At 72.5% G+C, this 57,671-nt stretch carries 50 protein-coding genes (2 of these 50 running past the window's edge); 26 read left to right on the top strand and 24 right to left on the bottom strand.

Annotated elements, in window-relative coordinates:
* From O7626_RS09070 to O7626_RS09040, 7 genes are all read left to right on the top strand, one after another.
* Nucleotides 1-989, top strand: the end of a protein-coding gene (locus O7626_RS09070; RefSeq protein ID WP_278060707.1) for a family 16 glycoside hydrolase. 2,131 nt of this gene lie to the left of the window's left edge; 989 of the gene's 3,120 nt are visible here — the last part of the coding sequence; the start codon falls outside the window, past its left edge; the stop codon is at nt 987-989.
* 46 nt (nt 990-1,035) lie between these two features.
* Entirely contained in the window at nt 1,036-2,280 is a 1,245-nt protein-coding gene (locus tag O7626_RS09065) for a multicopper oxidase domain-containing protein (RefSeq protein ID WP_278060706.1), read from the top strand.
* An 83-nt stretch (nt 2,281-2,363) separates the two neighbouring features.
* The gene (locus O7626_RS09060) at nt 2,364-6,344 is read left to right on the top strand and encodes a ThuA domain-containing protein (RefSeq protein WP_278060705.1); all 3,981 of its coding nucleotides are present in this window, start codon (nt 2,364-2,366) and stop codon (nt 6,342-6,344) included.
* Between the two features lie 252 nt (nt 6,345-6,596).
* Nucleotides 6,597-7,115: a sigma-70 family RNA polymerase sigma factor gene (locus O7626_RS09055; RefSeq protein ID WP_278060704.1), complete on the top strand. Its 519-nt coding sequence runs from the start codon at nt 6,597-6,599 to the stop codon at nt 7,113-7,115.
* Complete coding sequence (locus O7626_RS09050) at nt 7,099-8,190, top strand: hypothetical protein (protein ID WP_278060703.1); 1,092 nt, start codon at nt 7,099-7,101, stop codon at nt 8,188-8,190. The genes O7626_RS09055 and O7626_RS09050 overlap by 17 nt, the downstream gene beginning before the upstream one ends.
* Nucleotides 8,187-9,185 (top strand): ABC transporter ATP-binding protein, encoded by a 999-nt coding sequence (locus tag O7626_RS09045; protein ID WP_278060702.1) that lies wholly within the window; start codon nt 8,187-8,189, stop codon nt 9,183-9,185. Before O7626_RS09050 ends, O7626_RS09045 begins: the two co-directional genes overlap by 4 nt.
* Nucleotides 9,182-10,030 (top strand): ABC transporter permease subunit, encoded by an 849-nt coding sequence (locus O7626_RS09040; RefSeq protein ID WP_278060701.1) that lies wholly within the window; start codon nt 9,182-9,184, stop codon nt 10,028-10,030. Before O7626_RS09045 ends, O7626_RS09040 begins: the two co-directional genes overlap by 4 nt.
* 18 nt (nt 10,031-10,048) lie before the next feature.
* Here the strand turns inward: O7626_RS09040 and O7626_RS09035 are convergent, their stop codons facing one another.
* The 3 genes from O7626_RS09035 to O7626_RS09025 form a co-directional block, all read right to left on the bottom strand.
* Nucleotides 10,049-11,116, bottom strand: a complete 1,068-nt coding sequence (locus O7626_RS09035) for a YihY/virulence factor BrkB family protein (RefSeq protein ID WP_278060700.1) — start codon at nt 11,114-11,116, stop codon at nt 10,049-10,051.
* Between the two features lie 175 nt (nt 11,117-11,291).
* Nucleotides 11,292-11,792 carry a DUF3618 domain-containing protein gene (locus O7626_RS09030; RefSeq protein WP_278060699.1) on the bottom strand — a complete coding sequence of 167 codons (501 nt, stop codon included), beginning with the start codon at nt 11,790-11,792 and terminating at the stop codon, nt 11,292-11,294.
* Nucleotides 11,789-12,208, bottom strand: coding sequence for a phage holin family protein (locus O7626_RS09025; protein ID WP_278060698.1), 420 nt, complete (start codon nt 12,206-12,208; stop codon nt 11,789-11,791). Before O7626_RS09025 ends, O7626_RS09030 begins: the two co-directional genes overlap by 4 nt.
* A gap of 231 nt (nt 12,209-12,439) precedes the next feature.
* Between O7626_RS09025 and O7626_RS09020 the strand changes: the two genes are divergently transcribed.
* Genes O7626_RS09020 through O7626_RS09010 form a run of 3 tightly spaced genes read left to right on the top strand, consistent with a single transcriptional unit; the run spans nt 12,440 to nt 17,114 of the window.
* Complete coding sequence (locus O7626_RS09020; protein ID WP_278060697.1) at nt 12,440-12,637, top strand: hypothetical protein; 198 nt, start codon at nt 12,440-12,442, stop codon at nt 12,635-12,637.
* Nucleotides 12,634-16,812 carry a SpoIIE family protein phosphatase gene (locus O7626_RS09015; RefSeq protein WP_278060696.1) on the top strand — a complete coding sequence of 1,393 codons (4,179 nt, stop codon included), beginning with the start codon at nt 12,634-12,636 and terminating at the stop codon, nt 16,810-16,812. The genes O7626_RS09020 and O7626_RS09015 overlap by 4 nt, the downstream gene beginning before the upstream one ends.
* The gene (locus O7626_RS09010; protein ID WP_278060695.1) at nt 16,809-17,114 is read left to right on the top strand and encodes an STAS domain-containing protein; all 306 of its coding nucleotides are present in this window, start codon (nt 16,809-16,811) and stop codon (nt 17,112-17,114) included. The genes O7626_RS09015 and O7626_RS09010 overlap by 4 nt, the downstream gene beginning before the upstream one ends.
* Nucleotides 17,115-17,372: 258 nt before the next feature.
* Here the strand turns inward: O7626_RS09010 and O7626_RS09005 are convergent, their stop codons facing one another.
* Together O7626_RS09005 and O7626_RS09000 are read right to left on the bottom strand one after the other, a co-directional pair.
* On the bottom strand, nt 17,373-17,828 hold the full coding sequence (locus tag O7626_RS09005) for an STAS domain-containing protein (protein WP_278060694.1): 456 nt from the start codon (nt 17,826-17,828) through the stop codon (nt 17,373-17,375).
* A gap of 265 nt (nt 17,829-18,093) precedes the next feature.
* Nucleotides 18,094-18,738 (bottom strand): response regulator transcription factor, encoded by a 645-nt coding sequence (locus tag O7626_RS09000; RefSeq protein WP_278060693.1) that lies wholly within the window; start codon nt 18,736-18,738, stop codon nt 18,094-18,096.
* Nucleotides 18,739-18,768: 30 nt separating this feature from the next.
* Between O7626_RS09000 and O7626_RS08995 the strand changes: the two genes are divergently transcribed.
* The 5 genes from O7626_RS08995 to O7626_RS08975 all read left to right on the top strand — a co-directional run bounded on the left by O7626_RS08995 (nt 18,769) and on the right by O7626_RS08975 (nt 22,490).
* Nucleotides 18,769-19,788 (top strand): HAMP domain-containing sensor histidine kinase, encoded by a 1,020-nt coding sequence (locus tag O7626_RS08995; protein ID WP_278060692.1) that lies wholly within the window; start codon nt 18,769-18,771, stop codon nt 19,786-19,788.
* A gap of 61 nt (nt 19,789-19,849) precedes the next feature.
* Nucleotides 19,850-20,686 (top strand): manganese catalase family protein, encoded by an 837-nt coding sequence (locus O7626_RS08990; protein WP_278060691.1) that lies wholly within the window; start codon nt 19,850-19,852, stop codon nt 20,684-20,686.
* 89 nt (nt 20,687-20,775) lie between these two features.
* Nucleotides 20,776-21,849, top strand: a complete 1,074-nt coding sequence (locus tag O7626_RS41475) for a putative manganese transporter (protein ID WP_347404766.1) — start codon at nt 20,776-20,778, stop codon at nt 21,847-21,849.
* Nucleotides 21,732-22,070, top strand: a complete 339-nt coding sequence (locus O7626_RS08980; RefSeq protein WP_347404853.1) for a putative manganese transporter — start codon at nt 21,732-21,734, stop codon at nt 22,068-22,070. Before O7626_RS41475 ends, O7626_RS08980 begins: the two co-directional genes overlap by 118 nt.
* A 111-nt stretch (nt 22,071-22,181) precedes the next feature.
* Entirely contained in the window at nt 22,182-22,490 is a 309-nt protein-coding gene (locus tag O7626_RS08975) for a hemerythrin domain-containing protein (protein ID WP_278060689.1), read from the top strand.
* A gap of 46 nt (nt 22,491-22,536) precedes the next feature.
* Here the strand turns inward: O7626_RS08975 and O7626_RS08970 are convergent, their stop codons facing one another.
* The 3 genes from O7626_RS08970 to O7626_RS08960 all read right to left on the bottom strand — a co-directional run bounded on the left by O7626_RS08970 (nt 22,537) and on the right by O7626_RS08960 (nt 25,587).
* The gene (locus O7626_RS08970) at nt 22,537-23,103 is read right to left on the bottom strand and encodes an STAS domain-containing protein (protein ID WP_278060688.1); all 567 of its coding nucleotides are present in this window, start codon (nt 23,101-23,103) and stop codon (nt 22,537-22,539) included.
* 139 nt (nt 23,104-23,242) lie between these two features.
* Nucleotides 23,243-25,042, bottom strand: coding sequence for a thiamine pyrophosphate-requiring protein (locus tag O7626_RS08965; protein ID WP_278060687.1), 1,800 nt, complete (start codon nt 25,040-25,042; stop codon nt 23,243-23,245).
* Between the two features lie 293 nt (nt 25,043-25,335).
* Nucleotides 25,336-25,587 carry a hypothetical protein gene (locus O7626_RS08960; RefSeq protein WP_278060686.1) on the bottom strand — a complete coding sequence of 84 codons (252 nt, stop codon included), beginning with the start codon at nt 25,585-25,587 and terminating at the stop codon, nt 25,336-25,338.
* Between the two features lie 166 nt (nt 25,588-25,753).
* Between O7626_RS08960 and O7626_RS08955 the strand changes: the two genes are divergently transcribed.
* Both O7626_RS08955 and O7626_RS08950 read left to right on the top strand, forming a co-directional pair.
* On the top strand, nt 25,754-27,025 hold the full coding sequence (locus O7626_RS08955) for a sensor domain-containing protein (protein ID WP_278060685.1): 1,272 nt from the start codon (nt 25,754-25,756) through the stop codon (nt 27,023-27,025).
* Complete coding sequence (locus O7626_RS08950) at nt 27,013-27,666, top strand: response regulator transcription factor (RefSeq protein ID WP_278060684.1); 654 nt, start codon at nt 27,013-27,015, stop codon at nt 27,664-27,666. The genes O7626_RS08955 and O7626_RS08950 overlap by 13 nt, the downstream gene beginning before the upstream one ends.
* A 66-nt stretch (nt 27,667-27,732) precedes the next feature.
* On the opposite strand, the gene O7626_RS08945 is transcribed toward O7626_RS08950, so the two are convergent.
* On the bottom strand, nt 27,733-28,824 hold the full coding sequence (locus O7626_RS08945; protein ID WP_278060683.1) for a radical SAM protein: 1,092 nt from the start codon (nt 28,822-28,824) through the stop codon (nt 27,733-27,735).
* A gap of 471 nt (nt 28,825-29,295) precedes the next feature.
* On the opposite strand from O7626_RS08945, the gene O7626_RS08940 reads away from it, so the two are divergent.
* Nucleotides 29,296-31,251, top strand: a complete 1,956-nt coding sequence (locus O7626_RS08940) for an ATP-binding cassette domain-containing protein (RefSeq protein ID WP_278060682.1) — start codon at nt 29,296-29,298, stop codon at nt 31,249-31,251.
* A complete protein-coding gene (locus O7626_RS08935) occupies nt 31,244-33,172 on the top strand; it encodes an ABC transporter ATP-binding protein (protein ID WP_278060681.1) in 1,929 nt (642 codons plus the stop codon). The genes O7626_RS08940 and O7626_RS08935 overlap by 8 nt, the downstream gene beginning before the upstream one ends.
* Here the strand turns inward: O7626_RS08935 and O7626_RS08930 are convergent.
* The 6 genes from O7626_RS08930 to O7626_RS08905 form a co-directional block, all read right to left on the bottom strand.
* Nucleotides 33,160-35,814 carry a LuxR C-terminal-related transcriptional regulator gene (locus O7626_RS08930; protein WP_278060680.1) on the bottom strand — a complete coding sequence of 885 codons (2,655 nt, stop codon included), beginning with the start codon at nt 35,812-35,814 and terminating at the stop codon, nt 33,160-33,162. The two genes, O7626_RS08935 and O7626_RS08930, sit on opposite strands and share 13 nt — an antisense overlap.
* A gap of 557 nt (nt 35,815-36,371) precedes the next feature.
* Nucleotides 36,372-37,688 (bottom strand): MFS transporter, encoded by a 1,317-nt coding sequence (locus O7626_RS08925; protein WP_347404765.1) that lies wholly within the window; start codon nt 37,686-37,688, stop codon nt 36,372-36,374.
* 58 nt (nt 37,689-37,746) lie between these two features.
* Nucleotides 37,747-38,853, bottom strand: a complete 1,107-nt coding sequence (locus O7626_RS08920) for a cellulose binding domain-containing protein (protein ID WP_278060679.1) — start codon at nt 38,851-38,853, stop codon at nt 37,747-37,749.
* Between the two features lie 136 nt (nt 38,854-38,989).
* On the bottom strand, nt 38,990-39,517 hold the full coding sequence (locus O7626_RS08915; RefSeq protein ID WP_278060678.1) for a DinB family protein: 528 nt from the start codon (nt 39,515-39,517) through the stop codon (nt 38,990-38,992).
* 805 nt (nt 39,518-40,322) lie between these two features.
* Nucleotides 40,323-41,939: a sigma-70 family RNA polymerase sigma factor gene (locus tag O7626_RS08910; RefSeq protein WP_278060677.1), complete on the bottom strand. Its 1,617-nt coding sequence runs from the start codon at nt 41,937-41,939 to the stop codon at nt 40,323-40,325.
* Nucleotides 41,940-42,914: 975 nt separating this feature from the next.
* Nucleotides 42,915-43,595, bottom strand: a complete 681-nt coding sequence (locus O7626_RS08905; RefSeq protein WP_278060676.1) for an SDR family oxidoreductase — start codon at nt 43,593-43,595, stop codon at nt 42,915-42,917.
* Between the two features lie 93 nt (nt 43,596-43,688).
* Here O7626_RS08905 and O7626_RS08900 point away from each other — a divergent pair, with 93 nt between their 5' ends.
* Nucleotides 43,689-44,549 carry an alpha/beta hydrolase gene (locus O7626_RS08900; protein WP_278060675.1) on the top strand — a complete coding sequence of 287 codons (861 nt, stop codon included), beginning with the start codon at nt 43,689-43,691 and terminating at the stop codon, nt 44,547-44,549.
* Nucleotides 44,550-44,613: 64 nt separating this feature from the next.
* Here the strand turns inward: O7626_RS08900 and O7626_RS08895 are convergent, their stop codons facing one another.
* On the bottom strand, nt 44,614-46,050 hold the full coding sequence (locus O7626_RS08895; RefSeq protein ID WP_278060674.1) for an APC family permease: 1,437 nt from the start codon (nt 46,048-46,050) through the stop codon (nt 44,614-44,616).
* Nucleotides 46,051-46,265: 215 nt separating this feature from the next.
* On the opposite strand from O7626_RS08895, the gene O7626_RS08890 reads away from it, so the two are divergent.
* From O7626_RS08890 to O7626_RS08875, 4 genes are all read left to right on the top strand, one after another.
* On the top strand, nt 46,266-46,685 hold the full coding sequence (locus O7626_RS08890) for a universal stress protein (RefSeq protein ID WP_278060673.1): 420 nt from the start codon (nt 46,266-46,268) through the stop codon (nt 46,683-46,685).
* Between the two features lie 140 nt (nt 46,686-46,825).
* A complete protein-coding gene (locus tag O7626_RS08885) occupies nt 46,826-47,080 on the top strand; it encodes a hypothetical protein (RefSeq protein WP_278060672.1) in 255 nt (84 codons plus the stop codon).
* A gap of 193 nt (nt 47,081-47,273) precedes the next feature.
* The gene (locus tag O7626_RS08880) at nt 47,274-47,726 is read left to right on the top strand and encodes a hypothetical protein (RefSeq protein WP_278060671.1); all 453 of its coding nucleotides are present in this window, start codon (nt 47,274-47,276) and stop codon (nt 47,724-47,726) included.
* Between the two features lie 160 nt (nt 47,727-47,886).
* Nucleotides 47,887-48,570 carry a hypothetical protein gene (locus tag O7626_RS08875; RefSeq protein WP_278060670.1) on the top strand — a complete coding sequence of 228 codons (684 nt, stop codon included), beginning with the start codon at nt 47,887-47,889 and terminating at the stop codon, nt 48,568-48,570.
* 495 nt (nt 48,571-49,065) lie between these two features.
* On the opposite strand, the gene O7626_RS08870 is transcribed toward O7626_RS08875, so the two are convergent.
* Complete coding sequence (locus O7626_RS08870) at nt 49,066-49,674, bottom strand: hypothetical protein (protein WP_278060669.1); 609 nt, start codon at nt 49,672-49,674, stop codon at nt 49,066-49,068.
* 152 nt (nt 49,675-49,826) lie between these two features.
* Between O7626_RS08870 and O7626_RS08865 the strand changes: the two genes are divergently transcribed.
* Nucleotides 49,827-50,342, top strand: a complete 516-nt coding sequence (locus O7626_RS08865; RefSeq protein WP_278060668.1) for a putative immunity protein — start codon at nt 49,827-49,829, stop codon at nt 50,340-50,342.
* 91 nt (nt 50,343-50,433) lie between these two features.
* Here O7626_RS08865 and O7626_RS08860 read toward each other — a convergent pair whose 3' ends face one another.
* Entirely contained in the window at nt 50,434-52,143 is a 1,710-nt protein-coding gene (locus O7626_RS08860; protein ID WP_278060667.1) for a cellulase family glycosylhydrolase, read from the bottom strand.
* 39 nt (nt 52,144-52,182) lie between these two features.
* Complete coding sequence (locus O7626_RS08855) at nt 52,183-53,457, bottom strand: cellulose binding domain-containing protein (protein WP_278060666.1); 1,275 nt, start codon at nt 53,455-53,457, stop codon at nt 52,183-52,185.
* Between the two features lie 178 nt (nt 53,458-53,635).
* Between O7626_RS08855 and O7626_RS08850 the strand changes: the two genes are divergently transcribed.
* Entirely contained in the window at nt 53,636-54,226 is a 591-nt protein-coding gene (locus O7626_RS08850; protein WP_278060665.1) for a DinB family protein, read from the top strand.
* 52 nt (nt 54,227-54,278) lie between these two features.
* On the opposite strand, the gene O7626_RS08845 is transcribed toward O7626_RS08850, so the two are convergent.
* The 5 genes from O7626_RS08845 to O7626_RS08825 all read right to left on the bottom strand — a co-directional run.
* Nucleotides 54,279-54,857 (bottom strand): dihydrofolate reductase family protein, encoded by a 579-nt coding sequence (locus O7626_RS08845; RefSeq protein ID WP_278060664.1) that lies wholly within the window; start codon nt 54,855-54,857, stop codon nt 54,279-54,281.
* Complete coding sequence (locus tag O7626_RS08840) at nt 54,854-56,056, bottom strand: RNA polymerase sigma factor (protein ID WP_278060663.1); 1,203 nt, start codon at nt 56,054-56,056, stop codon at nt 54,854-54,856. Before O7626_RS08840 ends, O7626_RS08845 begins: the two co-directional genes overlap by 4 nt.
* A gap of 15 nt (nt 56,057-56,071) precedes the next feature.
* Nucleotides 56,072-56,425, bottom strand: a complete 354-nt coding sequence (locus tag O7626_RS08835; RefSeq protein WP_278060662.1) for a YciI family protein — start codon at nt 56,423-56,425, stop codon at nt 56,072-56,074.
* Between the two features lie 40 nt (nt 56,426-56,465).
* Nucleotides 56,466-56,882: a DUF6069 family protein gene (locus tag O7626_RS08830; protein WP_278060661.1), complete on the bottom strand. Its 417-nt coding sequence runs from the start codon at nt 56,880-56,882 to the stop codon at nt 56,466-56,468.
* Between the two features lie 127 nt (nt 56,883-57,009).
* Nucleotides 57,010-57,671, bottom strand: partial view of a tetratricopeptide repeat protein gene (locus tag O7626_RS08825; RefSeq protein ID WP_278060660.1) — the 3' end only. It continues 1,726 nt past the right edge of the window; the window shows 662 of its 2,388 coding nt (coding positions 1,727-2,388); its start codon lies beyond the right edge, outside the window — the gene reads right to left on this strand; it ends in the stop codon at nt 57,010-57,012.

The following is a 57,671-nucleotide window of genomic DNA, read 5'->3' as shown; positions in this document are numbered from 1 at the left end:
CGGTCAGCTACCGGGCCACCGACCGGGCCGGGAACGTCTCCGGAACCGCCTCGACCACCTTCACCGTGGTGCCGAGCGGTCCGCCGGCCCCGTCCTGCCGGGTCACCGACACCCGGCCGACGGTCTGGCTCGGCACCCTGAACAGCGGCGTGCCGAACCGGGTCGTCGAGGGCCGCTGCTCGATAAACGACCTGATCCTCGACGAGCGGACCTGGCCCGACCACGCCGCCTTCACCGAGCACGTCCGGGACGTCGCCGAGCACCTGCACCACCAGGGGAAGATCCTACTCAAGGAGCAGAACGCGCTGATCCGCACGGCCCGGGAGTCCGGTGTCGGCAGGACCGAGGCGAAGCAGGGCTATCAGCCGCTGCTGGACCACACCGCCGCCTCCTTCAAGCTCTGGGAGCAGGTCGGCCCGGGTGGCTTCCGGCGCAACGCCGACGGCTCAATCACCAGTAGGCCGGTCGACGGTCTAGGCATGCTCTGGTTCCCGGTGCGCAGCTACGGCGACTTCTCGCTGAAGCTCCAGTGGCGGGACGACGCCCCCGGCGACGGGCGGGCCAACAGCGGCGTCCTGGTCCGCTTCCCGCAGGTGCACCAGCACCCGCAGGAGTCCCGGCCCGAGTGGGTGGCCATCAAGTACGGCCACGAGTTGCAGATCCTCGACCGGACCGACGGCGACGAGTACAAGAGCGGGTCGGTGTACGGCTTCGACCGGGTCGACCTGGCCGGCGCGGCGGTCACCCCGAAGGGCACCTGGAACGACTACGAGATCCGGGTCGTCGGCCAGCACTACTCGGTGTTCCGCAACGGCGAGCTGATCAACGAGTACGTGAACGTCCCCGACGCCGTGTTCAACCCGCCCCGGGCGGACGACCCGGGCGGCGCCGGGCGGCAGAACGCGACCGGCTACGTCGGCCTGCAGAACCACGGCAGCGCCGACCTGGTCAGCTTCCGCAACGTCAGGATCGCCCCGCTGACCCCGTGACGCCGGAGGCCGTCTCCCCCGCCCAGCCGAGCGATTGGACAGGACCTTGGACAAGGAAACGAAGGACATCGGCGAGGTCGTGCTCGCCCCGCCCGACGGCGGGGCGGAGTCCCGGCCCGTGCCGCCGGCCCGGCTGTTCGGCACCAGCACCGGCCGGGCCCTGCTGGTGGCGGCCGTCATGCTGGCCACGCTGGTCGGCGCGGGCGGGCTCGCGTCGGGCGGCGGCAGCACCGGCCGCCCGACCGCCGGCCCGGCGCAGCGGCCGGTCGAGGCGGCCGCCGCCGCCCGGTCGGTGGAGCGGCCGCAGGGCTGTGTCGCCCCGGACCGCCGGCTGAACCTGTACGCGGTCGAGCTGCCCCGGGACCCGGTGACCAACCAGGTCCGGCTCGGCTACGGCCTCACCCCGCAGACGGCCTCCTACCCGGGGCCGACCATGGAGATGATCGAAGGAGAGTGCCTGGCGATCACCCTGCACAACCAGGTGCCGGCCGCGACCCTGGAGGCGCTGCGCACCGATCCCGCCCACCCGGTCGGGGTCTCGCTGCACGTGCACGGGGTCAAGTACACCCAGCAGTCCGACGGCACGGTGCACAGCAACTCCTTCGTGCCGCCGGGCGGGTCGCGGACGTACTTCTGGTTCGCCAAGCCGCGCACCGGGACCTCGCAGGGCACCGCCGGCTACTGGTGGTACCACGACCACGTGGTCGGCGGGCCGCACGGCACCCAGGGCCTGCGCTCCGGGCTCTTCGGCGGCCTGGTGGTACGCCGGCAGGGCGACCCGCGACCGGACCGGACCTACGTGACCGTCTTCGGCGACCGGCAGACCATCAACCTGCGGCGCAGCGCGGAGGCGGACACCTGCGACCCGGTGAACCCGGTGCCCGGCCCGACCTGCCTGGTGGCCAGGCTCGGCGAGCGGGTCGAGTTCATCGTGGTCGGGATCGGCGACGACATGCACACGTTCCACGTGCACGGGCACTCCTGGGCGGACACCCGGACCGGGCTGGCCGAGGGCAGCAAGGCGCTCGTCGACTCGATCCCGATCATCGACAACAAGACCCTCGGCCCGGGTGACAGCTTCGGCGTGCAGATCGTCGCGGGCGACTCGGTCGGGCCGGGGCACTGGATGCTGCACTGCCACATGCAGTTCCACTCCGACTTGGGCATGTCGACGACGCTGCACGTGCTCGACGAGAACGGGCAGATGCCGCCGCACGCCGGCGGTCACACCCCGGCCGCGTCCGCCGGGGGCGCTGCCGCACCGGCCGGCGGACACCCGAACCACAGGTGAACCGCGCCCGGTCACACCGGCACCGGACATCCCCGCCATCAGCCATCGCTAGGACTCTTCGAACCCCCTCTGGAGGAGGAGAAATGGCTCACAGACGCCATTTGCGCCGCGCGGTCGCGCTGGCCTCGGGCGCCTTACTCGCGCTCGGCCTGCTGACCGTCCCGGCCGCGCCGGCCGCCGCGGCCCCCGATTCGGGCGTCCGCGGCGTCGCGCCGGCCTGGAGCGGCGGATCGGTGAACGTGCTGGTCTTCCACGGCCCGGCCGACTCCCAGGACGACCCGGTCGGCAAGGCGGTGAGCGCGATCCGCAAGCTCGGCAACGAGCACGGCTTCAACGTGCACGCCTCGGCCGACCCGGTCGTCTTCACCGCCGACAACCTGGACCGCTACCGCAGCGTGGTGTTCCTGTCCGCGAACGGGGTGACGCTGAACGACGCCCAGGAGGCGGCGTTCCAGGCGTACGTCAAGGGGGGCGGCGGGTTCGTCGGCATCCACGACGCCGCCCGCGCCATGCCCGGCTCCGAGTGGTTCACCGGCCTGATCGGCACCCGTCCGGCGGCCAGCCTGCCGAACGCGGAGAAGATCGAGAGCGTCACCGCCAGCGGCAACAACCCGCCGAACGAGATCGTCGAGAACCTCATCGACGGCAGGACCGGGACGAAGTGGCTGACCCGCACCCCGACCGGGTGGGTGGTGGCCAAACTCGCCGAGCCGAAGGCGATCGCGCAGTACGCGCTGACCTCCGCGAACGACTTCACCGGCCGCGACCCGAAGGACTGGACCCTACAGGGCTCGGCCGACGGCGAGACCTGGACCGACCTGGACCGCCGGACCGGGGAGACCTTCTCCGGCCGGTTCCAGACCAAGCAGTACTCGTTCACCAACACCCAGGCGTACGAGTACTACCGGCTGAACATCACCGCGAACAGCGGCGAGCCGCTGATCCAGCTCGCCGAGCTGTGGCTGATCGGCCCGGACGCCGGACCCGCCCCGGAGAGCCAGGTGCAGGAGGCGGTGGTCGACGTGGTCGACCGGCAGCACCCGGCGAACAAGGACCTGCCGCGCAACTGGACCCGCTCCGACCAGTGGATGAACTGGGACCCGAGCCCGGTCGGCCAGGTACACACGATCGCCCAGGTCAAGGAGACCAGCTACGACGCCGGACTGGCCGGCAACGGCGCCTTCCACCCGGTCTCCTGGTGCCGGGACTACGACGGCGGCCGGTCGTTCTACACCGGCATGGGACGCACCGAGGCCAGCTACACCACCGACGCCCGGTTCCGCAGCCACCTGCTCGGCGCGCTCCAGTGGACCACCGGGCTGGTCCGCGGCGACTGCAAGGCGACGATCGGCGCGAACTACAAGATCGAGCGGTTGACCGCCGCCAACCAGTCCGGCCAGCTCGACCAGATCGGTGAGCCGCACGGCCTGACCATCGCCGGCGACGGCCGGGTCTTCTACATCGGCAAGGCCGCCTGCCCGAGCGGGCCGGTCGCCGACTGGGCCGACCCGAACGTGGGGCTGGGCTGCGGCACCATCCACCAGTGGGACCCGAAGACCAAGCAGGTCAAGCTGCTCACCACGCTCAAGGTGATGGGCAACCGGGGCAGCGGCAGCGAGCTGGTGAAGAACGAGGAGGGCCTGGTCGGCATCACCCTCGACCCGAAGTTCGCCGAGAACGGCTGGATCTACGTCTACTGGATGCCGCACGAGTCGATCGACCGGGAACGCCGGGTCGGCCAACGTACGGTCTCCCGGTTCAGCTACGACCACGCCGCCCAGTCGATCGACCAGGGCACCCGCAAGGACCTGCTGCACTGGGACACCCAGATCCACAGCTGCTGCCACGCCGGTGGCGGGATGACCTTCGACGAGTCCGGCAACCTCTACATCGGCACCGGGGACAGCAACTCCTCCGGCGGTTCGAACGGCTACTCCGGGAACAACTGGACCCAGGAGTACGCCGGGATCTCGTTCCAGGACGCCCGGCGCACCTCCGGGAACACGAACGACCTGAACGGCAAGATCCTGCGCATCCACCCGGAGCCGGACGGCACCTACACCGTGCCGGACGGCAACCTCTTCACCGGTCAGGAGCAGGGCGGCGGCAAGACCCGGCCGGAGATCTACGTGATGGGGGTCCGGAACATCGCCCGGATCGCCTGGGACCCGGTCAACGACTGGCTCACCGCCGCCTGGGTCGGCCCGGACGCCGGTGCCCCGAGTCCGGAACTCGGCCCGGCGAAGTACGAGACGGCGACGATCATCACCTCCGCCGGCAACCACGGCTGGCCGTACTGCATGGGCAACCGGCAGCCGTACCGGGACCGCAGCAACACCGACGCCACGGTGCTGACCGGCTGGTACGACTGCGACAACCCCAAGAACGAGTCGCCGCGCAACACCGGGTTGGTGAACCTGCCGCCGGTCCGGGACAACATGATCTGGTACTCGCCGCAGGGTGGCGGGCCGGTCTTCCCGAAGCGGGACGACGGCAGCGGGCTGCCGACGTACGACCCGGACGACATCACGCTGACCCAGCCGTACCTGACCGGCGGTGGCCAGGCCGTGATGGACGGCCCGACGTACCAGCGGGAGAAGGTCGACGTGCACAGCGGCGTCGCCTGGCCGGAGTACTGGGACGACAAGTGGTTCATCGGCGACCAGTCCAACGGCAACAACCGGATCGCCGTCACCGTCGACCCGGCCACGGTCCCGCACGCCGGGGCGCCGGCCTTCGCCGAGGACGTACGGGCGATCATCCAGCCCGGCAACGGCGCCAACCAGCTCCAGTCCTGGATGGACGCCAAGTTCGGGCCGGACGGCGCGCTCTACCTGCTCGACTACGGCAGCGGCTTCTTCAGCCTGCACCCGAACCAGAAGCTGGTCCGGATCACCTACCAGGGCGGTCAGGCCACCCCGAACCCGAGCCTGGCCACGGCCCGGTCGGTGACGCCGAGCCAGCCCCGGACGGTCGGCTTCTCCGCCGCGAAGGTCGGCGGGGTGGCCTGGGAGTGGGACTTCGGCGACGGCAGCAAGGTCTCCCGGCAGGCCCACCCGACCCACACCTACAAGCGGTACGGCACCTTCACCGCGACGCTGAAGGTGACCTACGCCGACGGCGAGGTGGTGACCGGGAAGATCGACGTGAACGCCGGCTGTGCCGCCGCGGACGCCCGGCCGACGGTCTGGATGCTGGACACCGACACCGGGGTGGCGAACCGGCAGACCGGTGGCGGCTGCACGATCAACGACCTGGTCGACGACGAGACCAGCTGGCCGAACCGGGCCTCGTTCCTCACCCACCTCGACGAGGTACTCGCCGAACTCACCGCCGCGCACGTGATCGACAACCGCGAGCTGCGGGCGCTGCGCCAGGCCGGCCGGCAGTCCCCGATCGGCGCCACCGGCGGCTACCAGCCGATCTTCGACGGTTCGGCGAAGTCGCTCGCCGGCTGGCGCCAGGCACCCAGCGGGTCGTTCGGACTGCGGCCCGACGGCTCCATCCGCAGCGCCGGCGGGCTGGGCATGCTCTGGTACGCCGACCAGCAGCTCGCCGACTACTCGATCCGGATGCAGTTCCGGGACGTCTCGCCGGAGAATGTCCGGGCCAACAGCGGGGTCCTCGTCCGGTTCCCGGACCCGAGGACACCGCTGGAGCAGCGCCCGCCGGGCAGTTGCGGCACGGTGGGCTCGGCCCGTACCTCGCCGGCCTGGGTCGCGATCTACTGCGGCCACGAGATCCAGATCTACGACGGCGAGACCGGCGAGCCGCAGAAGACCGGCTCGGTCTACAACTTCGCCCCGAACCCCCTGGACAAGGCCGGGGCGACCCCGAAGAACCAGTGGAACGACTACGAGGTACGGGTGGTCGGCCAGCACTACACGATCAGCCGCAACGGTGCGGTGATCGCCGAGTTCGACAACACCCCGGGCAAGCAGTCGTCCCGACAGGGCGACCCGCCGACCGACCTGCGGCAGTTCCTCAGCGGTTTCGTCGGGTTGCAGAACCACGGCACCAACGACCTGATCGAGTTCCGCAACATCAGGGTGCGCCAGCTCTGATCTCCTGAGCTGCGGAGCTCCTGGTCCCGGAGCGTTCGGCCCGCCTGGCGAGCCGAACGCTCCGGGACTTTTTCGGGCCCTGCCCGGGGCGGGATGTCACATCCGGGGTGGCGGTGGTGCTTACCAGGTGTGGAGCATGATGTGCAGGTCGTCTGGCATGCGGCGGGCATGCCGCCCGGCGTCGTCGCCGCGCTGCCGTACGCCCGTGGCGGCCGGACGGCCGGACGAGCCGGACGGAAGGATGCCGTGGCCGTGTCGACTTCCCCGGGCCGGAGTTCCGTCCGCCCCGACCTCGAACAGGTCTTCCGGGCCGCCTACCCACGGGTGGTGGCGGTCGCCGCCCGGGTGCTCGGCTCCGGGGACCAGGCCGAGGACGTGGCCCAGGAGGTGTTCCTGAGCTTCGGGCGCTCCTCGGTGCCGGCCGCCGAGGCGGTGGGCTGGTTGTGCGTCGCCGCGGCGCACACCGCGCTGAACCATCTGCGTACCGGCCGGCGCCGCGCCTTCCGCGAGGAGGCCGCCGGTGCCGGTGCGACCGTCAGCCCGGACGTCGCCGACGAGGTCGTGACCCTCGACGAGCGCCGGCGGGTGCGGGCGGCGCTGGCCCGGCTGCCCCGCAAGCAGGCCGTGGCCCTGGTGCTGCGGCACAGCGGCCTCAGCTACGCCGAGGTGGCGGCCGCGCTCGCACTCTCCCCCGGCAGCGTGGGCACCACCGTGCGCCGCGCCGAGTCCGCCCTACGCGAGGAGTTGAACCGTCATGCGTCATCCGAGTGACGGCACGCTGCGCCGGCTCGTGGACGAGCCCGCCGGTGTCAGCGACGCCGACCGTGCACACGTCGCGGGCTGCCCGCGCTGCCGGTCCGGACTGGCGACCGCCCGGGAGGACGCCAGGTTCGCCGGCACGGCGCTGCGCGTCGAGGTCACCGGCGACGTCGAGGCCGGCTGGCAGCGACTGTCCGGCGCGGTCGCCGCCGACGGTCCCCGCCGGGTGGCGACGGCGGCCGCCCGGGTCCCCCGGTGGCGTACCGCGCTGCGCAACCCGGTGATCGCCGGGATCGCCGCCGTCGCGGTGCTCACCGGTGCCACCACCGCCGCCGCCGCGAACTGGTTCCCGATCTTCCGGACCGAGCGGGTCGCGCCGGTCGTCGTGACCCAGGCCGACCTGCTAAAGCTGCCCGACCTCTCCGCCTTCGGCGAGGTCGAGCGGACGGCGGTGCCCAACATCCGCCCGGTCGCCGACGCCGCCGCCGCGCAGCGGGCGACCGGCCTGTCCGCCCCTCGGGTGGACCGGCTGCCCCGCGGTGTACGCGGGGAGCCGACCTTCCACGTCGGGGACCGGGTCAGCGCGACGTTCACCTTCTCGGCCGACAAGGCGGCACAGACCGCCAGGGCCGCCGGCGAGCCGCTGCCGCCACCGCCGCCGGGGCTCGACGGCAGCCCGTTCCGGCTCACCGCCGGCCCGGGCGTGGCCGCGGTCTGGGGGCAGGACCGGGGCGTACCCGCCATGGTCGTCGGCCGTGCCGTCGCCCCGACCGGCTACTCCGCGGGCATCCCGTTCGCGACGGCCCGGGACTACCTGCTCTCGCTGCCCGGCCTGCCGGCGGACGTGGCGGCCCAACTGCGCGGCTTCGTCGGCGACGGTACGACCCTGCCGCTGATCGTGCACGCCGACCGGGAGACGACCTTCGCCACCGAGGTCGGTGGTGCGCCGGCCACGGTGCTCGCCAGCCGGGACGGCACGCTCACCGCGGTGTTCTGGGTGCGGGACGGCATCGTCAACGTGGTTGCCGGCTCGCTGAGCGCCGACGAGGTGCTGTCGGTGGCCCGGGGGCTGCGGTGGGACCGGTGACCGCCCGCCCCACCGCCCGCCCGGACGACGTCGGCTCCCCCGATCCGGCGGAACGGCTCGACACCGACCTCCCGCCGTCCCCGGCGGTGTGGTGCTCGGGGCTGCGCAAGCGGTACCGGCGCCGTACCGCGGTCGACGACGTCTCCTTCACCGTCGGCCGGGGCGAGGTGCTCGGCCTGCTCGGACCGAACGGAGCAGGCAAGACCACCGTGATCAAGATGCTGCTCGGCCTGGTCCGGCCGGACGCCGGTGAGGTTCTGCTGCTCGGTAGGCCGGGACGGGACCCCCGGTCCCGGTCCCGGGTCGGCTACCTGCCCGAACTCTTCCGGTACCAGCCGTGGCTCTCCGCCGCCGAGGTGCTGGCCCTGCACGTCCGGCTGGCCGGCATCAGCGTGCCGGCCGAGGAACGCCGGGAGATCCTCGCCGTGGTCGGCCTCGCCGACCGGGCCGCCGACCGGGTGGGCGGCTTCTCCAAGGGAATGCAGCAGCGGCTCGGCCTGGCCGTCGCGCTGGTGGCCCGCCCGGAACTCGTCGTGCTGGACGAGCCGACCAGCGCCCTCGACCCGGTCGGCCGGGTCGACGTGCGGGACCTGCTGCTCTCGCTCAAGGCCCGCGGCGTCGCCGTACTGCTGAACTCGCACCTCATCGGCGAGGTCGAGCGGGTCTGCGACCGGGTGGTGATCCTGGACCGGGGCCGGGTCGCCGCCTCCGGCACCCTTCCGGAACTGCTCGGCCAGCGGGAGCTGCGGCTCCGGCTGGACGGGGTTGACGACGCGGCCCGAGCCCGGCTGGCCGCCGCCGGACCGGTCAGCCGGGAGGGGGACAGTTACGCCGTCGCCCTGCCCGCCGAACAGGACGCCGACGTCGTACCCGAGCTGGTGGCCGACCTGGTCCGGCTCGGGGTACGGGTACACGCCGTCGAGCCGGGGCGGATCAGCCTCGAACAGCGGCTGCTCGACATCCTCCGTACCGCACCCGCCGAGGAGCGCGAATGACCGCCCGTACCGTCCTCACCGTCGCCGCCCTGACCGTCCGGGAGGCCGCCCGGCGGCGGGTACTGCTGGCGCTCGGCGCGCTGACCCTGGTGCTGCTCTCGGTCAGCGCCTACGGCTTCTCCCGGATCGACGCCACGTTCGGCGGGCTCACCAGCGGCGAGGCCCGGCTGGTGGCCTCGCTCGTGCTCAACCTGGTGATGTTCGGCCTGAGCCTGATCGCCGCGCTCGGTACGGCGTTCCTCGCCGGCCCCACCCTCTCCGGCGAGACCGAGAGCGGGATCGCGCTGGCGGTGCTGGCCCGCCCGGTCCGCCGCCCGGCGGTGCTGCTGGGCAAGTGGCTCGGCCTGGTGCTCTTCGGCAGCGGGTTCGTGGCCGTGGCCGGGCTCGCCCAGCTGCTCGTCGTCCGGGTCACCACCGGCTACTGGCCGCCGGAGCCGCTGACCGGGCTGGCCCTGCTCGCCGCACAGGCCGCGGTGCTGCTCACCCTCGCCCTGCTGCTCTCCACCGCCGTGTCGCCGATGGCCTCCGGCGTCGTCGCGGTCGGCCTCTTCGGCGCCACCTGGATCGGCGGTGTCGTCGGCGCGTTCGGGGAGGCGCTCGGCAACGAGAGCGTGGCCCGGATCGGCACCGTCTCCCGGATGCTGCTGCCGACCGACGGACTGTGGCGCGGTGCCATGAACGCCTTCCAGGACCCGACCCTGCTGGTGCAGTTCCAGGAGGCGTTCAAGGGACATCCGTTCCTGAGCGCGGCGGGGCTCACCCCCGGCTATCTGGGCTGGGCCGGCCTCTGGGTCGCGATCGTCCTCGGCCTCGCCGCCGTCTCCTTCCAGCGCAAGAACCTGTGACCGCCCGCCGGCGGTCGTTCAACCCAGGTCCCGGTCCTTGCCGTCCTTGACCTTTCTGGTGTCGCGGAGTTCCACGAACGGCTCCTCGTCGGCGGGGTGCCCGCCGGCGATGGCCCGGCCCCGGTGCAGCTCGGCGTCGAACTCGGCGCCGAGCAGGACCGCCAGATTGGAGATCCAGAGCCAGACGAAGAAGATGATGACACCGCCGAGCGTGCCGTAGGTCTTGTTGTAGTTGCCGAAGTTGGCCACGTAGAACGCGAACCCGGCCGAGGCCACGATCCAGAGCAGTACGGCCAGCAGCCCGCCGGGAGTGATCCACCGGAAGCCGCCCTGCCGGGCGTTGGGCGCCGCCCAGTAGAGGATGGCGAACATCAGGCTGACCAGCACCAGCAGGATCGGCCACTTGACGATGTTCCAGCCGGTGACCACCGCCGAACCCAGGCCGAGCGCGTCACCGGCCCACTCGGCGAGCCGGCCGGTGAAGACCACCGTCAGCGCGCTCACCGCCAGCAGGGTCCCGACGACGACTGTCACGGCGAGCCGGATCGGCAGGGTCTTCCAGAGCGGACGCCCCTCGGGGACGTCGTAGATGGCGTTGGAGGCGCGCATGAACGCGGCGACGTACCCGGAGGCGGACCAGAGTGCGACGACCAGACCGACGACGGCGAACAGCCCGGCGGCACCCTGCGCCTCGGTGAGGTTGCGCGCCCCGGTCTTCAGGATCTCGCCGACCGGGCCGGGCGCGATGCGGCCGATGTCGTCGATAAGCGGTTGGATCACCGAGTCGCCGATCAGGCCGAGCACCGAGACCAGGACCAGCAGGCCGGGGAAGATCGACAGCACGGCGTAGTAGGTGAGTGCGGCGGCCCAGTCGGTCAGGCTGTCCTCGCCGAACTCCCGTACGGTGCGCCGGAGCACGCCCCGCCATCCCCGGACCCCGAGCTTGCTCGGCGCGTCCGGGGCACCGCCGGCACCGTGCGAGCCGGCCTCCGAGGCCGACGGGCCGTCCCCGCCACGGATCGGCTCGGCGTCGGCGTCGGCGGCCCGGTCGTCGCGGTGTTCACGCTCGGTGACGTTGTCCGCCATGGCAGAGCCTGCCTCTCGGGTCATGTCGGCCGGTGCGGGTGGGGTGGCGGGGCTCCGGCGATCCCTGGCCGGGCCGGGGCGCACCCGGTGGGGTGGCGACGCCCCGGCGATCCGTAGCCGGGCCGGGGCCCGGCAACTGACCGGCGGGGACGCGCCGTGTCAAACTTCGGCTGGGTCAGCGGCCGCGTCGGGGCGTCGCCGCCGGGACCCAACGCCGCCAGCCACCGGTCCGGGTCCGGGCCGCGCGGTGGCGGCGTACCAGCAGTGCGGCGGTACCGGCCGCGGCGAGCCCGGCCAGCGCCCCGGCGTACGGCACCGGCCGCTGCCGCACCTCGGTGACGGCCCGCCGGGTGGCCTCGGTGGCCCGCCCGCTGCCGATCCGGCCGAGGTGCCTGGCGCGCACGGTGGCGACCTGGGCGGTCGCCGCCGTCCGGTCCCGCCACCGGACCGCCCGGCCCCTGACCTCGGCGGCCTTCTCCCTGGCCCGGGTCTTCACGTCGGCCCGCCGCGCCAGCTGCTGGACCGTGCCGCCCAGTTCGGCCCGGGTACGGGCGATGTCGGCCCGGATCGCGTCCGGCTCGTCCGTCGACGGCACCGCCGGCACGCTGCCGGTGCTGCCGGGGCTCGGGCTGGTACTGGGGGTACGCGCGGCGGCGTTCCCGGTGGTGCTGCTCATCGGTGTGCCCTCTCCTTCAGCTCGTCTATGTCGGCCCGGACGCTGCGGACCGCCTCCTCCGGCACCGGAGGGCCGGCCTGCCGCAGCCGCCCTCGGCCCAGCAGAGCCAGCCCGGCCGCGCAGCCGAAGAGCAGAACGGAGACGAGCAACGCGGCCAGCCAGCCGGGCATCACCTCGGCCAGCCCGAGGACGACGGCGGCCAGCATGGCCGCCACCCCGTACATGGCGACCAGCCCGCCGCTGCCGAGCAACCCGGCGCCGACGCCGGCCCGCCTGCCCTTCTCGGTCATCTCCGCCCTGGCCAGGGCCAACTCGTCCCGGACCAGCCGGGAGACCTGCTCGGCGGCCCGGTGGACCAACTCGGCGGTCGACGCCGGTGTGTGCTCGGCCGGGCCGTCCGGGGTGACATCGCTCATCTCGCCCGCTCCTTCCCTCCAGGAAACGGTTATGCCCCGCCGGGCTCCCGGCCGAAACGCCTGCCCCGGGTCGAAAGCCGTCCGAGATGGCGGCGGCCAGATCGCGACGATCCGGCACCGACCGGGTATGTACCTTCCGCACGGACCGAGGTAGCACGCAGAGAGATTGGTCAGTAATCACAAATGCCCATAAATTCGGCTCGGCACGGCCATCCGTTACGCTCAGCGCTCATGACCGGCATCTCCAGCGGCCAGCCAGGCTGCGCCGAAGGGCGGGGTCCCGTTCCGGCGGCCCGGCACCACCCGCTCGACCGCCACCTGCCGGCCAGCCGGGCGTACCGGTTCGTGGCGTACCCGAGCGCCGGAGCCGGGCTGCCCGCGGCGTCCCGGCCGGCCGCCGGCCGGACCCGGACCGGGCCGAAGCGGTGAGCAGCGCCGAGTCCCCGTCGTCGGCGGTGGCCGGCGTCGACGTCTTCGGCGTCGACCCCGAGATCGGCCGCGACCTCACCGAGGTCGACTGGGCGGCGACCCCGCTCGGCCCGCCTGCCGACTGGCCGCAGAGCCTACAGACGGCCGTGAGCATCGTCCTGTCGTCGCGGTTCTCGATGTGGATGGCCTGGGGTCCGGAGCTGACGTTCTTCTGCAACGCCGCCTACCGCCGGAACACGCTGGGTCGCAAGTACCCGTGGGCGCTGGGCCGGCCGGCCAGCGAGGTGTGGGCGGAGATCTGGGGCGACATCGGCCCCCGGATCTCCACCGTGCTGAGCACCGGGCAGGCGACCTGGGACGAGGCCCTGCTGCTGTTCCTGGAGCGGTCCGGATATCCGGAGGAGACCTACCACACGTTCTCCTACAGCCCGCTCCGCGACGACGCCGGCGGACTCGTCGGGATGTTGTGCGTGGTCAGCGAGGACACCGAGCGGGTGGTCGGCGAGCGGCGGATGGCGACCCTGCGGGACCTCGGCTCCGACCCCAGCGTGGTCCGTACCGAGCAGGAGATGCTGACCTTCGCCAGCCAACAGCTCGACCGCAACCTGCGGGACCTCCCGTTCACCCTGACCTACCTGTTCGAGGAGGACGGCCAGGCGCGGCTGGCCGGCGCCACCGGCCTGCCACCCGGCCACCCGGCCGCCCCGGCGACGGTCCAGATCGACGATCCGGACAGCGTCTGGCCGACGTCCGCGCTGACCGGGGGCGATTCGGTACTCGTGACACTGGACGGCCCACTCTCGTCCGGCCTGCCGACCGGGGACTGGCCGGAGCCACCCACCCAGGCCCTGCTGGTGCCGCTGCTGCGCCAGGGCGGTACCCCGTACGGCTTCCTGGTCGCCGCGCTGAACCGCTACCGGCCGTTCGACGACGGCTACCGCGGCTTCGTCGAGCTGACCGCCGGGCACGTCGCGGCCGGGATCGCCAGCGCCCGCAGCTACCAGGCCCAGCAGCGGCGGGCCGAGGAGCTGGCCGAGCTGGACCGGGCCAAGACCGCGTTCTTCTCCAACGTCAGCCACGAGTTCCGCACCCCGCTCACCCTGATCATGGGTCCGGTGGAGGAGCTCCGCAGCCGGCTCGCCGACGCCGACGAACGGGTACGCGAGGAACTGGACGTCGTCCACCGCAACGGCCTGCGGCTGGGCAAGCTGGTCAACACGCTGCTGGACTTCTCCCGGATCGAGGCCGGCCGGATGCAGGCCCGGTACGAGCCGGTGGACCTGGCCGCCGCGACCGCCGAACTCGCCAGCGTCTTCCGCTCCGCCATCGAGCGGGCGGGCCTCGCGTTCGAGGTGGACTGCGAACCGCTGCCCGAGCCGGTGCACGTCGACCGCGGCATGTGGGAGAAGGTGATCCTGAACCTGCTCAGCAACGCGTTGAAGTTCACCTTTTCCGGCGCCATCCGGGTCACGCTCCGGGCGGTGGACGGCCAGGCGGTGCTCAGCGTCGCCGACACCGGGGTCGGGGTACCGGCCGAGGAGATGCCGCGACTGTTCGAGCGGTTCCACCGGATAGAGAACTCCCGGGCACGTTCGAACGAGGGCAGCGGCATCGGCCTGGCGCTGGTCAAGGAACTCGTCGCCCTGCACGGCGGCACCATCACCGCCAGCAGCACCGTCGGCGAGGGCACCCTGTTCACCATCGGGCTGCCATTCGGCACCGCCCACCTGCCCGCCGACGCCCTCACCTCCGTCGCCAACACCGCGACCGTCTCGGCCACCGCGGAACCGTTCGTGCAGGAAGCCCTCCGCTGGCTGCCCAGCGGCGGCCGGGACGGCGAAGCCACCCCGCCGGCCGCCGGCCATGCCGACTCCGGCGGGGTCGTCGGCACGCAACTGCCGGTCACCGGCGCTCCGGCCCGGGTACTCGTCGCGGACGACAACGAGGACATGCGCGAGTACCTGGCCCGGCTGCTCCGCTCCGCCGGGCACCGGGTGCGTACCGTCGGCGACGGGCAGGAGGCGTTGGAGTCGGCCCGTGCGGACGTACCGGACCTGGTGGTCAGTGACGTGATGATGCCCCGCACGGACGGGTTGCAGCTGGTGGCCGCGCTGCGCGCCGAACCGCGTACCGCCGGTGTGCCGGTGCTGCTGCTGTCGGCGCGGGCCGGCCAGGAGGCGGCCATCGAGGGGCTGGAGGCGGGAGCCGACGACTATCTGGTCAAGCCCTTCTCCGCCGCCGAGCTGGTGGCCAGGGTGCGGGCGAACATCGAACTGGCCCGGCTGCGCAACCACCACGCCCGCTGGCGGACCGCCCTGGTCGACTCGCTCCAGGAGGCGTTCTTCGTCTGCGACGAGACCGGTGCGGTCATCGAGATCAACAGCGCGTTCACCGACATCCTCGGCTATGGCCCCGAGCAGCTGCCCTATCCGCCGAACCAGCCGTGGTGGCCCGACCGGGCGACGTCGCCGGAGGCCCACCAGCAGGCCGCCGACGCCTTCGGCACCCTCCTCGGGCAGTCGCACGGCACGTACACGGTTCCGGTCACCCACCGGGACGGGCACCGGTTGTGGGTGGCGGCCGCCTTCAACCAGGTCCAGGATCCCGGCACCGGGCAGCGGGTGATCGTCGGCACCTTCCGCGACGTCACCGCCGAGCACTACGCCGTGCAGCGGGACACCGCGCTGGCCGCGCTGAGCCTGCGGCTGTCGCAGGCGGAGGACCTTCCCGAGGCCCTGCACGGCGTCCTCGACGAGATGCGGGCGCTGTGGCAGGCGCCGTACGCGCTGGCGGCCGTCTTCGGCGGCTCCACCGGCCCGGCGCTGACCGCCACCGACCCGCTGCTGCGTTGGGACGGCCTGCCCGGAGAGCGCCGTCAGGCGCTCGCCGCGCTGCGGGACCGGCCGCTGCTCACCCCGGAGATCCAGCCGGGTTCCGGCGCCGGGATAGCCCTGGAGCATCCGGACGGCACGATGGTGATCTGGATCGAGCTGGGCGACGAGCGCCCGTTCACCGACCACGACCAGACGCTGCTGGCACTGCTCGGCGGCCACCTCAACCAGGGGCTGCGCCGGGTGCACCAGATCGACCAGCAGCGTGAGACGGGCCTGGCGCTGCAACGTGCCATCCTAGGTCCCGCCCAGCTGCCCACCGGGTTCGCCGTGCGCTACGAGCCGGCGATCCGGCCGCTGAAGGTAGGCGGCGACTGGTACGACACCGTCGAGCTTCCGGACGGGCGGATCGGCATCGTCGTCGGCGACTGCGTCGGGCACGGGCTGCGAGCCGCCACCGTGATGGGTCAGCTGCGCAGCGCCTGCCGGGCCCTGCTGCTCCAGGACGCCAGTCCGGCGCAGACGCTCAGCGCGCTGGACCGGTTCGCCGCGCTGCTGCCCGGGGCCGCCTGCGCCACCGTGCTGTGCGGGGTGCTCGACCCGGCGACCGGATATCTGCGGTACGCCAGCGCGGGTCACCCGCCGGCCATCGTCGTCCATCCCGACGGCAGCACCCAGCTGCTCGACCAGGGCCGGTCCATGCCGCTCGCGGTCCGCCGGAGCGGCGAGCGGATCGAGGCCGAGTACGTCGTGCCGGCCCGCGCGACCGTCATGCTCTACACCGACGGGTTGGTCGAACGCCGCCGGCAACTGCTGACCGCCGGCATCGACCTGGCCGTCACGGCGCTCCAGGAGGGGCGCCGCTCCCCCATCGAGGACCTCGCCACGGACGTGATGGAACGACTCGCCCCGAGCGGCGGTTACGACGACGACGTCGCCCTGCTCCTCTACCGCCATCCCAGTCCGCTGGAACTCGAGTTCCCCGCCGAGGCGACCCGGCTCGCCCCGGTCCGTACGGCGCTGCGCAACTGGCTCGACCGCTGCGGGCTGGGCGCCGGCACGGCACACAACGTGCTGGTGGCCGTGGGTGAGGCGTGCGCCAACGCGGTCGAGCACGGGCACCGGCACTCGTCCGACGGCTGGATCCGGCTGCGGGCGGCGGCGACCGCCGGCGAACTGCACCTGACCGTCACCGACAACGGCCGTTGGAAGGAGCCGCGCCCGGCGGAGAACACCCACCGTGGGCGGGGCTTCATGCTGATGCGGGCCCTGATGCACAAGATCACCGTCACCACCGGGACGACCGGCACCACGGTCGACATGCAGGCAAGGATCGCCCGATGACCGCCACCGCACTCACGATCACCACGGACCGCCGGACGGACGGGACTCCGGTGTTGGCGGCCGTCGGCGAGATCGACATGAGCAATGCCGACTCGTTCGCCGCCGCCCTGGCCGACGCCGTCACCGGTGCCGGCGGTACGCCCCTGCTGGTGGACCTCACCGCCGTGGAGTACCTCGACAGCGCCGGCCTGGCGACCCTCTTCGGGCATGCCGAGGAGATCCAGCTGGTGGTCAATCCGCTGCTGGGGCCCGTGCTGACCATCTCCGGCCTGGCCGACCTGACAAGCGTTCGAGGCCTCTGATCCGCGACGGCTGCCGGACAGGCTCCGACGGTGCGCCGGGGCATGTCCGGAACGTCCGACCTGCCCGCCACCGGGGCCGGTGGGCAAAGGACTGCACTAGCATCCTCGGCCTCCTGGCGGCCACGGCTGCGGCCTGGTCACGGTCCCGGGGCGGCCACGGGGTGCCTCCCACCCGCGCCCGGCGCGGCCGACCCACCGCCGCCCGAGGGGATCTCGGCACGGCGCTGTCGCCCCGGGTGGGCTCTTTGCCAGCGGGCTTCAGTGGTTGTCGGCGGCGAGCCCGAGCAGGGCCGTCACACCGGTGAGCTCCAACACCCGGCGGACGAACGGTCGGGGGTTCACCACCACCAGCCGGCGGCCGAGCCGCTCGGCGTCGGCGACTCCGAACAGCAGGGTCCGGATCCCGGACGAGTCGCAGAAGTCCAGTTGCGACAGGTCCACCACCAACGTGCCGAACGGGTGCCCGAGCGTCCGGTCCAACGTCCGACGCAGCAACTCGGCGGTGTCCATGTCGAGGTCACCGACCAGCCGCATGACGAGTACCCCGTCCCGGCCGGGATCCAGGGAGATGTGCAGTGGTGGGCCGTCAGGGCCATCGCCTGCGGCGGCACCGGCCGGCCCGGTGTACGTGCCGACGGCCGCCGTCCCGTTCCCGGCCGGGCCGGGCGAACCCAACTTTCCGGCTGTCCCGACCGAACTCGGCCAGCCGGGCACCCGGGTTGGAGCGTAGCCAGGGTCGGAAGCAGAGCTGACTGGTCGCTGTTCGATCGACATGGCGCCTCCGGTCTGCCGGCAGGGACGCTCGCCAGCCGCCTGAGCGGCACGACGAGGTGAGTGGGCGCCTGTCTTGACCCGAGCCAAGAGTACCCCGCCGCGTGGCGGTCCGCTCTGTCTGACCGCGTCATCATCCGGAGCGCGCCGGCCGGCGCGAACGCCCGGCGGCGGACCGAGCGGGCCGGAACTCACAGCGGGCCGGAACTCACAGCAGGCCGGCGTTGCCAGCCACGGCGGCAGCCTCCGTCCGGCTGGAGACACGCAGCTTGCGCAGCAACGTGGCGGTCAGCCGCTTCACCGTACGTTCGGAGAAGTTCAGCTCTTCGGCGATTTCCACCGTCCGACAACCCTTGGCAATAAGCTGGAGAAGACGGCGTTCCTCGTCGTCGAGTACGGCCCTCGCCGGCAGGCCAGGGTGCGCCGGGCTGAGCAGGGCGGCGAGCAGGCCGGTGGGCAGCACCGCCCAGCCGTCCAGGATCGCCAACAGCGGTGGCAGCAACTCCTCGGGCTCGCTGCTCTTGGGCAGGTAGCCCTCGCCACCTGCCCGCAGGGCCTGCACCATCAGGTCGGTCTCGTCGAGGCCGGAGATCGCGACCATCCGCACCCTCGGCGCGGTACGCCGGATGGCGGCGATGGCCCGGATCCCGCCCGGTGCCGGCATGTGCAGGTCCACCAGGGCCAGGTCGGGCACGCACTGCCGAACCGTGCTGGCGGCGGCGGAGGCGTCACCGGTGGAACCGACCACCAGGGCCCGCCCCTGGGTGCTGGCGGGCAGCAGCAGTTCGAGGCCGCGGACGAAGAGAGGGTGGTCATCGACAAGTACCAGGCGCAGGGTGGCGGATCCGGACACGCGGCGGCGTTTCCCGATTCGGACCCGTTCATGCCCTGGAAGTCGGAGACCGCGCGCCGAGCCGCTATCCGGACGATCCGCCGCTGGCGGCTGCCCGAGGTCACGGCACTCGGTTCGCCGCTGCGCGGGCTCGGTAGGTTGCTCGCCGCCCGCCTGTCCCAGCTGCTCACCGGCCGGAGCAGCTTGCCGGGACCGCCGGTCGCCGGAGGTCGGCTGGCCGAGCTGGTCGGCGCAGGCCGGACGGCCGAGTTGGTCGGCGCAGGCCGGACGGCGCAGGATCCCGGTCTGGCCGCGCCCGCCGGTCCGCCGCTGCTGCTGCGGACGTTCTGTCACGAACTGCGCTCGCCGATCGAGTCGCTGCGCGCGCTCACCCGGGCCCTCGCCGAGGAGCCGGAACGACTGAGCGCGGACGAGCGGCGGGGGGTGGTCGCCCTCGCCCAGGAGCAGGCGGCGCACCTGGCGTGCCTGTGGCGGCAGACGACGTCGGTACTGCAAAGCCTGGCCGAGCCGGTCGACCGGCCGGTACCGCTGAGCCAGGTCCTGCCGGTGGCGCTCCCGGCCGGTACACCGCGCCGGTTGACGGTCCGGCTGTCCCACGGTGCCGGCGACCGGCTGGTGCCGGCACACCGGGTCCGTCAGATCCTGGTGAACCTGGTGGACAACGCCCTGCGGCACGGGCCGGCCCACGGTCGGGTACTGGTCTCGGCCTCGGTGCGGGCCGGGACGCTGGTCCTGGTCGTGGCCGACGAGGGCCGGTCCTGCCGCGCCGTGCTGGCCGCGCTCCACCGGTCGGCGCCGCCACCCGGACTCTCCGGGCTCGGCCTCTGGATCGTGCGGCAACTGGTCGCCGCCGAGGGCGGCACGATCACCGCGCTACGCACCACCCGTGGCCTCGCGGTACGGGTGGACCTGCCGGCGCCCCGGCGACTCTCGTCCGCCGCTGGCACCGCCGCTGGCACCGCTGCTGGCACCGCTGCTGGCACCGCCGCAGGTACCGCCGCCGGCAAGCCCTTCGGGGCCGTCGGTCGGCCCGCCGAGGCCACCGGCTGACCCCACCGGGCCAGCCCGACGGGTAGCCGCGCACGGTAGTCACTTCCGCCAGGAGGACACCGTGTTCAGTCACGTCAAGGATCTGCAGTTCGAGGCCAAGCCGGACGCTCCGGACGCCGCGTTCGCCCGGCGCCTACAGGAGGTGCTCGGCGGCAAGTGGGGCGAGATGACGGTCGCCACCCAGTATCTCTACCAGGGCCGGAGCTGCCGGCTGCCCGGCAAGTACAAGGATCTGCTGCTCGACGTCGGCACCGAGGAGATGGGGCACGTCGAGATGATCTGCACCATGATCGCCCGCCTCTTGGACAGCGCACCGCTGTCCCTTCAGGAGGCGGCCGCCGAGGACAATCCGATGCTGACCGCCATCTACGCCGGGTCGAACCCGGCACACTTCATCCACTCCGGCGGCGGTCCGCTGCCGGTGGACAGCGCCGGGGTTCCGTGGAACGGCAGCTACATCACCGCCAGCGGCAACCTGCTGGCCGACTTCCACCTCAACGTCACCGCCGGGGCGCAGGGCCGGCTCCAGGTCGCCCGGCTGTTCCACATGACCGACGACCCGGGCGTCAAGCAGATGCTGCGGTTCCTGCTGGCCCGGGACACCATGCACCAGAACATGTGGCTCGCCGCGATCGAGCAGCTCAAGGAGGACGGCCTGGAGGAGATGCCGGTCCCGGAGGCGTTCCCCGACGCCGAGCAGGAGAACCGGTTCGCCTACCAGTACATCGGCTTCTCCGCCGGTGAGGAAGCGGCCGAGGGACGGTGGACCGCCGGCCCGAGCCCGGACGGCAAGGGCAAATTCAGCTACCAGGCGGCGCCGACGGCGCACGCGCCGGCCCCGGTGCTGCCGCCGGGCGACCCGCGCCTGCACGGCACGCCGCCGCCCGCCGGGACCTGACGGCCGGAGGCGAATCGCGTCCCGTCCCCGCCGCGCCGGTCCGTCAGCAGGACGGCGGACCGGCGCGGCCCGTCCGGAAGGCAATTTTCATGACCGAACTACTGGCCCGCCCGTTGGCCGACGCGTTCATGCAGGTCGGCGTCTACGTCGCGGTGATGGTCGCGCTCTTCGGCTGGCTGCGCTGGCGGTACGGCGACCGGGTCACCGACCAGCTCACCCGCCGTCCCCGACTCGGCCCGCTGGTCGGCGCGCTGCTCGGCGTCAGTCCGGGCTGTGGCGGCGCCATCATCCTGATGCCGCTGTACGCACGCGGCAAGGTCTCCTTCGGTACCGTCGTGGCCGCCCTCGCCTCGACCATGGGCGACTCGTCCTGGGTGGTCATCGCCGCGAACCCCGAGTTCGCTCTCAAGATCCACGCACTGCTCTTCGCCGTGGGCCTGGCCACCGGCTACGCCGTCGACCTGCTCGGCATCGATCCGGCCAGCGCCGTGCGGAACCGGCTACCAAGGTTGCCCTGGCGCCGGAGCGCCCCGCCGGCGTACGGCCCGAGCCAGCCGGCCTACGAACCGAGCCAGCCGGCGGGCGCGACGGTGCCGCGCAGGACCGCCCTCGCCGGTGCCGGCAGCCGAGCCCCGGCCCAGTCCGGCTCGGGCGGCCGGGCCGGGCCGGTGGACAGCAATCCGGCGCCCGCGTCGGCATCCCCGGCCACGGTCTCGGCACCGGCATCCCCGGCCACGGTCTCGGCCACCCTGGTCGCGTCGGTGGTACCCGGGCGTCCGGCCCGGATGTCCCTGGTGTTCTGGGGGCTCACCACGCCTGCCTTCCTGCTGTCCGTACCGGTCGTCTTCCACGCCGTCGACCCACACCGGCTGACCGCCGCGCTCGGCGGAGTCGACCCCTACCTCGCTTTCGGCTGCGCCGGAACGCTCGTCGCGCTGCTCATCTTCGCCGCCGGGCGGGGCCGATTCGCCGACGACACGGTCAGCACCGCCACCCGTCGAGCCGGCGGGAGGCGATGCGGCACAGCGCGCACGAGGCCTCGTTCATCACCGTCTGGGTCGCGGTCGCCTATCTCGGCTGGCAGGTTCTCAGCAGCGCCACCGGATTCGACGGCTCCCAACTCGCCTTCGCCGGGGTGGCCGGAGTGCTCGTCGGAGCGCTGATCGGTCTCGTCCCGGGCTGCGCCGTCCAGATCGTCTTCACCGGCATCTTCGTCAGCGGCGGCCTGCCCATGACGACACTCGTGGCCAACGCCATCAGCCAGGACGGGGACGCCCTGATCCCACTCGCGGCCCTGCGCCGCCGCGCCGCCGCGACGGCAACCGTGATCACCACGATTCCGGCCATCCTGGTGGGCCTGGCACTGCTGGCGCTGCTCGGCTGAACGCAAGGCAGAGCCCAACAACCGGCGCGCCGTGCGGACCGGGGTGAGCACATGGACGTCGCGGTGGCGGGAAACCAGCGCTGACGACGTCGACGGAGGAGGAACGCAAGCGTGACAGCAGGCGTGCAGCAGGACGTTCTGGACCTGCTGACCGAGCAGCACCAACAGATCAGGACGCTGTTCGGCCAGCTCGGCCGGGCCGAAGGTACGCAGAAGCGGGAGCTGTTCGAGGAGCTGGTCCGGTTGCTCGCCGGGCACGAGGGCGCAGAGGAGGTCGAGGCGATGGCACCGACCCGGCCGCACCCGCACACCGGCGAGTCAGCCCAGGCGAATCTGCTGGCCGGTCCACCCCTGGCGCTCTTCGACCGGATGCGCGACGCGGTACGCGACTGGCGCGAGCGGCAGAAAGGCGAGGACTGACCGGCCGGCCGCGACCGGCAACGGCTGCCCCGGGGTTCGGTGAGTCCTACCCCCGGATCCGGTCGTCGCTGCCGGCCCGCCGGTTGCCGACGCTCCTGCGGTTGCCGGGACTCCTCCGGTTGCCGGTGCGCCAGCCGGTGGTGGCGGGCGCCGGGCGGGGGCTCAGGTCACGTCCGACCGCACACGGCGACCGCCCCGGCTCCCACTCGAACAGCAGCCCGGTGAGGGCCAGGACACGCGTCACGGACGGTGAGATGCCGCGGAGGAAGAGTTCGCCGTGCCCCTCGCGGACGATGTCCCGCACCCGCAGCAGTGCGGTGATCCCGTGGGCGGAGAAGAAGGTGACCCCGGACAGTTCGAGGACGACCCGGTCGGGCCGGCTGTCCGCCACCCGCCCGATCATCTCCACGAGACTGCCGGCACTACTCATGTCGACCTCGCCCCGGGCCGTGACCACGGTGGTCGTGCCGGCCCGCACCAGGTCGAGGGACATTATCGGAGCGCCGGTCGGGTCGCCCGCGGAACCGGTCGCACCGCTCCCGAGCGTGGTCGTGCCGTTCCCGAGCGTGGTCGTGCCGTTCCCGAGCGTGGTCGTGCCGTTCTCGATCGACATAGCGCCTCCGGTCGTTTGGCGGAAACCGCCCATCCGTCCGGTGCTGCGAGGATGGCAAAGGCGATCCGGGCGCGCGTCTTGACCCAGGGAACACGTTACTCCCGGTCGGAGCAACGCGCCCGGCACCCGCTGCGACACATCACTCCTGGTGACCCTCGGCACGGCGCTCCCGCCGGAGCTGCTCCCTGGCCCGGTCGGCGAGATCGCCGCGCTCCTGGTCCAGTCCGGAGTACATCCGGGCGGTCTTTCCGGCCGACTGTCCAGGGGCCAGCAGCGGTGTCGCCGGGTCGACCACCGCGTCGATCACCGTCGGACGGTCCGCGGCCAGGGCCTCGTCCCAGGCCGCGCCGACCTCGTCCCGGGAACTGATCCGTACGCCGTGCAGGCCGAGCAGCTTCGCCCACTGCGCGTACGGCACGTCCGGCAGGTCCTGCGCGGCCGCGAAGCGTGGTTCGCCCTCCATCTCCCGCTGCTCCCAGCTCACCTCCGCCAGGTCGCGGTTGTTGAGCACCAGCACCACGAACCGCGGGTCCGCCCAGTCCCGCCAGCGGGCGGCGACGGTGATCAGCTCGTTGAGCCCGTTCATCTGCATCGCGCCGTCCCCGGCCAGCGCCACCACCGGCCGGTCCGGCGCGGCGAGCTTGGCCGCCACACCGTACGGCAGCGCGGACCCCATCGAGGCCAGGGTGCTGGACAGGTGTGCCGGAACCCCGGGGGGCAGCCGCAGGTGCCGGGCGTACCAGTAGGTGATCGAGCCGACGTCGACCGACACCCGCGCGTCGGCGGGCAACCGGGAACTCAGCTCGCGGACCACGTACTGCGGGTTGAGCGGCTCCGCCCCTGCCTCCGCGCGTTCGGCGGCGATCTCCCGCCAGCGCCGCACCCAGCCCGTGACCCGGTCCCGCCACGACCGGTCGGCGCGCGGCTCGACCAGCGGCAGCAGGGCCCGCAGCGTCTCGGCCGAGTCGCCGAGCAACGGCACCTCCACCGGGTACCGCACGCCGAGCCGGCGCCCGTCGATGTCGATCTGCACCGCCCGGGCCTGCCCGGGAGCCGGATAGAACTCGGTCCACGGATCGTTGGTGCCGACCAGCAACAGGGTGTCGCAGTGACCCATCAGCTCGGCGCTGGCGGTCGTGCCGAGGTGACCCATCACGCCGGTGTGGTAGGGCAGGCTCTCGTCGAGGACGGGCTTGCCGAGCAGCGAGGCCGACACCCCGGCCCCGAGCCGGTCCGCCAGCTCCATGATCTCCGTCTCGGCGCCGTAGCCGCCCTGGCCGACCAGGATCGCCACCCGCTCTCCCGAGCCGAGCAGTTCCGCCGCGGCCCGCAACTGCTCGTCCCGGGGCAGCAGCCGCCCCGCCTCCAGACCCGGACTCGTGGCGATCAGGCCGTGCTCGTGGCCGGTGGGATCGGCCTCGTCGGCGGGGGCGGTCTGCACGTCGTGCGGCAGCACCACACAGGTGGGGCTGCGGGTGGCCAGCGCCGTACGCATCGCCCGGTCCAGCAGCATCGGCGCCTGACGCGGGGTGTACGCCGCCTGTACGAACTGCGCGCAGACGTCGCCGAACAGCCGTACCAGGTCGATCTCCTGTTGGTAGGCGCTGCCCAGTACCGTCGACATCTGCTGGCCGACGATCGCCACCACCGGCTTGGAGTCCAGCTTCGCGTCGTACAGGCCGTTGAGCAGGTGCACCGCCCCGGGCCCCTGCGTCGACAGGCACACCCCCACCCCACCGGTGTACTTCGCGTGCCCGACGGCCATGAACGCCGCCGCCTCCTCGTGCCGGGCCTGCACGAATCGCGGCGTACCGGCCCGGCGCAGCGCGCCCAGCACCCCGTCGATGCCGTCACCGGAGTAGCCGAAGACCCGGTCGACTCCCCAGGCCCGCAGCCGCTCCACCAACACGTCCGAAGTCGTGGCCTGCTCGTCGGACATCCGGACCTCCCTCCGCACCTCGTCGTCACCGTTGCGGTCGGCTCCCGCCCCGTCCTCGTCGTACCCGAGGGCGGCGTGCCCAACCTCGATCCCGGCCCAGCGGCGCGGCGGTCCCCGGTCGCGGCCCGGCTCCCGCTCCCGGCCGCGCCCCGTCCTCCAACCCGACCCGACCCGACCCGGCCGGGTCCGGTCGCGCGCCGGCCTGTGCCGTCCTCCGACCCGGCCACCGTGTCCCGACGCGGTCGCCGTCCTCCGACCCGGCCACCGTGTTCCGACGCGGCCGGGTGCCGGGTTCAGCCGGTCGGGTCGGCCGGGCGGCGGTGCCGGTAGTGGTGCAGGATCAGGGCGCCGGCGCAGCCGAGGGTGCCGAGCCCGAATCCGATGCCGACCAGCGGCGACAGGTCGGTCATCGAGGAGATCCCGTTGGCGGCGGCGCTCGCGATCAGCAGCACCCACAGCAGCGGACGCAGCACCCCTCGACCGGCCACCTGATGGGCCGGGGTGCCGGGTCGGGGCGCCGTCGGGGCGCGGTACGGGTCGGACATGACCACTCCTTGCGATGTCGTCGAGTTGATGTGACAAACGCTAGGAACGCCCGCGCCCGGCGACGATCCCACCAGCACGCCGACCGGGGTACAGCAGGCTGTACTTCTCGGCCCGCGTCCTCGCCGAGCCGCCACCCGGTGTCCTAGGGTCTGGCCGGGAGGTGGAATGACGACCGACGGTTCGGCCGGCGCCGGGCGCGCGGATTCCGGGCGGAACTACCTGCGGGACCGGGCGCGGGTCTCCGTCGACGCCCTGGAGCACCTGGTCGGCGGGCTGGGCACCGCGCTGCTGGCGCTGGCCGGGCTGAGCTACCTGCTCGCGGTCGCGCTGGCCTGTCTCACCGGTGTCGGGCTGCTGCTGGTGCCGTCGGCGCTGCGCGTGGTGCGGGCGGTCGCCGACCGGGAACGGGACCGGCTGTCCCGGTGGGGCCCGGAGATCATCGGCCCGGCGCCGGTGCCGGCCGGGACGCGTGCGGCTCTGCGGGACCCCGCCGTGCGGCGAGATGCCGGCTGGCTGGCCATCCATGCCACCGGCGGGTTCGTGATCGGGCTGCTCGGCCTCAGCCTGCCCCTCTACGCGGTGCAGAGCCTGACCTTCCCGTTGTGGTTCTGGCTGCTGCCACCCGAGGCCGGCGGTCCCGCCCTGGTATACTGGCGGATCGACGGGCTGGCCGACGCGCTTGCCGTCGGGCTGACGGGGATCGGCTGGCTGACGGTCGTCGTCGGGCTCGGCCCGGGGATGGCGCGGCTACAGGCATGGCCCGGGCGGCGCCTGCTCGCACCGTCGCCCGGCACGGACCTGTCGCTGCGGGTTGCGGAGCTGACCGCCACCCGGGCGGCGGCGCTGGACGCCCACGCGGTCGAGCTGCGCCGGATCGAGCGTTCGCTGCACGACGGTACCCAGAACCGGCTGGTCGCGGTCACCGTCCTGCTCGGCGCCGCCCGGCGGGCACTGGCCCGGGACCCGGTGCTCGCCGGTGACGTGCTGGCCCGGGCCCAGGACGCCGCCGAGCAGGCACTCGCCGAACTGCGCGGCGTCGTGCGCGGCATCCTCCCGCCGGTACTCGCCGACCGGGGACTCGCCGGTGCGCTCGGCGGACTCGCCGCCAACTGCGGCGTGCCCTGCCGGGTCGACGTCGACCTGCCCGGTCGGTGTGCCGCCTCGGTCGAGGCCACCGCCTACTTCGCGGTGGCCGAGGCGCTTACCAACGTGACCCGGCACAGCGGGGCGACCGGCGCCACCGTCAGCGTGCGCAGGGCCGGCGACCGGCTGCTGCTGCGCGTCGCCGACGACGGCCACGGCGGCGCCGAGGAGCGCGACGGTTCCGGGCTCGCCGGCATCCGCCGACGGGTCGAGGCGTACGACGGCCGGTTCCGGCTGACCAGCCCGTCCGGCGGGCCGACGACGATGGAGGTCGAACTGCCGTGCGGATCGTGATCGCCGAGGACGACGCGCTGCTGCGCGAGGGTCTGGCGCTGCTGTTGCGGGCCGAGTCGCTCGACGTCGTCGCCACCACCGACACACCGGGCGCGTTCCTCGCGGCCGTGGACGCGTACGCCCCGGACGTGGCCATCGTCGACGTCCGGATGCCGCCGACGCACACCGACGAGGGTATCGTCGCCGCGGTCGAGGCCCGGCGCCGCCAGCCGGGCCTCGCCGTACTGGTGCTGTCCGCGTACGTCGAGCAGACCTTCGCGACCGAACTGCTCGCCAGCGGCACCGAACGGCTCGGCTACCTGCTGAAGGAACGGGTCGGCCGGGTCGAGGAGTTCCTCGCCGCGCTGCGCCGGGTCGCCGGGGGCGGCACCGCCTTCGATCCCGAGGTGGTCGGCCAACTGCTGTCGCGCAGCCGGCCCGACAGTACGCTGAGCCGGCTGAGCCCCCGGGAACGCGACGTGTTGGCGCTGATGGCCGAAGGACTGGGCAACGGCGCCATCGCCGAGCGGCTGTTCGTCACCGAGGGCGCCGTGCACAAGCACATCCGCAGCATCTTCGCCAAGCTGGACCTGCCGCCCGACGACCGGGCGGACCGACGGGTCACCGCGGTCCTACGCTTCCTGGAGGACACCCAGTTGTAGCCGCTGCTGCGACATTCGGCTACCGCCGTGCGCGGGGTCGGCTCAGCGCCGTACCCGGATCCGGACTCAGCGCCGTGCGCCGCCGCCGCCGACCGGGCGCAGCGCGAGCTGGCGTGGCGCCTGGGTCGGGTCGAAGACCGGGCGACGGTCGATCCGGGCCCGGACCTCCGCCGAGCCGAACCGGTAGTCGATCCGGCGCACCGCCTCGGCCCAGTCCGTCCTGCTCCGGATGCCGCGCAGCGTCTCCACCACGAACGGGTCGTGCCAGCGACTCCGGGCGCGTTCCCAGAGCACGAACGGGTCCTCGGTCAGCAGGCTGCCGACGGTCCCCTCGTAGATCGGCATCGCGCGTACCTCGCCGTCCGGCTCGACCTCCATGGGGCGGAAGTCGGGATGGCTGGCGATGTAGTCGGGATGCATCTGCACACCGAAGTTGTCCGTGGTGGTGACCTTGACCGAGGGCGGGGCCGCCTGCTGGAGCCGCTGCCTGGTCCCCTCCTCGACCAGGGCCGCGACCTGCTCGTCGCCGAGCATCTCGTGTTCGCCGTACGAGACCCGGCTGGCCAGGCCGGTCGGCACCACCGCGCCGAACGCCAGGTCGGTCAGGTGTGGGAAGCGCGGTGCGACGGAGGAGCACAACTCGTCGAGTTGGTGGTAGTTGCTGCGTACCACCACGTTGTCGATGCCGAACCGCAGCGGGGACTCCCCCGCCGCGATCCGCCGGGCGCTCTCCGCGTCCAGCAGCGCGAGCGCGGCCATCGCCCGGTCGAAGGAACCGACGCGGCCACGGATCCGGTCGTGCACCTCGGCGGTCGCACCGTCCACGCTGACCACGATCCGACTGACGCTGCCGGCCAGCCGCCGCACGGTCTCCTCCGGCACGGACCAGCCGCTGGTGTAGAGGAAGACCCGTACGCCGGCCGCGGCGAACCGTTCCACCACCTCCACGATGCGGGGCACGGTCAGCGGCTCACCCCCGCACAGCGTGATCTGGAGCGGGCGGAAGGCGATGAGGGCGTCCGCCACCCTGAGCATCTCCTCGTGGCTGAGGTTCTGCGGGCGGCGCCGGCCGGACTCGGTGTAGCAGTGCGAGCAGCGCAGTGGACAGGCGAAGGTGACGTCCCAGATGAGGACGTTCGGAACTGCGTCGACATTCATGAGACGGGTCTCCCGGACGGGTCGGCAGTGCGGTCGCCGGAACCGTACGGGCGGCGGACCGTCCCCGGCATCGGCGACGGGTACGCAAGAGCTGCGGCCGGGTACGCAGCCGCGAGCCGCCGGCGGCACCGGCGTACCGGTCGGGTCTCGGTGGTCGCGGCGGCGCGGTTGCGTACCCGGCTACCGATTCCCCGGTGCGCCCGGACACCTAGCGTTCTGGCGTGGCGGCCGCCACGGTCCGCTGCCCGCCGCCAGCGAAGGAGGTGGATCATGCGCGCTTACCCGCCGGTCGACGCCCTGTAAGGGCAACGTGCCTGATGGCGGTGGTCACCCCGTGGGGGGTGACCACCGCGGCACCACGAGCCCGCCCCGGCAACCGCCGAGCCGCACGCCGGACGACCTGCCTGCCCCGGCAGCCGATGCCGCTGGCCGGACGACCGGAACCGTCGACCTCGCCAAGGAGTGTCTCTCGTGTCGACCGCACCGCCCGCCGGCCTGAGTCGCCGTCCCGGCAGCGTCCCGGCGCTCGTCCGCGAACTGCCGCGCGTGCACGCCCCGCTCACCGCGCTGCTCGGCGGGCTCGTCGCCGGACAGGTCGCGGGCGTCGTACTGTTGCCCCTGGCGATCGGGCGGCTGGTCACGGCGCTGACCGGCGACGACGGCCCGGCAGCGGCCGAGCAGGCGTGGACCGGGCTCACCCTCCTCGCGCTGGCGCTGGTCCTGGACATCGCCCTGGAACCGATCCGTGCGATGGTCACCGCGCGGCTGGCCGCCGCCGTCGACGGCAGCCTGGCCCAACGCACCGTCGAGGGCGCGCTGCGCCCGGCCGGGGTCGCGCACCTGGACGACCCCGAGGTCGCCGACCGGATCGAGCAGGCCCGCGGGGTCGGGATCGGCGCGCACGCCCCCGGGCAGGCCGTGAACGCGCTGGCCGCCCTGGTACCGCTCCGGCTCACCGGCTTGGCCTCCGCGATCCTGCTGGGCTGGGCCGGGCAGTGGTGGATGCCTGTGGTACTCGGTGCCGCCTGGGTGGTCGCCGGCCGCTGGCAGGAGAAGGAGATGGCCCGCGCCGTCGCCGCCAACACCGCCCGTACGGTCCAGCTGCGGCACGCGGCCTACCTGCGGGATCTCGCGGTGACCGCGCCGTCGGCCAAGGAGGTACGGCTGTTCGGCCTGCACCATTGGCTCGTCGAGCGCTTCACCCGGCAGTGGTGGGACGGCATCGTGGAGATGCGCCGGATGACCACCGACGGTCGGCGGCACCTGGCGGCCAGTGGACTGCTGCTGGCGGCACACCTGGTCGTGGTGGTGCCCCTGGCGTACGGGGCCAGCACCGGCGACCCGCCGGTCGGCCAGTTGACCGTCGCCCTCCAGGCACTGCTGGGCCTGTTCGCCCTCGGGTTCACCGGTGACCTGCAACGGCGGTTGCACCTGGCCAGTGCGGCGGTGCCACCGGCGCTGGCCGTGAGCGCACTAGGCACCCCGAACCACCCCGACGACGACCTGACACGCCACGACCGGGCACGCCACGAGCAGCCGCACGACAAGCAGGCGCACGACGAGCGGAGACGCGACGAGCGGACGCTCGACCGGGCACGCCACGACCGGGCACGCGACGGAGCGGACGCGAGCGGGCTGCCCCGCCGCGAGATCCGCTTCTCGGGAGTCTCCTTCGGTTATCCCGGCGACCGCCGCCCGGTCCTGGACGCTCTCGACCTCGTCATCCCGGCCGGGTCCTCGCTGGCGCTGGTCGGCGACAACGGCGCCGGCAAGAGCACCGTCACCAAGCTGCTGGCCGGGCTGTACCGGCCGGACGGCGGCCGGATCCAGGTGGACGGTCGGGACCTGCACGATCACGACCTGGCGAGCTGGCGCCGGCAGCTGGCCGTGGTGCTCCAGGACTTCGGCCGGTACCCGTTCTCGGTACGCGACAACATCGCCTTCGGCGCGGTCGAGGCGCCGGCCGACGAGAAGGCCGTGGTCGAGGCGGCCCGTCTCGGCGGCTTCCTCGGCGTCGAGCAGGGCCTGGTCGACGGCTGGGACACGCCGCTCAGCAACGCCTACACGGGCGGGACAGAGCTGTCCGGCGGCCAGTGGCAGCGGCTGGCGCTGAGCCGGGCGCTCTACGCGGTGCGGCACGGCGCCCGGGTCCTCGTGCTGGACGAGCCCACCGCACACCTGGACATCGAGGCGGAGTACGAGCTGTACGCCCGGTTCCTGGAGATCACTGCCGGGATCACCACGATCCTGGTGTCACACCGGTTCGCCACCGTCCGGCTCGCTGAGCGGATCGCCGTACTGCGGGACGGCCGGGTCAGCGAGTACGGCAGTCACGACGAACTGCTGGCCGCCGACGGCCGGTACGCCCAGATGTTCCGGGTGCAGTCCGCGCCCTTCACCGACTCCGCGGGAGGCCGTCGTGGTTAGCTGGCTGGGCGCCGCCCGCCTGGTGGTGGGTGTCGCGGTCCGGGCGGATCCGCGCCGCGCGGTGTCGGTGCTGGTACTCATCCCGCTGTTCAACATCGTCGCGGCGGCGCAGGCGCTCGGGCTGCGCGCCATGGTGGACGGCGCGGCCGGCCGGCAGCTCACCGGGGCGTTGACCGGCGGGCTGGTCCTCGTCGGCGTCACCGTCTTCGTGCACCAGGCGAGCGCGGTCGCCACCGACCTTCGGCAGGTGCTCCAGCAGCGGGTCGGGCTGGAGTTCGACCGCCGCCTGATGGAGCTCTGCTCCGGGCCCGCGCACCTCGACCACTACCACGATCCGGAGTTTCTCGACACCGCCGAGCTGGTACGCCAGCGTCGGACCGAGTTCGGCGGGGCGTTCGCGGCGTTGGTGGAGAACGCCGGCCTGCTGGCCCGGTTCGTCGGCGCGGTGACCCTGATGGCGTTCGTCAGCCCGCTGCTGGCTCTGCTGCCGTTGGCGATCGTGCCGCTGGTGCTGGCGCTGCGCTGGCAGGCGAACGTCGTCGCCGCGGCCGAGGTCGCCGGTGCCGAGGCCGACCGGCAGCGTGCCGCCCTGCTCACCCTGGCCACCGAGCCGGCCGCTGCCGCCGAGGTCCGGCTCTACCGGCTGGGCGGCGAGATCGCCACCCGGCACCGGGCGGCCTTCGCGGTCTCGGCGCGACGCCGGGAGGCGGCCCGGACCCGGGGCGCCGTGGCGGTGGCCGCCGGTTGGCTGCTGTTCTGCGTCGCGCTGGTGGCCGGGCTCTACCTCGTCACCCGCTCCGTCCTCGCCGGCACCGCCTCGGCCGGGGAGGCCGTGCTGGTCCTGCTGCTCGGCACCCGGCTGGTCGGCGCCACCACCGGACTGAGCTGGCTGATCGGGTGGCTGCGCCGCGCGCTGCACACCGTCGCCCTGTACCAGCGCCTGGCCGGACATCCGCGCGACGGCGCGGCCGGCAACCGCATCCCGACCACCGCCCGGCGCGACGACGCGACCGACGGACGCAACCCGACCACTCCCGAGCGCGACGACGCGACCGGCGGACGGTGCGCGGAGCTGCCCGAGCGCGGTGACCTCGTCCTCGACGGCGTCAGCTTCCGGTACCCGGGCGAGCCGGCAGCCGCGCTGGGCCCGATCGACCTGCGGCTGCCGGCCGGCGCCACCGTCGCCGTCGTCGGCGACAACGGTGCCGGCAAGTCCACCCTGGTCGCGCTGCTGGCCGGGCTCTATCCGCCGTCGACCGGGCGGATCAGCTTCGGCGGGCAGGACCTGGCAGCGGTGAACCCGGACGTGTGGCGGGGCCGGATCACCGCCGTCTTCCAGGACTTCTGCCGGTTCGAGCTGCTGGCCCGGGAGACGGTCGGGGTCGGCCGGCTCGACGCGGTCGACGACCGGGCGGCGGTGGGCAGCGCGCTGGCGGACGCGGGCGCGACCGGCATCGTGGCCGAGCTGCCCGCCGGGCTGGACAGCCGGCTCGGCCGGACCTTCCCGGACGGTACCGACCTGTCGTCCGGGCAGTGGCAGAAACTCGCGCTCGCCCGGGGGCGGATGCGAACCTCGCCGACGCTGGTGCTGCTCGACGAGCCGGCGGCCAGTCTCGACCCGGACAGCGAGGCGGAACTGCTGCACAGGTATCTCGCGCCGGCCCGCTCGGGCGCCGCCGCCCCGATCACGGTGGTCGTGTCGCACCGGCTGACCACGGTACGCGACGCCGACCTGATCGTGGTCCTGCACGAGGGCCGGATCGTCGAGTACGGCACACACGCCGAACTGGTCGCGCGGGCCGGCCGCTACGCCCAGTTGTACGCCCTGCACGCCGCCGCGTACGCCACCGGCCCGGCGGTCGTGCCGGCCTCGGCGACGCACCGGGACGAGATGCCGGCCGGCTCGGGTCAGCCCAGGTAACTCTCCGGACCGACCGGCGACTCCCCGACGCCCTCGACCGCTCGGCTGAACCAGTCGGCCCGCAGTTCCCGACGGGAACCGATGCCGAGTTTCCGGTACACCCGGGCCAGATGGCTCTCGACGGTCCGGGCCGACACGACCAGCCGGGTGGCGATCTCCCGGGTGGGCAGGCCGGCGGCGGCCAGGGCCGCGACCTCGTTCTCCCTGGCCGTGAGGGTCGGCGACGCCAGATTCGGTGCGGGCAGGCCGAGCACGCTGCGGAGCCGGCCGGCGAGCGCGACGGCCGCGGCGTAGTCCTGGTCCCGACCGGGCGAGGCCCGGGTGGCGGCCTCGGCCAGCCGGCACGCCCGCCGGGGCAGCCCCATAGCGGCGAGCCGGGTGGCCTGGTCAAGCAGGCCCGCGCGGTCGCGGTCGAGCAGCGCCAGTTCGCCGCGCGCCTCGCTCACCAGCCGTCCCGCCTCGACCTCCGGCAGGCAGTCGGTGATCCGGGCGGCCAGTCCGGGTGGATGGTCGGCGGGCGGTAACCGCGCCGCCCAGGTCAGGTACTGCAACTCGACGCTGCGGCAGCCGGCCGCCCGGGCCGCTGCCGCCGCCTCGTCGAAACCCCGGCCGGCGGACCGGGTGTCGCCCCGGGCGGCGGCCACCGCACCGGCGGCCCACGGCCCGAGGCCCGGCAGCACCGCCAGCCGGTCCGGCGGATCCGTGTCCAGCACCCGCTGCGCGTCGTCCGGCCGCCCGGCTCCGGCGAGCGCCACGGCGAGCCAGGCGGACGCCTCCGAGCGGAACGGCCGGAACCCTTCCGCCTGTTGCGCCAGCGCTTCGCGCAGCGGTTCGACCGCGGCGGGGTACTCGGCGCGGAGCAGCCGCGCGTACCCGACCAGCAGCGGCCAGTCCACGGCCCGCAGCCGGGTCCCCGGGATCGTTCCCGGCGGCCTCGGCCAGCGCCCGAGGACCGGGTCGGTGAGCGGCGGCGGGGCGCTGCCGTCCCGCCAGAGCCCGATCAGGGACAGCGCCGCCGCCACCAGACCCGCCGGCTCCGCGTCCCGGCCGCCGCCGGGGTCCGCCAGCACCGCCGCTCCGGCGGCGGCCGCCTCGTCGGTGCGCCCGAGCAGGGCCAGCGCCACCGTCCGGACGATCCGGCACCGTGGCACGGCACAGCCGCCGGCCGCTCCGCGGCCGGGCGTCCGGTCCAGCACGCCGTCGGCGACCCGGAGCGCCTCGGCCGGACGCTGGCCGAGCAGCAGCACCAGCGCGTCGGCGCCGTCGACGACGTCGACCGCCTCGGGGCTGGCGAGGGCGGCGACGGTGCGCAGCGCCCGCAGGTCGGCATGGGCCGCCGCCGGGTCACGCTCGGCCGCGCACCGGTGCAGGGCGAGCGCCGTCGAGAGCAGCACGCGTCCGGTGGCCGACCGGTCGGACGCGGTCGCCTGGTGCAGTACCGACTGCGCCTCGCGGCCGGTGCCCAGCTCGACGAGCGCGTCGGCGAGTACGACGGTGGCCCGGGCGGACCGGTCCGGTGTGGCCCGGACCAGCCGCAGCGCCTGCTCCGGACTGTGCGGGAGTACCCGTCGGGCGGCCTCGGCCAACACGGCGGCGCTGACCGGCGCGCTGCCGGCGGCCAGTTGCCAGCGGGCCAGCGTCACCGGGTCCGGGCTCGCACCGCCGACCTCGCGCGTCGTCTCGACGAGCGCCGCCGCGACCCGGCGTCGGCGGGCCGGCGACACCTGGGCCCAGACGACCGCCTGGAGCAGCGGATGGGCGAACCCGACCCGGACCCCGTCCTCGGTGTCCGTCGTGCGCAACAGGCCCAGGTCCTCCAGCTCCTCGACGGCGGCCGGGGCGACCCGGTCGATCAGCTCGATCGGCAGCTCGTCGCTGACGGCGACCGCGGCCAGCGCGTCCCGGTGGGTCGGGGTGAGCCGGTTCGGTTCGGGCAGGAACAGCTCGACCAGGTGCGGCGGCACGCTGAGCGGGCCACGCCACCACCACAGTCCCCGCTCCCGGACCAGCCGACCGGTGGCGGTGCCGTGCCGGACAAGTTCGGTGGCGAGTCGCGGGTTGCCACCGGTCCACTGGTACACCAGCTGCACGGTGGTGGTGGCGACCGGGTGCCCGAGCATCGCCCGCATCAGGGCCGCCGTCTCCGCCAGGTCCAGCGGTGGCAGGTCGATCCGGCGCAGATGCCGGTCCTTCCAGAGCGCCACGACCGCGTCCGGGGTGGCCAGGTCCGTCCGGGCGGTGACCATCAGCCGGACGTGCCCGTCGTGGGCGAGGCTGAGCAGCGTACTCGCCGACGGGTCGTCCATCCAGTGCGCGTCCTCGACCACCAGCAGCGGCGTACGGGACTGTCCACGTCGGACCAGCTCGGCACGGATCCGGTTCGGTGCCAGGGCCGGGTCCCCGATGACCGGGAACAGCTGGCAGAACGGCCCGAACGGGATCGGCCGACCCGCCTCGGTGGCGGTGGTACGGGTCACGGCGTACCGGTCGGTGGACAGTTGCCGGGTCACGAGTTCGACGAGCGTGGTGCGGCCGGTTCCGCGCTCCCCCACCAGTACCGCCCCCCGGTCGGTGGTGACCGCGGTCAGGATCTGCTGTACCAGCTCGGTTCGTGCGACCAGCGTAGTCCGGATGCGGTCCACGGATTGCCCCCTCCCTGCCGCGGACACCGACATCTGCGCGGATGTCGACAGTGCCGTCCGGAATGCGGTACGGCTAAGCCAGCTGGCAACACCTCCCGGACGTTCCGGTGCTTTCCCGGCGACGTACGAAAATGGCGGTCGGACCGGTGGTGTCGCCGGCCGGGCGCGTGCCCTCCGGCCCGCCGTTCGGAATCGCCGCATTCGAATGTTCTGCCAGCGTCACGGGAACTCACAATGTCGTCGGATTCGGCCGACGATGCCAGGCGCGACTGGACCGCGACTGAACGCAGGCTGGATGGCCTGGCGCACCGGCACGCTGGCGGAGAACCGCGCCGGGTACCCGGCGATCCGCCGACCCCGCCCTGCCCCACACGCGCGATCCCTCCCCCCGGTGGATCGACTGAAAGCGTAGCGTCCTTCCTGACTATTGGGATGCTGTCTGTCGGATACCCACCGGCCGGCGGGCCGGCCGGCACCCGACGGTGCGGGCGGGTCGGCAGACCGGGTGGTCAGGCAGGTGCGCCGAGAAGAGTGCGCCCGGAAGAGGTGCCAGCGCGCTATCCGGGTGGGGCGGGAGTCGGGGACGCCTCGCTGGCGGCCGCCCGGGCCGCCCACTCCTCGTCGGCGGCCCGCTTCCGGGCCAGCCCGTCCCGGCCGTCGTAGCGGAGGAACGCCGGCAGGGCCGCCGCCAGCGCCACCGTGCCGACCACGCAGAGCACGCCGCCGGAGACGATCGACCCGCCGATGCCGAGGTAACGGGCGGCGACGCCGGAGCGGAGCTGGCCGAGCAGCGGCCCGGTGAGGTAGGAGAGCATCTCGATGCCGGCCAGCCGGCCACGCAGGTGGTCGGGGATGGTCTGGTTCCAGATGGTCATCCGGAAGATGCCGGAGACCATGTCGGCCGCGCCGGCGAACGCGAGGAAGAGCAGCGCCAGCCAGAGCCAGTCACTCAGGCCGAAGCCGACGATCCCGACACCCCACAGCCCGGCGGCGAGCACCACCATCAGCCCGTGCCGGTGCACCCGACCGGTCCAGCCGGAGGTCACCGTCGCCAGCAGGGAACCGGCGGCGGGCGCCGCGTAGAGCAGCCCGAGTACGGCCGGGCCGCCGAGCTTGCTCGCCATGAACGGGTAGAGCGCCTGCGGCATGCCGAAGAACATCGCGTTGATGTCCACCAGGTAGGTGCCGAGCAGCTCCGGCCGGCTCCGCGCGTAGCGCAGGCCGGTCAGCACCGAGCGCAGCGACGGCCGTTCGGCGGCCGGCGGGGGCGGAACGGCCCTGATCAGGTAGAGGCAGACCAGCGAGAACGCGAACGTGCCGAGGTCTATCGCGTACACCCACGGCATGCCGACCGAGGCGATCAGCACTCCGGCGACGGCGGGGCCGCCGAGCTGGGCGACCTGCATCCGCAGCGCGTTGAGTGCGCTGGCCGCCGGGATCTCGTCCAGGGCGACGATCCGCGGGGTGAGCCCTTCGAGCGCCGGGCGCGCGATGCCGTCGATCGCGGCGGTGAGCGCGGCGACCAGGTAGAGCAGCCAGAGGTGTGGCTGGTCGAAGAGCGAGTTGACCAGGAGTACGCCGGCGAGCACGCTGAACCCGACCTCCGCGCCCAGCACGAGTGCGCGGCGGTCGAGATAGTCGGCCAGTGCGCCACCGACGAACGCCATCACCAGCAGGGGTACGAGTTCGCAGACGCCGAGCAGGCCGACCAGCAGCGGGTCGTCGGTGAGCGCGTACACCTGGAACGGGATCGTCACGTAGGTGATGAACGAGCCGAACCCCGAGACACCGCTGGCGGCGAAGAGCAGCCGGAAGTCCCGCGAGGTGCGTAACGGAGTGACGTCGAGCGCCATCCTGCGGAGCAGGCGGTTCACGACCGGTGATGGTGCCGCAGCGCTCCCGCGGTGTCGATCGGGTTTCCCGCCCGGTGGATCAGCTGTACGACACCGAGAAGCTGTTCGTGGTGAAGTTCAGTCCGCCCGCCGAGGAGGTGATCTCGTAGCCGAACTGGACGTCACCGACCAGGACGTCGCCGTACCAGCCGGCGTTGCGGATCCAGTTCAGCACGGCGCGGATGTCGACGGTTCCCGAGTTGGTGTTGCTGGTGCGGATGAACGAGAAGACCTCGTTGGCGCCGTTGGAGCCGCGGTAGACCTGCCAGGTGTGTCCACCCAACGACGCGGTGGTCTGCAACGAGCCGAGCGGACCGACCGGGCCGGTCTTGTTCATCCACAGCATGATTTCGTACTTGTGGTTGTCGGCCCAGATGTCGTACGTGCTCGCGTACGCCCCACTGTTCGGCACCGTGACGTTGAAGCCGCTGGTGAGGCTGCCGATCGCGCTCAGGTTCCGGTTGACGTTCCGGGTGGCGTTCGGATAGGACTTCACCCCGCCGGTGTTCGGGTGGTTGGCGGTGACGCCCCAGTTGCCGTAGGAGTTGGCCCAGATGGTCTGGCTCCCGGCACCGCTGCCCCAGATGTTGTTGTAGAGCGTGTACCCGCCGTTGGTCCAGGTCCCCCACTGCTCGGAGGACCGCCAGGCGACCGCGCCGGGCTGCGAGGGGGTGGGCGCGGGAGTGGCGGTGGGCTGCTGTGTCGTGCCGGGTGCGCCGGTGCAGGGCACCCCGTTGAGGCTGAACGAGGTGGGCGGGGAGTTCGTCCCGCTCCAGCTTCCGTTGAAGCCGGGGGTGACGGTGGCGTTGGTGCCCAGTGTGGCGTTCCAGGACGCGTTGGTCACCGTCACCCGGGCACCGCTCTGGCTGAACTGGCCGCCCCAGCCCTGGGTGACGGTCTGGCCGCTCGGGAAGGTCCATTCCAGCCGCCACCCGTTGAGCGGGTCGCCGAGGTTGGTCAGGGCGACGTTGGCGCTGAAGCCGCCGGACCACTGGTTGACCGTGTAGTCGACGCGGCAGCCGGTGGCGGCGCTGGCCGGCGCGGTCAGCACCACCGTCAGGCCGATGCCCAGCAGCGGCACGGCGGCCAGCGTGAGGCCGGCGCGGAGCCGCCGTGGCGGGTTCCCGGGCGAGCGGGTGGATCTCATCTGCGCCTCCTGGTCCTCTCGGGTCGCACCGACCGGCGACGGCCTCCGAAGTTAGTTTGGACAGACAACTAACTTCATCCTGCCACCCCTCGGAAGATTGCGACAGCCATCGATGGACCGGATTCACCGACCGGGTCTAGCCCATCGACTTGGCCCCGTCGATGGCCTCCCGGATGATGTCGGCATGCCCGGCGTGCTGCGCTGTCTCGCCGATCACGTGCTGGATGACCCGCCGCGCGCTCCACCGGGTACCCGGTGTGAACCACGGGGCGGGCGGCAGCTCGTGACCGGCGTCGAGGTCGGGCAGCGTACGCACCAGCTCGTCGGTGCGCCGCGCGATCTCCTCGTACTCCGCCAGTATCCCGGCCAGGGTCTCCCCGGGCAGCATGCGGAAACTGGCCGCGTGCTGCTCGTAGGCGGCGGGGTCGTCGCCGGCCGGCATTCCCGAGGGTCCGTCGACGATGAACCGGGCCCACTGCCGCTCCATCGCCGCGACGTGCTTGACCAGGCCGCCGACACAGAGTTCGCTGGCCGTGCTGCGGGTGGCGGCCTGCTCGTCGTCGAGCTCACGGGCGGTGAAGCGCAGGAAGAACCGCGCCTTGCCCAGGGCGTCCAGCAGGTCGGCCCGCTCACCGGTCAGGGTGCTCTCGATCGTCGTCGCCATGGTCGTCATTCCTCTGTCTCGAAGTCACCTCGTCGAACTGGCAACTCAGACACTAGGACCAATAGCGGTCAGTTCCTGGCCGCTATGCCCCATGGGTTCCCGAGAATCTGCCGACGAGCAGCGCCGGCTCGACAGCGCGGAGCGCTGCCTCGCCGGCCGGGTGATACCTCGCGGGCAGACTGTCGAGCTGGGCGCACAGACGGGGCGCGACAATCCAGATCATCCGGACACGCCGGCTGCTCCTGCCGCGCCTCAACGATCGGACACTTCGCAGAGTGGACCGGAGGAGTGCGGTCCGGCGGAGTCACGGATCAGCCGAGCCACGGCTGGGGCGACTTGTCCAGATGCGTGCCGGGAGCCGGTCCGACCCACCTCGCACCGGCTCCCGACGCCCGCGCCACGGCGCCGACCCGGTCGGACGCTCGGCTGCAAGCCATCATGTGATCGCTAACATCCTCATGACAGAATTTGCCACGACGTCGAACGGAACCAGGTAGACCCGCCACGCGGATATACGGGATATTGCCAGACCTCTTTGAGGTATTCAAGAGCATGCATCAATGTCCGGGCCCGATCCGTCGTCGGGGCTAACGGGAAAGCGCTTTCGAATGCGACGTTCCACGACCGGCGACGGCAACACTTTCCACCGCCCCGGATCGCCTCGGCGGCTGGCAGGAATCTCACAATGTTTTTCTGTTATCAGCGAGGACGCCAGCAGGTCGGGCCGACGCCGGACGCCCGTACGCAGGGAAGAGGCCGACGAGGCACCCGGACCCGCGGACGGGTCGACGGCTGACCGCGGCTGTCAACCGGCCTGTGGCGGCCGGGACCGGAACGAGGCGTCGGCGCGGAACCCCGGATCCCCGGTCGACCGGTCCACCCACAACTGGAAGTTCCGGTGGCGCAGGAACCAGCCGGGGTAGTTTGACGACTCCAGCGACACGGAGCCCGGAACCACCCCCTCCCGTACGCAGAACGTTGCGTCCTGCCGGAACAGCGGGGTGCCGACGTCCTCGCTCAACCGCACCCGCCAGGACAGATGACGCAGGTAGCGCCCGTCCTCGGCCCGGAAGGAGACGCAGGTGTCGTCGGCCAGACCGGGGACGGCCTGGAACGTCGCCCGCTGCCGGGCGGCCGGATCGCTGTCGGCGCCGACCCTGGCCAGCGCCCCGAGGCCACCGTCGCCGGTCGTCAGGAAGAGTCCGACCTGGTTCACCGACTCCATCGACACGCTCCCCAGCGGCAGCTGCGGCAGCCCGGTGCTCGACGGCGCGGCAGCTGTCGGTTCGGGGCGCTGCGGGACCGTCGCCGTCGCGGGCGGCGCCGACCTGGGCGGGACGACGCTCGGAGCCGCCGAGGGGGTGACCTGGGGTGTCCGGGTCGGCGCGGCCACGGCTGGCGGCGGCGGGGACGGCGACGACGACCAGGGCGCCGTGCTGACCGTGGCACCGGCCACGACCGTGCCGGCGGCGACCACGGTCACGATGGGATGCGACGCGATCACCTGGCCGAGCTGGCTGAACAGCCCCGCCTTGATGCCCGCACCGACCGCTCCGGAACCACCGATCCCGCTGGCCCCGGCAGCCACCGTCGTGGCGCCGCCGAGCGCGGTGCCCGCCACGGTGCCCTTACCGGTCAGCGACACCACCAGCGCCGCCGGAACGGGAAGCAGCACGAGACCCACGAGCAGGCGTTCCGGTGCGACCAGGCCGTCGGCGTGCCGTAGGCAGACCGGGCAGGACCGGACGTGCCGGCTGATCCGCTTGCGCCACAGTGGACTCGGCTCGCCGGTCCAGTCGGCCAGCACCTCGACGAGACGGTCGCAGCCCGGCCTGGCGTCCATCGCGGCGACCAGGGTCCGGCTGAGTTCCAGCTGCTGGCGCATCCGCTGGACGCGTACGCCGGCGTGCGCCGTACCGACACCCAGCGATGCCGCCAGCTCCGCCCTGCTCAGCCCTCCGTCGACCTCCAGCCACCAGAGCGAGAGCAGCGCCCGGTCCTCGGGGTCGAGCCAACGGCTGGCACGTACCACCTGCCGGCGCTGGTCGGACAGGTCCAGGCGGAGCAGCGTCTGGTCCTCGATCCCGGCCGCCTCGTCCGGCTCGCCGATCACCTCGTCCAGGTCGGCCGCGCGTTCCGCGGCAACCTGCTGCCGCTGTAGCTGGGAGCTGACCTGACGCAGGGTGATCGCCACCAGCCAGGGTCGGAAACTCTCCGGCTCCCGCAGCCCGCGCAGCTCCCGCAGGGCGCGCAGCATCGTCTCCTGCACGACGTCGTCCACGTCCGGATGGCCGCTCAACGCCCTGCGGACGATGGTGTACACCACCGGCAGGTACGCCATCGTGAGCTCGTCGAGCGCCTGCCGGTCACCGGCCTGCGCGGCGACGACCAGGCTCGTCTCGTTCCTACGGGTAGCTCGCATGTCCCATCGCTGTCCCAGTTGCCCGCACGGTGGTCACGGCAGCCCGGACGGCACTGGGCCCGGTCGGCACCACCGGCCGCGGGACGCCCCGGGCGGACGGCGAGGCGGTACCGACCGCGCCACGCGCCGAGCCTGCCCGAGCCGAGCCGCCGACGGTGTGGTGGTTGACTGTGGTGGACGTCGGCGTCCGAGTCAAGGAGCAGCCGCGAATTCGGCGGCGACCGGTCGGGGCCGCGACGGGCCACAGAATCGCGACAATGGCGCGGTGGGCCGCGATCGTCGCGACGGATATCGTACGTTCTCCCCGTTCCGGTGGCCGCAGAGAACGCGGGCGACACGCGGCCCCCGGAAAGCGCGACACGCTTATCAGCCACCCGGCAATCGTCCTCTTGCGAGCGTCCTCTACCAGACGTTATGTTATCGCTCACTCAGGCGTCCACCCTTGGGCACGGATGTGTACCGCATCCGGGGTGCCGCCAGCACGGCGTGCGGGGGCGCCTACCACCGGGCCAACAACGTCACGTTTCCCGGCGGCGCCTGGCGCAGGGACACCAGCCACGGCGAGGTGATCCGCGACCAGGTCGACCGGACCCTGACCATCAGCCCGACATCCGCTACGCCTACCAGGGCATGGGCCCCAACGCCGGTGGCGACCACGACAGCCTGCCCTGGCGCCTCGCCTGCTCACCCAGACCAACTCCACCTGCTGACCAGATCTTCCACCGCCGGTCGGGCGTCTCTCCGGGCGTTGCGCCCGGAGCCGACCGCAGGCGCCGGCGGCCCCGCACCGAGGGCGGGGCCGCCGGCCCGCATCCCGGCCGGAACGCCGGCCCGGACGAGCCTGTCCCCGGTCGTGTTCCGCCTGAGCCAACCGCTCGGCCCGAGCAGCCCGGCGACCTCGGCGGCGGCCCCGGCTGCGGCCCGGCGGAGCGTACCGGGTCGTCGCCGGAGTTCCGTTCTCGGCGGGCGGGCAGGCTATCCGTAGAAGGTACTCGGGTCGCCGGCCAGGGATGCCTTCACCTGGCCGCTCCACTCGTCGGCGACCACCTCGATCCGTCCCTGCTCCAGCCCGTCCAACGCGCTCCGTACCACCACCGCCGGGTCGATCTTCGGGCCCTCGTGGTTCCGGGACATGTCGGTGTCCACCACACCGATGTGCAGGGCGGTCACAAGCGTCTTCTGCGGCGCGAGTTCCAGGCGTACGCCGTTGGTCAGGTTCCACTGCGCGGCCTTCGCCGCCCCGTACGCGGTGTGCCCGCGGTAGTTGAACCACGACATCACGGAGAGCACGTTCAGGATCGCCCCGCCGCCGAGCCGGGGCGCGAAGGCCCTGATCATGCCGAGCGTTCCCCAGAAGTGGGTGTCCATCTCGCGCCGGACGGCGGCCAGGTCGCCGGTGACGAGATTGGTGACGGTGTCCAGGCCGGCGTTGTTGACCAGCAGCGTGACGTCCGGGGCCGCGTCGGCGGCGGCGGTTATCGAGGCCGGGTCGGTGATGTCCAGCCGCAGCACGTGCGCACCCGGCAGGTCGATGAGTTCGGGCCGGCGGGCGGTGGCGTACACCTTGGCGCCGCGCGCCAGCAGTTGGCTCGCGAAGTGCCGGCCGAGGCCACGGTTGGCCCCGGTGACCAGGGCGACTGATCCAGAGATCTGCATACGGCCACGGTAAAATCTGACGTCGACGTCAGATGCAAGTACTGTGACGGGGGTCATCGCGGCAAGCGGGGCCGCACCGGGTAATGCTGCCGCATGTTCGAGGGTTTCGCCGACGAGCGGATCGACGTCGGAGAGGTGCGACTCCGGGTCCGGTACGCCGGGCAGGGGCAGCCGGTCCTGCTCGTGCACGGCCATCCGCGTACCGGATCGACCTGGCACCGGGTCGCGCCGCAGCTGGTGGACCGGGGGTTCGCGGTCGTCTGCCCGGACATGCGCGGCTACGGGCAGTCCGGCAAGGCACCGGTCCTGCCGGACCACTCCCAGCAGTCCAAGCGTGCGGTGGCCGGGGACCTGGTCCGGCTGATGGCCGCGCTGGGCCACCCGAGGTTCGCCACGGTCGGGCACGACCGCGGCTGCTACGTGGCACTGCGCCTGGCCCTGGACCATCCCGACGCGGTCAGCCGGCTGGTGGTGATGGACGGCGTACCCATCAGCGAGGCGCTGGCCAGGTGTGATGCCACGTTCGCCCGGGACTGGTACCACTGGTTCTTCTTCGCCCAGCCGGACAAGCCGGAACGGGCCATCGCCGCCGATCCCGACGCCTGGTACAGCGGTGCCCGGCCGGAGACCATGGGAGCGGAGAACCATCGGGAATTCCGGCAGGCGATCCACGACGAGGCCACGGTGCGGGCGATGCTGGAGGACTACCGGGCCGGCCTCGGCGTCGACCGGGAACACGAGGAGGCCGACCGGCGGGCCGGGCGGGCTGTCGAATGCCCGACGCTCTTCCTCTGGTCGACCCGGGACGACATGGAAGCCCTCTACGGCGACCCGCTCGCCGTCTGGCGGCCCTGGGCGCGGGACCTGCGCGGCGAGCCGATCGAGTCCGGGCACCACGTCGCCGAGGAGAACCCGGACGACCTGGTGGCGGCGCTGCACCGCTTCCTCAACTGACTCGGCTGACTGGGCCGAGTCGGCTGACTGGGCTGACAGACGTCGACGTCAGGCTGTCCCCCGGCTACGGCTCGCGCCCCGTCCCCCGCTGCGACTCGTCCCCGCGCTCGCTCCGGTCCGGTGCCGGGGACCGGTCCCGGTGCAGGACGAACCGGTCGGTCAGGTAGGTGGCGGCCCAGAGGAGCAGCCCGATGACGAGCAGCACGCCGGCCACCCGGTAGTCGTCGACGGCCCGGCCGGAGAACGGACTGACCAGGTAGGCGCAGGCGAGCGCGCCGATCACCGGGATGGCGGTTGGCGCGCGGAAGTGCGCGTGCCGCACCGGATCGCGCCGCAGCACCAGTACGGCGATGTTGACGACGGTGAAGACGCTGAGCAGGAGCAGCGACGTCGTACCGCCCAGCGCGGTCAGGTCGGCGAACCAGATCAGTCCGAAGGCGACAAGGGTGGTGAAGACGATGCCGACCCACGGCGTACGCCTGGTCCGGTGCACCCGGCCGAGGACCCGGGGCAGTACGCCCTCGTTCGCCATCCCATAGAGCAACCGGCTGGCCATCATCATGTTGATCAGGGCTGAGTTCGCCACCGCGAACATGGTGACGAAGGCGAAGATGGTGAGCGGGAATGCCGGCGCCCCGGCCGCGACGACCTTCAGCAGCGGAGCGTCCCCCTCGCCGAGTTCCTCCGGCGGCACCAGGGCGACCGCGGAGATCGACACCAGGATGTAGACCACCCCGGTGACGCAGAGCCCGGTCAGCATGACCTTCGGGAAGATCCGGGCCGGGTCCCTGGTCTCCTCGGCCATGTTCACCGAGTCCTCGAAGCCGACCATGGCGAAGAACGCCAGTGCGGTGGCCGCGGTGACCGCGAGGAACCCGCTCTCGCCGGGCGGCGAGTCGAACTCCAGCAGCCGGGACATGTCCCCGTCGCCGCCGCCCAGCGCCCAGGCGCCGATGAAGATGACGATGAGCAGGCCGGTCAGCTCGACGCAGGTCAGCACCACGTTCAGCTTCACGCTCTCGGCGACGCCCCGGAAGTTCACCACGGCGATGAGCGTCATGAAGGCGATCGCCACCGCCGTGAGCCCGAGACCCTCGCCGACCGACAGGTCGAACGCCTCGACGAAGTTGCTGGCGAACGCCTTCGACGCGCTGGACGCGGAGGTGAGGCCCGAGCACATCACGGTGAAGGTGACCATGAAGGTCAGCAGGTGGACGCCGAACGCCTTGTGCGTGTACAACGCCGCACCCGCCGCCCGGGGGTACTTCGTCACCAGCTCCAGATAGCTGAACGCGGTCAGCAGGGCGACCACGAACGCCACCAGGAAGGGCAGCCAGACCGCTCCGCCCACCTCGGCGGCGACCTTGCCGGTGAGCGCGTAGATCCCGGTGCCGAGGATGTCGCCGACCACGAACAGCAGTAGCAGGCCGGGGCCGATCACCCGGTTGAGGGTCGGCTCACCACCCTTGCCGGTCTCCTCGGTCCCCCCGGCGTCCGCCACGGCCCCTCCCCTCGACGTCCGCGGCCGAGATGACGACTCGGTGCGCGGCGTGGTAACTCTCGTCGATGCGCAGAGCCACACGGTATTCGATGGACGATGCCGGCGTCGTGCCGGAGCGGTCTTGTCCGGGCGGCCGGCGCGGCCCAGCATTGACCCAGGCGTCAGGTGCGGGGCGGGACCCGCTGCCGTAGCCGAGCCCGTCATCGGAGGACGACATGCACATCGTGCTAGGTGCCAACCCCGAGGCCGACCAGCCGTGGGTCGCCGACGCCGTCGCGGACCTGGTCCGGCAGAGCGGTGGATCGGTCGCCGTGGTCGCCGTCGACGAGGTGGAACTCGAACGCCTGACCGCGGTGCCACGCAGTGTCTTCGTCGAGCGGGCGGAACAGGCCGCTTCCGCCGCCGTGCGGCGGCTGGCCGCCGTCGGGATCGAGGCGAGTCAGACGGTACGATCCGGCCGGCCGCTGCAACAGATCCTCGAGTTCGCCGACGAGGAGCGGGCGGACCTGATCGTGGTGGGGTCGAGCACCCGGCCGGCGGTGGCCGCACGGCTGCTCGGCAGCCTGCCGCTGGCGCTGATCAGGAAGTCGCCCCGACCGGTCCTGGTGGTCACCCACCCGCGCGATCCGCACTGACGGTCCGGCGGCGACCGGACGCCGGCCCTCGGCCGGTGCCGGCCACCCGAGAGCCGGCCGATCCGGTTGGCACCCCGACCACCTGGGTAGGAAGGCGTGGTCCGCCCGAGCAGGTGGCGGTGGAAGCGGAGGTGGATGGCATGACGCAGCGGTCCGGCGGACCAGCCGACGCGGAGCGACAGGAGCACGAGGAGGCGGGGACGACCGACTCGTCCGGGCAGCAGCCGACCGGCGACGACCCGGCTGTCGACGATCCCGGCAACAGCACCGGGCAGGTACTCGGGCGGAGCGTACCCGTCCGGCGGGACGTCGCGCAGGCCGCTCCCGGCTCACCGGAGACCGGCGCGGTACGCAACGCGGACGGCAGCCCGAGCGCGGAGAAGCCGTACACCTGACCTCCGCCGAACGCCACCCCGCGCCCCGGCGACCGGCCCTGGCGTACCCCCGGCACGGTCGTCCGGGCCGAATCGGGCGCGCAACCGTGGCCCGACGGTCCCGCCGCGGGGTCGAACCGGACGCCGGCCGGTTCGACCCCGCGGAGGGCGGGTAAGTGCGGCGGGTCAGCGAGGGCGATCCCACGGAGCCGGCATGGGCGGGCGAAACGCCAGGGACGAGGTCTACCGGGGCGTCCGCGCCTCGATCCGCAACAACGGGCAGGCGTACGGGTTTTCCGTCTCGATCACCGGCAGTTTCGGCCTTCTCACCACGACCACCGGTACGCCCAGCGGGATCGAGATCATGCTCTTCGGGTTCGGAGCCGCCGCCGCGTTCACCCTCCTGGAGATCCTCGCCACCAAGGGCTTCCGCCGGCCCCTGGAGGAGGAATCCGTGATCGTCAGCGCGTTCGGCGTCTCGCTGAGTTTCCTGTCCGTCGGCATCACCCTCGGAGTCGCCTGGCTGATCGGCGAACTACTCCCCGGGCCGGAGGCGTGGCCGGTGGCCGGAGCGCTCGCCTCCGCAATCTACCTGCTGCTGGCGGGCGTGCAACTGGCCGTCGCGGAGTCCGCCTCCCGAGCGCGACGGGGCAGGACCGGCGGCTGAGGAGCGGACGAACCTCGGCGAAAGCCGGGCGGCCGGGCCAGCCGGCGGGTCACACTGGGCGCACGGACCGAAACGGGGACCGGCTCACGTGCCACCGCATGACCACCGCACCGCGCACCGGCGAGTCAGTGACCAGCTCGACCGGCGACTAAACCGAGCCATGGGCATCCTGGCGGTGGTCTTCCTCGTCGTCGTACTGGTCGAGCCGTTCAGCCGTGACCGGACGCTGTCCCTGACGCTGTCGGTCCTCGGATACCTGCTCTGGGCAGCCTTCGTCGCCGAGTTCGCCTTCCGTTGGTGGATCGCCGCGGACCGTCGCAGGTTCCTCCGGCGGAACTGGTGGCGTCTGATCATCCTCGCGGTGCCGTTCCTCCGGCTCTTCGCGCTCCTGCGGGTGCTGCGGGTCGCCGGCTTCGCGCAGTTGCTCAGTTCCGCCGTACGAGGCTCGCGCTCGGCCACCCAACTGCTCTCCGGACGGCTCATCCGGCTCGGTGTGTTCACCGCCATCGTGATCCTCGTCGGCACCCACCTGACCTACCTCTCCGGCAGCCACCCGTCCTATCCACGGACGTTGCACGACGTCACCCTCACCACAATCGCCGGGCAACCCCTCAACGCCAGCAGCGGAGTCGGCCAGGCCGTCGAGGTCGGCCTGGCCGCCTATTCGGTACTCGTCTTCGCCACCCTGGCCGGAAGCATCGGCGCGTTCTTCCTCGACGAGCAACGGGGGGTCGACGACCGGCGAGACGAACCGACCGGCCCTTCCGGTTCCCGCCCGACGACCTCCGGACCGGGTCCGGCGGACGACGACGGGACGTCCTCCGACACCCGCAGGGCCGGCTAGCGGCCCGACCGCGCCTCCCCGACGCTTCTCCAGCAGCCCGGTCAGCCGGTGCCGGCTTCGGCACGGCGTCCGGCCAGCCGCCGTGGTCCGCCTGCTCCACGGCCGGATCGGTCTTTCTGGCGATCGCCATGTCGACGCTGGAACTGCGGCTCGCCGTACCGCTGGACATCATCCTGCCCAGTGCGTCCGCGTGCGCGCGGGCGCTACTGTCGGCGATCATCACCGCGATGATCTCCTTCACCGCCCTGGTCTTCTCGATCGCCATGGTCGGCCCTACATCTGACAGCGAGTCAGTACTCTCCCCGAGTTCTGCGCAACTCTCTCCAGGACCGCGTCATTCAGCTGGCTCTGGGGCTGTTCATCGCCACGTTCCTGTTCGCCGTCGTCGTCCTCGCCGCCCTGCCGGACACGGCGCGTGTTCCGGAGCTCTCCCTGGCCACCAGCCTGCTGCTGGTGCTGGCCTGCGACGAAGAGGCGCAGCACCGTTGTGCCAAGTCACCGGTTGTCCGGGTTGTCGGTCGGCCATACCGTTGCCAGGCCGTGGTCGGTGGCGTAGAAGAGGTACGGCCGCAACTCGGGGGCGTATTCCAGGTCGCGACGCAGCGCGTACAGCCGAGCTGACCTCGCCGCCAGGAACGGTTGAGCGGCGTGCAGGGCCTTGAGATCCCCGAACCGCCAATCCACACCCAGCAGCTTCCTTGCCCGCACCAGCACCCGAACCGCATCGTCCGGCAGCTTGTCCAGGTAGACGTCGGCGGTTGGCGGCAGGTCCGGCTGTGGGTCGGGGGGCAGGGCGAACCCGGAACGCAGCCACACCTCGAACACGGGGGCGACAACAGCGAGGTCGACTTCGCCGAGACCGCCCAGGTCGGCCCGGAACACCGGGCCCCCGCCACCGTCGCACCTGAGCAACAATCCCCGATCGCCTTCTTGGCCGATCATGAGGTAGCCCGGGAGCCAGTTACCGATCCCGTAGGTCGTGTTGCGCTCCAGCAGGGATCCGAGGCAGTACACGACCACCCCGTCGGCGACGACGTCGGCGGTGACCGACGACAACCACCGCTGGTAGGCGGCATCCATCCGGGAGACAAGCTGCTCGACCATCTCCGCCGCGGCCTCCTTCTCGTCACCAGCGCGGGCACGCCCGCGCCTGGACCGGTTGCCCCGTGGTCAACCATTGCGCGGAATTCCTCACCTTCCCTGGGCGCGGAGCTAGGGTCGACGGCGGCCGTCCCCGGCGGAAGGAGCACCCGACCATGATCCTGCCGAAGGTTCGGGACCTTCGTTTCGTCACGGTTCGGCGGGGTGGGAGCCTCACCGATCCGGATCATCATCTGCTCGCGCTCTGGGCGGCGTCCTGCGCCGAGCATGTCCTGCACCTGTTCGAGTCGGTTCGACCGGACGATCCGCGACCGCGCGAAGCGATCGAGCACGCCCGTGCCTGGGTGCGTGGCGAGGTCAAGATGATGCGGGCCCGCGCGGCGGGGGGCCACGCCATGGGCGCGGCCAGGGATCTGCGTGGGGCGGCCCGGCATGCCGCGTACGCGGCCGGCCAGGCGGCGGTCGTCGCGCACGTCGCCGCACACGAACTCGGTGCCGCCGCCTACGCGATCAAGGCCGTGCGGGCCGCCGCGCCGGACTGCGAGAGCGTTGCCGAGGGGCGGCGGGAATGCCGGTGGCAGCGGGACCAGCTTCCGGCGGCGATCCGCGACCTCGTGCTGGACGACCAGCGGCTACGCAACGAGATCTGCTGGTCGGTCTTCGACTGCTGACCGGCACACGGCACCGGCTCCCGCTGCCGGGCACCGGCCGCAGGCGACCCGGGACCGGACCGCTGCGGGGCCGGTGGTCGGCCGTGCCTCGTCACGGCGCGAGCGTCCGCCGGAACAGGTCGATGAGCGTGTCGTTGGCGTTCGCCGGGTCCACCGGGTCCGGGTACTCGTCGTGGTAGATGCCGAAACCGCCGTCACCACGGTAGGAGTGGTAGGTCCAGGAGATCCCCCGGGTGGCGAGCAGGTCGAGCAGGTCGGCCACCCACCGTGCGCCGCCCCGGGCGAACGAGTCGCGGACGGTGCCGAACTCGCCGAGGTAGAGCGGCACGTCGTGGGCCCGGCCCCAGCTGGCGTACCTGTCGAGTTCGGCGGCGAGCAGCGCCTTCTCCCGGCCGAGTACGGGCACGGAGCTGGTGAGGAATTCGAGCCGCCCGAGCGACGTCGAGCCTCCGGCGCTGTCCTGCCCTCGGGCCCAGTACGTGAGTTCGTAGGTGTGTCCGGCCCGCACCCGGAACCAGTACGCGTCCGAGGAGAGGGACGCGTCGGTGTCGGTCCCGGAGATCCCGACGGAACGCATACCCGCGTGGCCGTCCGGCCCGACGACCCGGGTGCCGGTGGCCTGCGGGGTGCTCTGGTCGAGCCACAGGTGCCAGGCGGCCGGCTCCTCCAAGTCCCCCTTCGCCAACTGCCGCACGAGGTTGCCCTGCGGGTCGTACTCGTGCACCTCGAAGTCGTCGAAGTAGACGGTGCCGGCGTTGCGCTGGGACATGAAGGTGGGCCGCCCGACGTGCCAGGTCGGGTCCGTGACCGTGTAGCGCACCCGGTACGCCGTCCAGGGTGTGCTGCCGTCCGGGACGCGCAGCGCGCCGGCCGGCGGGGTGCCGTCGAAGGTCCAGTGTCGCCAGGTGAGGTGGTCCCAGGAGACGCTTATCGCGGACGGATCGGGATACGAGGTCGGGGTCTGGCAGCACGGCATCCAGGACGCGAACTGGTGGGTGAACTCGATCGGCTGGTAGGTGTGGAACTCGTAGAAAACGTTCGGGTCGTCGACGAGGAAGAAGCCGAGGTCAGCGTCGTGCACCGGCTGGTAGGCGCCGCTGCCGTCGGCGTTCTTCCCGTTCAGGCGCTCCACGGTGACGACGTGCCAGGGGTCGACCTCGCGGATGGCCCGGACGAGACGGTTGGCGAGCTGGACCCACTGCACCTTCTCGCCGGCGGTGATCGGCTCGTTGAGCAGGTCGTAGCCGAGCACGACCGGCTCGGCGCGGTAACGCCGGGCGATCTCCCGCCACAGCGCGGTCAGCCGGTCCTGGTTCCGGACGTCGTTCCAGAGCGCGACACCCCTACCCAGCGACTGGAACCCACCCTGCGGCACGTGCATGTTGAGCTGCAACCGGATGCCGTACCTCCGGGCCCACGCGATGTTCCGGTCGATCCACCGGAAGCCGGCCTCCTTCCACACGCCGGGGCTGGCGTCGTCCTCGAACGTCCGGTAGTTCAGGTAGAACCGGACGAGGTTCATCCCGATGGCCCGTACCCGTCGGTAGTCGACCTCACCGTGGTGCGCGACGGGCAGCTCCACGTCCGACCAGACGGCATTGCCGAAGGCGACCCCGCGCAGCGCGACCGGCCGGACGGCATCGTCGACGATCTGCTGGCCGGCGACGCGCAGGATGCCGGACGGACGACCGCCGCTGCCGACGTCGCCGTCGGCAGCGGCCGGCCGCACCGGGGTGGTGAGCGCGGCCACCAGGGCCAGCGCGCCCAGCGACGTGCGCAGCGTCCGGGACCGCCTGGTCATCCGGTACCTTCCGAGCTGGGCGGGAGCGCCGCCGGCCGGTCAGAGGGTCAGGTTCTTCTGCTGGACGGTCCACTGGGTGTTGCGGCACAGGCCGCAGTCGCTGCCGACGAAGGTCTGGCCGGCAGTGCGGTCGCCGAGCAGGCGCCACTTGAGATAGAGCACCGCGACCCGGCCGAATTCGCCGCCGTTGGTCTGGCTGTACGTCCCGCCGTGCCCGACGGGCAGGTTCCCCATGAACGCCGGCAGGCCGCTCGGCAGCTTGCCCCAGTCGTCCATCGCGTTCGGGTAGGCGATGTCACTGGGACCACCGACGACGTACGCGATGGGCTTCGTCAGCCGGCGCAGCTGGAAGTCGTTGTTGTCGTCCAGCAGCCCGCTGCTGAAGATCATGGTCGTGCTGACCCGGGCGTCGTTGGATACCTCGTACGCCTCCAGTCCGCCACAGGAGAAGCCGGCCACCGCGATCTTCGTGGTGTCGATCCGGCCCTGGTAAAAGCTGCCCTGTCGACTGTTCTCGGCGACGGCCCAGTTCATCGCCTGGGTCAGCAGCGCGGCGGTCGTGCTGCCGGAGCCGTTCGGTCGGCCGCTGGAGATCACCAGGAAGCCGTGTGACGCGATCTCGCGCAGGAAGGGCAACGCGGACGTCCCGTTGGCCGAGCAGGCGCCGTTACCCCAGACGAAGACGGGTAGCGGCCTCGCCGGGAAGCTCGCCGGCCGGTAGATGGTGTGGTTGTTCAGGCCGCTCGACGTCTCGTAGCCCGCCGGGTACGGGCCGGATCCGCCGACGGAGGTGACCGGCGGTGGGGTGGGACCGCCCGGCGTCGGTGTCGGGGTGCCCGGCGTCGGTGTCGGGGTCCCCGGGGTCGACGTGGGCGGCGAGGTCGGGCTGACCGTGCCCGTACACAGGGTGCCGTTGAGGGTGAAACTGGCGGGTCTCGGGTTGCTGCCGTTCCACGCACCGTTGAAGCCGAACGAGACGGTGCCGCCGGTGGCGATCGTGCCGTTGTAGGAGGCGTTCGTGACGGTGACCTGTGATCCGGATTGGCTGACCGAACCGTTCCACAGCTGTGTGACGGTCTGCCCGGCGCCGAACGACCAGGTCAGGTTCCAGCTGGTGAGGCGGTCGCCGAGGTTGGTGATGGTGACCGCCGCGGTGAAACCGCCATTCCACGAGCTGGGGATCGTGTAGTCGACGCCGCAGCCGGGTGCGGCCTGGGCGGCGGTCGTGCCCAATAGGCCGGCCGCGGCGACCGTGGCGAGACCGACGGTGCCGGCCAGCACGATGCGGGGCAGCCGGTGGCGGGACGGTGCCATCCTGTTCCTCCCGGGACGGTGGGGTGGCGCCAGGACGCGTAGCGCCGGTGTCACCGTCAGCTTGATCGCGACCAGGTACGCTGTCAAGTGAAGTTCGTCGATTGATTCGCCGGGTCCGGGCCGGCGAACCGCCGGTGCTGACGCCGCCGGCCGGCACCGGTAGGGAAGACTGGCGGGCATGGCTGACCTGGGCGATGCGAAGACCGCGCTGCACCACTACCTCCAGGGACTGCGCGAGGACCTGATCTGGAAACTCGACGGGCTGAGCGAACGCGAAGCCAGACTGCCGCGCACCCCGACCGGCAACAACCTGCTCGGACTCCTCAAACACTGCCTCAATGTCGAGGCCGGCTACTTCGGGACCACCTTCGGGAGCGAGTTCCCGACGCCCGAGGAACTGATTTCCATGCAGGCGTACGAGGAGGACCCGCAGGCCGACTGGTACGCACGGGAGGACGAGACGAAGGACGGGCTGATCGACCTGTACCACCGGGTCGGGACCTTCGCGGACCAGACGATCGAACAGCTACCGCTGGACGCGCCGGGGCGGGTGCCGTGGTGGCGACCCGGCGGGCAGGACGTGACGCTGCACAGGATCATCGTGCACGTGATCTGCGACCTGGCCCGGCACGCCGGCCACGCCGACATCATGCGCGAGCAGCACGACTCGGCGATCGGCCTGCGCCGGGAGAACACCAACATCCCGCAGGACCACGACTGGCCGGCGTACGTCGGCAAACTCACGAAGCTGGCGGATCGCTTCGAATAGTCGCCGGCCCGCCCGGTCCGCCGATGATCCGACTCCCCCGCCCCGACGGTTCTCAGGCGTGCAGGGTGGGCCGGTAGACGAGTTGCTGGGTCCGGCCGTCCAGGATCCGGCTGTCGACCAGCTCCAGGTCGAAGTCGGCCGCCCCCTGGAAGACCGGCTCCGTCCCGGTCCGCCCGGTGATCACCGGGAAGATCGTCACCTGCACGAAGTCGACCAGACCGGCGGCCATCAGTGCCCGGTTCAACGAGAGGCTGCCGTGCGACCGCAGCGGTACCTCGGACTCCTTCTTGAGCCGTGCGACGACGTCGACGGCGTCACCGCTGGCGAGGGTCGCGTCCGGCCAGTCGAGGGGACCTTCCAGGGTGCTCGACACCACCGTCGCCGGGAGTTCCCTCATCCGGGTCACCCAGGGGTCCCGGACCTCGGAATCCTCGGTGCTCGCCGCCAGCATCCGGGCGAACACCCGGTACGTGTCCGCCCCGAAGACCACCCGCTGTTCCTCGCTGTACAGGGCGAGGCGGTGTTCGAGCAGCTCGGGACCCTGCTTGCCCCAGTAGCCGCCCCAGTCGCCGCTGGTGGTGCCGAAGCCGTCGAGGCTGGAGAAGACGTCGAAGGTGTAGGTGGCGGTCATGGTTCTCTCCTTGTCCTGGTGAGTTCGGTACGGCGGCTCCGCAGGAAGGCCCGCTCGGTCTCGTTGGTGGCCAGTGCCATCGCCTGGTCGTAGGCGGCTCGGGCCTCCGCGTCGCGGCCGAGCCGGGCCAGCAGTTCGGCCCGGGTCGCGGGCAGCCGGTGGTAGCCCGGAAGATCGACGTCCTCCAACGCTGCGAGAGCCACCGCCGGCCCGTGCACCTCGGCTACGGCGACCGCACGGTTGAGTGCGACGACCGGGGTCGGTGCGAGCGCGAGAAGCTGGTCGTAGAGCGCCAGGACCTGCGACCAGTCGGTGGCGGTGCCGTCGGTGTGCACCGCGCTGATCGCGGCCTGGATCTGGTACGGGCCGGGACGGTTGCGCCGTAGGCAACGGCGGACCAGGTCGTGGCCCTCGGCGACGAGTGCCCGGTTCCACAACGACCGGTCCTGGTCGGCCAGCAGGACCAGTTCGCCGGCCCGGTCGAGCCGGGCCGGACGGCGCGCCTCGGTCAGCAGCAGCAGGGCGAGCAGGCCGAGGACCTCGGGCTCGTCGGGCATCAACCCGGCGAGTTCGCGGGCGAGCCGGATCGCCTCGGCACACAGGTCCGCGTCGATGAGCGGTCCGGCGGTAGACGTGTAGCCCTCGTTGAACATCAGGTAGAGCACGGTCAGCACGGGCGGCAGCCGGTCCGGCAGCTCGTGTTCGGCCGGCACCCGGTAGGGGATGCCGGCGTCACGGATCTTCTTCTTGGCACGCACGATCCGCTGCGCGACGGTCGCCTCCTGGGTCAGGTAGGCCCGGGCGATCTGCGGTACCTCCAGACCGCCGAGCAGGCGCAGCGTGAGGGCGGTCCGCGCGTCCGGCGCGAGTGCCGGGTGGCAGCAGGTGAAGATGAGTCGCAGCTGGTCGTCCTTCACCGGTCCCACCTCCTGGGGCTCGTCGGGTTGCTGCAGCAGCAGGGCGTGGGCGTGCCGGGCCTGGCGGGTCGACTCCCGGCGGAGCCGGTCGACGGCCCGGTTGCGTGCGGTGGTCACGATCCAGGCGCCGGGGTTCGGCGGCGGGGTCTGCCACTTCTGCAACGCCGTGGTGAAGGCGTCCTGGACCGCCTCCTCGGCGAGGTTGATGTCGCCGAGGAGGCGGGTCAGGGTGGCGACGCAGCGGCCGTACTCCGCGCGGTAGATGCTCGCCAGGTCCGTCACTGAACGACTCGGCGCTCAGGCTTCGGACAGGTCGTCGAAGGGCCGCACCTCGATCGGGCCGCAGACCACCGCGCACTTTTCGGCCCAGGCCAACGCCTGGTCCAGGTCCGCGCACTTGATCACCCAGAATCCGGCGATGTGCTCCTTGGTCTCGGCGAACGGCCCGTCGCTCATCGTGGTGGTGCCGTTGTCGACCCGTACGACGGTGGCGCTCTCCGGCATGAGGAGTCCGCCGCCGAAGACCCAGGCCCCCGACGCCTGCATCTCCTCGTTGATCCGGTCGGTCTCCCTGAACATGGTCTGCGTCTCCTCGTCGGACAACTCCGGTGCGCCCTCGACGAAGTGCACGGAAAGCAGGTACTGCTTCATGACAAGTCCTCCGGTGGTTCGTTGTCGGAATGGCGGCAGGTCAGGCGGCCAGGCGGCGCGCGACAGCGGGGATCACGATCGCGGCCGCGACCAGGTGGGTGAGCATCAGCAGTGCCTTGGTGGCCGCTCCGGCGTCCACGATCACGTCCGGCACCAGCGACAGGACGGTCAACAGTACGGTCGTGCGGACGAACGTACGCCGCGGGCGCCGGGCGAACCGGGACAGCAGCACGGCGATCACCACGCCGACCAGCGAGAAGATCGCGGTCAGTACCCCGAAGCCCATGGCCGGGATCGGGGCGCCGCCGACGTCCAGGCTGATTCCCGCCGCGTGGCCGGCGGCGGCGACGGCCGTGGTGGCGACGCTCGCGGCAGCCGTGGCGGCGAGACCGGTCCGGATCAGCCAACCGACGGTCGGAGTGCTGACGCGGGTGGTGGTGTCCAGGGTCGTGCTCATCATTTCCTCCGGTGAGCTGTGGACCGGCTCGGTGCCGGGCTCTCACCAGGGCTACGAAAGGGACCGAGCCCGATCGACAACCTCACCCGGAATTTTTCGAGAGGATTCGGCTCTGCTCCCCCGGGCGTCAGCCACCCGGGCGGTCCGGGCCGGCGTCGGTGGCGGCGAGCCTCGCCCGCACCCCTTCCGCGTCGGGGTGGTCGAGCTCGCCGAGGATCGCCAGTGCCCGCCGCCACGCGGTCCGCGCCGCGCCCGGCCGACCCGCGAGCTGGTGGCTGTCGCCGAGATGGGTGAGCGTGCTCGCTTCCGGATAGCGCGCACCGAGGGCCCGCAGCCGGACGACCGCCTGACGGAAGAAACCGACGGCGCGCGGGTAGTCACCGAGATGGTGGTACGCGTAGCCGAGGCTGTCCAGCGTGGCCGCCTCGCCGGCACGGTCGTCGAGTCCGCGGAGCAGGGCGAGGGCCTCCTGGCAGACGGTGACGGCCTGGGCGTGCTCGCCGAGGTGGACCTGGAACCATCCGACCGCGTTGAGGGCGGAGGCCTGCCCGTGCCGGTGGTCCGCCCTGCGGTACAGCGCGAGGGCCTGCCGGGTGTGGTCGAGGGCGACGGCGTACCGGCCCTGCCGTTCGCCGAGGTAGGCGAGGAGGTGCTGGTCATGGGCCTGCGCGGCGAGGTCACCGGTGCCGGTGTCGAGGGCGAGAGCACGGTCGAGGTGGACGCGGGCGTCGGCGTGCCGACCGGTCTCGATGTACGGGCGGGCCAGGATCCGGTGCGCGACCGCCGACC

It is taken from the genome of Micromonospora sp. WMMD1102, from assembly GCF_029626265.1.
In the GTDB taxonomy this organism is placed as follows: Bacteria; Actinomycetota; Actinomycetes; order Mycobacteriales; family Micromonosporaceae; genus Plantactinospora.
This window is presented reverse-complemented; position numbering and strand designations above follow the sequence as displayed.

Bases quoted from the DNA above. Each gene is read 5' to 3' on its own strand.
- O7626_RS08850 (WP_278060665.1), top strand. From the start codon at position 53,636: ATGGCTGACCTGGGCGATGCGAAGACCGCGCTGCACCACTACCTCCAG.
- O7626_RS09025 (WP_278060698.1), bottom strand. From the start codon at position 12,208: ATGAGCGATGTCACCCCGGACGGCCCGGCCGAGCACACACCGGCGTCG.
- O7626_RS08900 (WP_278060675.1), top strand. From the start codon at position 43,689: ATGTTCGAGGGTTTCGCCGACGAGCGGATCGACGTCGGAGAGGTGCGA.
- O7626_RS08955 (WP_278060685.1), top strand. From the start codon at position 25,754: ATGACGACCGACGGTTCGGCCGGCGCCGGGCGCGCGGATTCCGGGCGG.
- O7626_RS08860 (WP_278060667.1), bottom strand. From the start codon at position 52,143: ATGACCAGGCGGTCCCGGACGCTGCGCACGTCGCTGGGCGCGCTGGCC.
- O7626_RS08945 (WP_278060683.1), bottom strand. From the start codon at position 28,824: ATGAATGTCGACGCAGTTCCGAACGTCCTCATCTGGGACGTCACCTTC.
- O7626_RS08880 (WP_278060671.1), top strand. From the start codon at position 47,274: ATGGGCGGGCGAAACGCCAGGGACGAGGTCTACCGGGGCGTCCGCGCC.
- O7626_RS09050 (WP_278060703.1), top strand. From the start codon at position 7,099: ATGCGTCATCCGAGTGACGGCACGCTGCGCCGGCTCGTGGACGAGCCC.
- O7626_RS09020 (WP_278060697.1), top strand. From the start codon at position 12,440: ATGACCGGCATCTCCAGCGGCCAGCCAGGCTGCGCCGAAGGGCGGGGT.
- O7626_RS09030 (WP_278060699.1), bottom strand. From the start codon at position 11,792: ATGAGCAGCACCACCGGGAACGCCGCCGCGCGTACCCCCAGTACCAGC.
- O7626_RS09040 (WP_278060701.1), top strand. From the start codon at position 9,182: ATGACCGCCCGTACCGTCCTCACCGTCGCCGCCCTGACCGTCCGGGAG.
- O7626_RS08875 (WP_278060670.1), top strand. From the start codon at position 47,887: ATGGGCATCCTGGCGGTGGTCTTCCTCGTCGTCGTACTGGTCGAGCCG.
- O7626_RS08890 (WP_278060673.1), top strand. From the start codon at position 46,266: ATGCACATCGTGCTAGGTGCCAACCCCGAGGCCGACCAGCCGTGGGTC.
- O7626_RS08995 (WP_278060692.1), top strand. From the start codon at position 18,769: ATGCCCTGGAAGTCGGAGACCGCGCGCCGAGCCGCTATCCGGACGATC.
- O7626_RS08835 (WP_278060662.1), bottom strand. From the start codon at position 56,425: ATGAAGCAGTACCTGCTTTCCGTGCACTTCGTCGAGGGCGCACCGGAG.
- O7626_RS08830 (WP_278060661.1), bottom strand. From the start codon at position 56,882: ATGAGCACGACCCTGGACACCACCACCCGCGTCAGCACTCCGACCGTC.
- O7626_RS08870 (WP_278060669.1), bottom strand. From the start codon at position 49,674: ATGGTCGAGCAGCTTGTCTCCCGGATGGATGCCGCCTACCAGCGGTGG.
- O7626_RS09035 (WP_278060700.1), bottom strand. From the start codon at position 11,116: ATGGCGGACAACGTCACCGAGCGTGAACACCGCGACGACCGGGCCGCC.
- O7626_RS08910 (WP_278060677.1), bottom strand. From the start codon at position 41,939: ATGCGAGCTACCCGTAGGAACGAGACGAGCCTGGTCGTCGCCGCGCAG.
- O7626_RS08920 (WP_278060679.1), bottom strand. From the start codon at position 38,853: ATGAGATCCACCCGCTCGCCCGGGAACCCGCCACGGCGGCTCCGCGCC.
- O7626_RS41475 (WP_347404766.1), top strand. From the start codon at position 20,776: ATGACCGAACTACTGGCCCGCCCGTTGGCCGACGCGTTCATGCAGGTC.
- O7626_RS08885 (WP_278060672.1), top strand. From the start codon at position 46,826: ATGACGCAGCGGTCCGGCGGACCAGCCGACGCGGAGCGACAGGAGCAC.
- O7626_RS08905 (WP_278060676.1), bottom strand. From the start codon at position 43,595: ATGCAGATCTCTGGATCAGTCGCCCTGGTCACCGGGGCCAACCGTGGC.
- O7626_RS08845 (WP_278060664.1), bottom strand. From the start codon at position 54,857: ATGACCGCCACCTACACCTTCGACGTCTTCTCCAGCCTCGACGGCTTC.
- O7626_RS09060 (WP_278060705.1), top strand. From the start codon at position 2,364: ATGGCTCACAGACGCCATTTGCGCCGCGCGGTCGCGCTGGCCTCGGGC.
- O7626_RS08855 (WP_278060666.1), bottom strand. From the start codon at position 53,457: ATGGCACCGTCCCGCCACCGGCTGCCCCGCATCGTGCTGGCCGGCACC.
- O7626_RS08865 (WP_278060668.1), top strand. From the start codon at position 49,827: ATGATCCTGCCGAAGGTTCGGGACCTTCGTTTCGTCACGGTTCGGCGG.
- O7626_RS08965 (WP_278060687.1), bottom strand. From the start codon at position 25,042: ATGTCCGACGAGCAGGCCACGACTTCGGACGTGTTGGTGGAGCGGCTG.
- O7626_RS08960 (WP_278060686.1), bottom strand. From the start codon at position 25,587: ATGTCCGACCCGTACCGCGCCCCGACGGCGCCCCGACCCGGCACCCCG.
- O7626_RS08915 (WP_278060678.1), bottom strand. From the start codon at position 39,517: ATGGCGACGACGATCGAGAGCACCCTGACCGGTGAGCGGGCCGACCTG.
- O7626_RS09010 (WP_278060695.1), top strand. From the start codon at position 16,809: ATGACCGCCACCGCACTCACGATCACCACGGACCGCCGGACGGACGGG.
- O7626_RS08970 (WP_278060688.1), bottom strand. From the start codon at position 23,103: ATGTCGATCGAGAACGGCACGACCACGCTCGGGAACGGCACGACCACG.